The 52,372-nt window shown below is 62.9% G+C and carries 47 protein-coding genes and 1 pseudogene; 40 read left to right on the top strand and 8 right to left on the bottom strand.

Going from position 1 to position 52,372, the window contains the following annotated elements:
* From PSO31014_RS20575 to PSO31014_RS20620, 10 genes are all read left to right on the top strand, one after another.
* Nucleotides 1-579, top strand: a 579-nt coding sequence (locus tag PSO31014_RS20575) for a DNA polymerase III subunit gamma/tau C-terminal domain-containing protein (RefSeq protein WP_281349137.1), incomplete at its 5' end; no start/stop codon positions are given.
* 158 nt (nucleotides 580-737) lie between these two features.
* A complete protein-coding gene (locus PSO31014_RS20580; RefSeq protein WP_017231405.1) occupies nucleotides 738-1,064 on the top strand; it encodes a YbaB/EbfC family nucleoid-associated protein in 327 nt (108 codons plus the stop codon).
* A gap of 35 nt (nucleotides 1,065-1,099) precedes the next feature.
* Nucleotides 1,100-1,696, top strand: a complete 597-nt coding sequence (gene recR, locus PSO31014_RS20585; RefSeq protein WP_017231406.1) for a recombination mediator RecR — start codon at nucleotides 1,100-1,102, stop codon at nucleotides 1,694-1,696.
* A gap of 249 nt (nucleotides 1,697-1,945) precedes the next feature.
* Nucleotides 1,946-3,304, top strand: a complete 1,359-nt coding sequence (locus PSO31014_RS20590; protein WP_150553318.1) for a sigma-54 dependent transcriptional regulator — start codon at nucleotides 1,946-1,948, stop codon at nucleotides 3,302-3,304.
* 754 nt (nucleotides 3,305-4,058) lie between these two features.
* The gene (locus PSO31014_RS20595; RefSeq protein WP_150553319.1) at nucleotides 4,059-4,631 is read left to right on the top strand and encodes a hypothetical protein; all 573 of its coding nucleotides are present in this window, start codon (nucleotides 4,059-4,061) and stop codon (nucleotides 4,629-4,631) included.
* A gap of 5 nt (nucleotides 4,632-4,636) precedes the next feature.
* Nucleotides 4,637-5,149: a hypothetical protein gene (locus PSO31014_RS20600; protein WP_150553320.1), complete on the top strand. Its 513-nt coding sequence runs from the start codon at nucleotides 4,637-4,639 to the stop codon at nucleotides 5,147-5,149.
* On the top strand, nucleotides 5,146-5,796 hold the full coding sequence (locus tag PSO31014_RS20605) for a hypothetical protein (RefSeq protein WP_150553321.1): 651 nt from the start codon (nucleotides 5,146-5,148) through the stop codon (nucleotides 5,794-5,796). The genes PSO31014_RS20600 and PSO31014_RS20605 overlap by 4 nt, the downstream gene beginning before the upstream one ends.
* A gap of 30 nt (nucleotides 5,797-5,826) precedes the next feature.
* The gene (locus PSO31014_RS20610) at nucleotides 5,827-7,212 is read left to right on the top strand and encodes a hypothetical protein (RefSeq protein WP_150553322.1); all 1,386 of its coding nucleotides are present in this window, start codon (nucleotides 5,827-5,829) and stop codon (nucleotides 7,210-7,212) included.
* Between the two features lie 52 nt (nucleotides 7,213-7,264).
* A complete protein-coding gene (locus tag PSO31014_RS20615) occupies nucleotides 7,265-7,975 on the top strand; it encodes a C39 family peptidase (protein WP_246176925.1) in 711 nt (236 codons plus the stop codon).
* Between the two features lie 12 nt (nucleotides 7,976-7,987).
* Nucleotides 7,988-8,749, top strand: a complete 762-nt coding sequence (locus PSO31014_RS20620) for a hypothetical protein (protein WP_150553323.1) — start codon at nucleotides 7,988-7,990, stop codon at nucleotides 8,747-8,749.
* A gap of 13 nt (nucleotides 8,750-8,762) precedes the next feature.
* On the opposite strand, the gene PSO31014_RS22475 is transcribed toward PSO31014_RS20620, so the two are convergent.
* Nucleotides 8,763-9,083, bottom strand: coding sequence for a hypothetical protein (locus PSO31014_RS22475; RefSeq protein ID WP_174976600.1), 321 nt, complete (start codon nucleotides 9,081-9,083; stop codon nucleotides 8,763-8,765).
* Between the two features lie 28 nt (nucleotides 9,084-9,111).
* Here PSO31014_RS22475 and PSO31014_RS20625 point away from each other — a divergent pair, with 28 nt between their 5' ends.
* Nucleotides 9,112-10,443, top strand: coding sequence for a porin family protein (locus PSO31014_RS20625; RefSeq protein WP_174976601.1), 1,332 nt, complete (start codon nucleotides 9,112-9,114; stop codon nucleotides 10,441-10,443).
* Between the two features lie 137 nt (nucleotides 10,444-10,580).
* On the opposite strand, the gene PSO31014_RS20630 is transcribed toward PSO31014_RS20625, so the two are convergent.
* Nucleotides 10,581-10,997 (bottom strand): hypothetical protein, encoded by a 417-nt coding sequence (locus PSO31014_RS20630; RefSeq protein WP_150553325.1) that lies wholly within the window; start codon nucleotides 10,995-10,997, stop codon nucleotides 10,581-10,583.
* Between the two features lie 417 nt (nucleotides 10,998-11,414).
* Between PSO31014_RS20630 and PSO31014_RS22775 the strand changes: the two genes are divergently transcribed.
* From PSO31014_RS22775 to rlmD, 11 genes are all read left to right on the top strand, one after another.
* Nucleotides 11,415-12,140, top strand: coding sequence for a response regulator transcription factor (locus PSO31014_RS22775; RefSeq protein WP_246176927.1), 726 nt, complete (start codon nucleotides 11,415-11,417; stop codon nucleotides 12,138-12,140).
* 326 nt (nucleotides 12,141-12,466) lie between these two features.
* The gene (locus PSO31014_RS20640; protein WP_150553351.1) at nucleotides 12,467-13,669 is read left to right on the top strand and encodes a CaiB/BaiF CoA transferase family protein; all 1,203 of its coding nucleotides are present in this window, start codon (nucleotides 12,467-12,469) and stop codon (nucleotides 13,667-13,669) included.
* Nucleotides 13,670-13,773: 104 nt separating this feature from the next.
* Nucleotides 13,774-14,805, top strand: a complete 1,032-nt coding sequence (locus PSO31014_RS20645; protein ID WP_150553326.1) for an ABC transporter substrate-binding protein — start codon at nucleotides 13,774-13,776, stop codon at nucleotides 14,803-14,805.
* Complete coding sequence (locus tag PSO31014_RS20650) at nucleotides 14,805-15,617, top strand: ABC transporter ATP-binding protein (RefSeq protein WP_150553352.1); 813 nt, start codon at nucleotides 14,805-14,807, stop codon at nucleotides 15,615-15,617. Before PSO31014_RS20645 ends, PSO31014_RS20650 begins: the two co-directional genes overlap by 1 nt.
* A gap of 153 nt (nucleotides 15,618-15,770) precedes the next feature.
* Nucleotides 15,771-16,589, top strand: coding sequence for an ABC transporter permease (locus PSO31014_RS20655; protein ID WP_017231422.1), 819 nt, complete (start codon nucleotides 15,771-15,773; stop codon nucleotides 16,587-16,589).
* A 164-nt stretch (nucleotides 16,590-16,753) separates the two neighbouring features.
* The gene (surE, locus tag PSO31014_RS20660) at nucleotides 16,754-17,515 is read left to right on the top strand and encodes a 5'/3'-nucleotidase SurE (RefSeq protein WP_150553327.1); all 762 of its coding nucleotides are present in this window, start codon (nucleotides 16,754-16,756) and stop codon (nucleotides 17,513-17,515) included.
* A complete protein-coding gene (locus PSO31014_RS20665; RefSeq protein WP_150553328.1) occupies nucleotides 17,512-18,660 on the top strand; it encodes a protein-L-isoaspartate(D-aspartate) O-methyltransferase in 1,149 nt (382 codons plus the stop codon). The genes surE and PSO31014_RS20665 overlap by 4 nt, the downstream gene beginning before the upstream one ends.
* A gap of 86 nt (nucleotides 18,661-18,746) precedes the next feature.
* Nucleotides 18,747-19,520: a peptidoglycan DD-metalloendopeptidase family protein gene (locus tag PSO31014_RS20670; RefSeq protein ID WP_246176928.1), complete on the top strand. Its 774-nt coding sequence runs from the start codon at nucleotides 18,747-18,749 to the stop codon at nucleotides 19,518-19,520.
* A 15-nt stretch (nucleotides 19,521-19,535) separates the two neighbouring features.
* Nucleotides 19,536-20,618, top strand: coding sequence for an RNA polymerase sigma factor RpoS (gene rpoS, locus PSO31014_RS20675; protein ID WP_150553330.1), 1,083 nt, complete (start codon nucleotides 19,536-19,538; stop codon nucleotides 20,616-20,618).
* A gap of 113 nt (nucleotides 20,619-20,731) precedes the next feature.
* A complete protein-coding gene (locus PSO31014_RS20680) occupies nucleotides 20,732-21,508 on the top strand; it encodes a 3'-5' exonuclease (protein ID WP_150553331.1) in 777 nt (258 codons plus the stop codon).
* Between the two features lie 116 nt (nucleotides 21,509-21,624).
* The gene (gene rlmD, locus PSO31014_RS20685; protein WP_174976603.1) at nucleotides 21,625-23,145 is read left to right on the top strand and encodes a 23S rRNA (uracil(1939)-C(5))-methyltransferase RlmD; all 1,521 of its coding nucleotides are present in this window, start codon (nucleotides 21,625-21,627) and stop codon (nucleotides 23,143-23,145) included.
* A gap of 219 nt (nucleotides 23,146-23,364) precedes the next feature.
* Here rlmD and PSO31014_RS20690 read toward each other — a convergent pair whose 3' ends face one another.
* Nucleotides 23,365-24,030: a Bax inhibitor-1/YccA family protein gene (locus PSO31014_RS20690; RefSeq protein ID WP_425494895.1), complete on the bottom strand. Its 666-nt coding sequence runs from the start codon at nucleotides 24,028-24,030 to the stop codon at nucleotides 23,365-23,367.
* 444 nt (nucleotides 24,031-24,474) lie between these two features.
* Between PSO31014_RS20690 and ndk the strand changes: the two genes are divergently transcribed.
* The 16 genes and pseudogenes from ndk (at nucleotide 24,475) to PSO31014_RS20770 (ending at nucleotide 40,990) form a co-directional block, all read left to right on the top strand.
* The gene (gene ndk / locus PSO31014_RS20695; RefSeq protein WP_150553333.1) at nucleotides 24,475-24,900 is read left to right on the top strand and encodes a nucleoside-diphosphate kinase; all 426 of its coding nucleotides are present in this window, start codon (nucleotides 24,475-24,477) and stop codon (nucleotides 24,898-24,900) included.
* A gap of 59 nt (nucleotides 24,901-24,959) precedes the next feature.
* On the top strand, nucleotides 24,960-26,081 hold the full coding sequence (rlmN, locus tag PSO31014_RS20700; RefSeq protein ID WP_130025655.1) for a dual-specificity RNA methyltransferase RlmN: 1,122 nt from the start codon (nucleotides 24,960-24,962) through the stop codon (nucleotides 26,079-26,081).
* A 261-nt stretch (nucleotides 26,082-26,342) separates the two neighbouring features.
* Nucleotides 26,343-27,374, top strand: coding sequence for a helix-turn-helix domain-containing protein (locus PSO31014_RS20705; protein ID WP_174976604.1), 1,032 nt, complete (start codon nucleotides 26,343-26,345; stop codon nucleotides 27,372-27,374).
* 18 nt (nucleotides 27,375-27,392) lie between these two features.
* Entirely contained in the window at nucleotides 27,393-28,673 is a 1,281-nt protein-coding gene (ispG, locus tag PSO31014_RS20710; RefSeq protein ID WP_150553335.1) for a flavodoxin-dependent (E)-4-hydroxy-3-methylbut-2-enyl-diphosphate synthase, read from the top strand.
* A gap of 21 nt (nucleotides 28,674-28,694) precedes the next feature.
* A complete protein-coding gene (gene hisS, locus PSO31014_RS20715) occupies nucleotides 28,695-30,071 on the top strand; it encodes a histidine--tRNA ligase (protein ID WP_150553336.1) in 1,377 nt (458 codons plus the stop codon).
* 32 nt (nucleotides 30,072-30,103) lie between these two features.
* Entirely contained in the window at nucleotides 30,104-30,733 is a 630-nt protein-coding gene (locus PSO31014_RS20720; protein ID WP_150553337.1) for a tetratricopeptide repeat protein, read from the top strand.
* 98 nt (nucleotides 30,734-30,831) lie between these two features.
* A complete protein-coding gene (gene bamB / locus PSO31014_RS20725; RefSeq protein ID WP_174976607.1) occupies nucleotides 30,832-32,007 on the top strand; it encodes an outer membrane protein assembly factor BamB in 1,176 nt (391 codons plus the stop codon).
* A 77-nt stretch (nucleotides 32,008-32,084) separates the two neighbouring features.
* Nucleotides 32,085-33,422, top strand: coding sequence for a ribosome biogenesis GTPase Der (gene der / locus PSO31014_RS20730; protein ID WP_150553339.1), 1,338 nt, complete (start codon nucleotides 32,085-32,087; stop codon nucleotides 33,420-33,422).
* Nucleotides 33,423-33,548: 126 nt separating this feature from the next.
* A complete protein-coding gene (gene hfq / locus PSO31014_RS20735) occupies nucleotides 33,549-33,785 on the top strand; it encodes an RNA chaperone Hfq (protein ID WP_010807283.1) in 237 nt (78 codons plus the stop codon).
* A gap of 99 nt (nucleotides 33,786-33,884) precedes the next feature.
* A pseudogene (gene hflX / locus PSO31014_RS20740) lies at nucleotides 33,885-34,964 on the top strand (GTPase HflX); the annotation flags it as partial.
* 311 nt (nucleotides 34,965-35,275) lie between these two features.
* Nucleotides 35,276-36,634, top strand: coding sequence for an FtsH protease activity modulator HflK (hflK, locus tag PSO31014_RS20745; RefSeq protein WP_150553341.1), 1,359 nt, complete (start codon nucleotides 35,276-35,278; stop codon nucleotides 36,632-36,634).
* A 12-nt stretch (nucleotides 36,635-36,646) separates the two neighbouring features.
* Nucleotides 36,647-37,549: a protease modulator HflC gene (gene hflC, locus PSO31014_RS20750; protein WP_150553342.1), complete on the top strand. Its 903-nt coding sequence runs from the start codon at nucleotides 36,647-36,649 to the stop codon at nucleotides 37,547-37,549.
* 71 nt (nucleotides 37,550-37,620) lie between these two features.
* Nucleotides 37,621-37,812 carry a DUF2065 domain-containing protein gene (locus PSO31014_RS20755; RefSeq protein ID WP_017231568.1) on the top strand — a complete coding sequence of 64 codons (192 nt, stop codon included), beginning with the start codon at nucleotides 37,621-37,623 and terminating at the stop codon, nucleotides 37,810-37,812.
* 38 nt (nucleotides 37,813-37,850) lie between these two features.
* Nucleotides 37,851-39,011, top strand: coding sequence for an ATP phosphoribosyltransferase regulatory subunit (locus PSO31014_RS20760; protein ID WP_150553343.1), 1,161 nt, complete (start codon nucleotides 37,851-37,853; stop codon nucleotides 39,009-39,011).
* Nucleotides 39,012-39,085: 74 nt separating this feature from the next.
* Nucleotides 39,086-40,426: an adenylosuccinate synthase gene (locus PSO31014_RS20765; RefSeq protein WP_150553344.1), complete on the top strand. Its 1,341-nt coding sequence runs from the start codon at nucleotides 39,086-39,088 to the stop codon at nucleotides 40,424-40,426.
* A 27-nt stretch (nucleotides 40,427-40,453) separates the two neighbouring features.
* Nucleotides 40,454-40,990, top strand: a complete 537-nt coding sequence (locus PSO31014_RS20770) for a phosphoribosyltransferase (protein ID WP_150553345.1) — start codon at nucleotides 40,454-40,456, stop codon at nucleotides 40,988-40,990.
* 295 nt (nucleotides 40,991-41,285) lie between these two features.
* Here PSO31014_RS20770 and PSO31014_RS22480 read toward each other — a convergent pair whose 3' ends face one another.
* From PSO31014_RS22480 to PSO31014_RS20795, 5 genes are all read right to left on the bottom strand, one after another.
* Nucleotides 41,286-41,435 (bottom strand): hypothetical protein, encoded by a 150-nt coding sequence (locus PSO31014_RS22480; protein ID WP_174976605.1) that lies wholly within the window; start codon nucleotides 41,433-41,435, stop codon nucleotides 41,286-41,288.
* A 547-nt stretch (nucleotides 41,436-41,982) separates the two neighbouring features.
* Nucleotides 41,983-44,061 (bottom strand): M3 family metallopeptidase, encoded by a 2,079-nt coding sequence (locus PSO31014_RS20780; protein WP_150553347.1) that lies wholly within the window; start codon nucleotides 44,059-44,061, stop codon nucleotides 41,983-41,985.
* 236 nt (nucleotides 44,062-44,297) lie between these two features.
* A complete protein-coding gene (gene folD / locus PSO31014_RS20785) occupies nucleotides 44,298-45,152 on the bottom strand; it encodes a bifunctional methylenetetrahydrofolate dehydrogenase/methenyltetrahydrofolate cyclohydrolase FolD (protein ID WP_150553348.1) in 855 nt (284 codons plus the stop codon).
* A gap of 300 nt (nucleotides 45,153-45,452) precedes the next feature.
* Nucleotides 45,453-46,097 (bottom strand): response regulator transcription factor, encoded by a 645-nt coding sequence (locus PSO31014_RS20790; protein WP_017231575.1) that lies wholly within the window; start codon nucleotides 46,095-46,097, stop codon nucleotides 45,453-45,455.
* Nucleotides 46,094-48,577 carry a PAS domain-containing sensor histidine kinase gene (locus PSO31014_RS20795; protein WP_217424932.1) on the bottom strand — a complete coding sequence of 828 codons (2,484 nt, stop codon included), beginning with the start codon at nucleotides 48,575-48,577 and terminating at the stop codon, nucleotides 46,094-46,096. Before PSO31014_RS20795 ends, PSO31014_RS20790 begins: the two co-directional genes overlap by 4 nt.
* A gap of 342 nt (nucleotides 48,578-48,919) precedes the next feature.
* Here PSO31014_RS20795 and aceE point away from each other — a divergent pair, with 342 nt between their 5' ends.
* The gene (aceE, locus tag PSO31014_RS20800) at nucleotides 48,920-51,607 is read left to right on the top strand and encodes a pyruvate dehydrogenase (acetyl-transferring), homodimeric type (RefSeq protein ID WP_150553349.1); all 2,688 of its coding nucleotides are present in this window, start codon (nucleotides 48,920-48,922) and stop codon (nucleotides 51,605-51,607) included.
* 97 nt (nucleotides 51,608-51,704) lie between these two features.
* A partial coding sequence (locus tag PSO31014_RS20805; protein ID WP_343039592.1) for a biotin/lipoyl-containing protein occupies nucleotides 51,705-52,372 on the top strand: 668 nt, incomplete at its 3' end.

Here is a 52,372-nt window from a genome sequence, read left to right on the forward strand (position 1 = left end):
CTCAATGCTGGACGCAAGGGCACGGCAGGGCGCGCTGCCGGCGGCGCAAGCGCCAATCGCGGCAGCGCGTCGCGCGCCACGGACGAGGCGCCAGCCGGTGCCGACCCGGAGCCCGAGCCTGCAGGAGCTGCCGGTGCGGTAACGGCAGCTCCTGCGGCGACGCCGCGCGCTTGCGTCTATCGTGAAGCCGACGGTGTCGCACCGGTCTTTACCGGCGAATGGCCGGCATTGGCCGCCGGACTCCCGGCACGCGGTCTCGCCCAACAGCTGGCGTTTCAAAGCGAGTTGACCGAAGTCGCCGGTCGCGCGCTGCATTTGCGCGTGCCGCTGCGTCAGTTGGCCGACGCGGCCACCACCGACAAGCTGCGTCAGACGCTGACCGAGCACTTCGGCGCCGAGGTGCAATTGCATGTCGAGTTGGGGCAGGTGGGGACGACAGCGGCTTCGCTCGCGGCGCAAGCGGCGGCGGCGCGCCAACGCGCGGCGGAGCAGGCGATCGCGGACGATCCGCTCGTGCGCGAACTGATCGACGAATTCGACGCCCAGATTCTGCCAGGCAGCGTTCGCCCGTTACAATAAGGCCGTTCGCTGTCGCGATTCGGTGCCGGGTTTTCGAAGAAAATCCTCAAACGCGCGTTACACACGACGACACACGACAACACACTGCGGCGCTCTGCGCGTACTGTATTCGACGCGCGGCATCCGACCCACCTCATACAATTTACTCAGGAGTCAACATGCTGAAGGGAAACATTGCAGGTCTGATGAAACAGGCCCAGCAAATGCAGGAAAACATGAAGAAGGCGCAGGAGCAGCTTGCCCTGATCGAAGTCGAGGGGCAGTCGGGGGCGGGTCTGGTCAAGGTCGTGATGACGTGCAAGAACGATGTGCGTCGCGTGACCATCGACCCGAGCCTGCTGGCGGACGACAAGGACATGCTCGAAGACCTCGTGGCGGCGGCGTTCAACGACGCGGTGCGCAAGGCCGAAGCGACGGCGCAGGAGAAGATGGGCGGCCTGACCGCCGGTCTGCCGCTGCCGCCGGGCTTCAAGATGCCGTTCTGAGCGGTCCTCGGCCAGTTTCAAGAGACACACGACGCATGTCCCAGCTCTCGAGCCTGCAGGAACTCGCCGATGCCCTGCGCGCGTTGCCGGGGGTCGGCCCGAAGTCCGCGCAACGCATCGCTTACCACCTGCTGCAACGCGACCGCAAAGGTGCGGTGCGGCTGGGCGAGGCGCTGGTGCATGCCGCCGAGCAGATTCGCCATTGCGCGCGCTGCAATACGTTTACCGAAGTCGAGATTTGCGAGACGTGTCTCGATCCCGAGCGCGACACGAGCCTGCTGTGCGTCGTGGAAACGCCTGCCGACCAGAACATGCTGGAGCAGACGCTGACCTTCAAGGGTCTGTATTTCGTGCTCATGGGACATCTCTCGCCGCTCGACGGCGTGGGCCCCGGCGAGATTCACTTCGAGCAACTGATTCGCCGCGCCACGGACGGCGTGGTCAAGGAAGTGGTGCTCGCCACCAACTTCACCAACGAAGGCGAGGCCACGGCGCACTATCTCGGACAGATGCTCAAGGCGCGCGGTTTGCGCGTGAGTCGGCTGGCCCGGGGGGTGCCCGTCGGTGGCGAACTCGAGTACGTGGACGCCGGTACGATCGCGCGTGCCGTGCTCGACAGACATACGCTCTGAGCATGACGCGCGTGTGTCGCGGTCCAACGCTGCGCGTAGGTACTGCTCCTCTCATCCAATCGGATTAGCTGTTATTCGGTATTCCTGCGCCCATCCCGGTCTTCTAGACTGAACCTGCCGACTTGATGTCCCACCAGCACGGGGAATTCAAAAAGTTCACAAGCGGCGCGGGGCCGTATTCCCGTCGCGTAGATCCGGTCGATGACCCAATAACTGCGCACGGGCACTGCTTAGGCAGGGAGTTAAGGTATGGCTAACGATACCGGGCGCACCCTGATTTACGCCTCCCGAAAGCACAACGACGGTCTGTTGTCTTTCCTGGGAGAGCAAGGCTGGCAAGTCTTGCCGGCCAAGAGCGCCAGCGACGTCAGTCGCATTCTGAATCCGGGGACGACCAGCGCAGCACTCATCGACCTGGCGAGCGGTTATAGCGACCGCGAGATGGGCGCATTCGAGTCCTGCATGCAACCCGCCACGGTCGGCTGGGTTGCCGCGACGAATCCCGAACAACTCACGACGAAAGCGATCCGTCGGCTGATTCGCGACTATTGCTTCGATTACGTCAACGTTCCCTGTACGAACGACCAACTCGCCCACTCGATCGGACATGCCTGGGGCATGGCATCGCTCTCGGAGGTGCAGTTCGTCACGCCGCAAGTCGGCGGCGATCAGGAGATGGTCGGCACGTGCGAGGCGATGCAGCTGCTCTTCCGCACGATCCGCAAAGTGGCCAATACCGAAGCCCCGGTGTTCATCTCGGGCGAGTCGGGCACGGGCAAGGAGCTGAGCGCCGTGGCGATTCACGAGCGCTCCTCGCGGGCCAAAGGGCCGTTCGTCGCGATCAATTGCGGGGCGATTCCGCCGCACTTGATGCAATCCGAACTCTTCGGCTACGAACGCGGCGCCTTCACCGGCGCCAATGCGCGCAAGATCGGCCGCGTCGAGGCCGCCAATGGCGGCACGCTGCTGCTCGACGAAATCGGCGACCTGCCGATCGAAAGCCAGTCGAGCCTGTTGCGCTTCCTGCAGCAGGGCGCCATCGAGCGTCTCGGCGGCCATGAAGTGATTCCGGTCAACGTGCGCATCATTTCGGCGACGCACGTCGATTTGGAGGAAGCCGTCAAAGAAGGACGTTTCCGCATGGATCTGTTCCATCGCCTTTGCGTACTGCGCGTGGACGAGCCGCCGCTGCGGGCCCGCGGACAGGACATCGAGATCCTCGCGCACCATATTCTGCAACGCTTCAAGGGCGACAACCATCGCAAAATCCGCGGGTTCACGCAGTGCGCGGTACAGGCGATGTACGAATATCACTGGCCTGGCAACGTCCGCGAGCTGATCAACCGCGTGCGCCGTGCCATTGTCATGGCCGACGGCCGCATGATTTCGGCCAAGGATCTCGACTTGATGCCGTGGGCGCCGACCCTCGTGCGAACGCTCGAGGAAATTCGCGCGGAGGCCGAACGAACGGCCATCGAGCAGGCATTGCTGCGCCACTGTCACCGGCTCACGGACGTGGCGGCAGAGCTGGGCATTTCGCGCATTACCCTGTACCGCCTCATGTGCCGGTATGGAATGCGTGGTGACGAATCGGGCGTGCCGGCCTGATGTCTTCTGGCGAAGAGAGGGCGGCCGTCCTGTGATGAGCAGGGCGGTCGTTTCTTTTTGGGCTCCTGAATATCGTCGAATCGGGGCCGCAAGACTTACCGCCCTACGTCGTGTTTCCCCCACTGTCCTCGCAATCCGCGACTTCTGCCATCGCCAATAACGACGGGCGATTCCGGTGAACCTTCCCGCATTCCTCTCGAACGTCTTCCATACGCATTGCGTTGTCGCGTCTGTCGAGCGAATAGGCCTCGCAAGGTCACGCGTGTCCGCGTGCGCGGCGTCATCATGCGCGATTGCACGACGCGGTGAACACTCGGCCGCACGCCGATGCCACGCGCGTCGCCGCGACAGAGAACCGGGCGACGCGTGTCCTTTCCGCAGACCGATCAAAGATGAAACATCCCGGGCGGTGCACGACATCGCGTCACGCACGGGCACCGATGACAACGCTGTGTCGTTATGTCGCAGCCGGACAATTCCGTCGCCATTCTGTCACCGGAGACCCTTATCAACCGGGCCGCTTTGGCACGCGTCACTGGTCACGCCGATAGAACTCGCCGTTCGGAAGTCTTGGCGAATGCGTCGGTGATGTGACACCGGAGGCCTGGCATCGCCTGCGTATCAATGCTGAAACGTTTTCGCGCATTGGCCCGGGTGTTCGGCCAAGTCGAAAAATCTAACGTCAATGTTTTCAATCACTTAAGTAGGGTGGCACGGAAGTCGCTTTATTGAGCCGGGCAAGGAGGGCACAGCGATGCGAATTCACACCACTGACATTCAGTACCGAGTACGACAAGGCGCAGGCGCGCTGGCGGCTGCCATCGCCGCGACGTTCGGTCTGTGCGCTGCACCGGCGCAAGCGCATGAATTCTCGCGCTCGCCGCTCATGCATGTGGCGATGCTGACGGGCTCAATGGTGCCGACGTCGTTTTCGACGGCGCTGCCTGCGATGCGGGTCACCGATGCCGATGCCGCCATGGTGGCACCGGTCTCTGACCTGATACCGGTGGCGGCCCGGACGACGGCGGACGAAGCACCGGCCGCTGCCGGTGGCGACGACACGAGTCCCACTGCCAGCATCCGGGACGTCGGCGTGACCGGAGTGCCCCTTGCGGCAGCTCGTATTGATGACGCACAACTCGGGAGCCAGCGCGGCCGCAATCTGCAAGGCGGCGCGATGGTCCAGTCACCTGGAATGACGCTCGCCAACGGCGTGACGTTGTGGGACGAACTGCCCGGCGCCGTGACGCCGATGCCGCGTCCGCAACAACTGTCGAGCGGCGTGAACAACGTTCAGGTGACGCGTGTGACTTACTCCACGCGGTGAATCAGATGACTCAATTCTCCCTGGTGCATGCCGGCAGTGTCCTCGCCACGATGATGGTGGCGCTGACCCCGGCACTGCTCCCCGGCCGCGTGCACGCCGAACCGGCGACGCCCGGGGACCTGGTGATCGAACGCAATATCGGCCCGGAAGTCGCCTATCGCGGCTTGCCCCGTGAGCAGAACCCGATTGGCATCGCCGTACCGGCATTCCCGACGGGGCCGTTCAACACCGCCATGGGTGCTGTCAATCAGGTCATGGATAGCGAGTTGACGGGCCGCGCCTCGGTCGGTCTCGTCACGGGCGCCGTGCGATCCGGCATCGACCCGGTGATGGGCGTGCTGGTGGGCAATGCCCGCGGTGGTAACGCCCTCAACACCTCGAACGGCGTGGGCGGTGGATTTAGCTCAGGGGTTGGCGGTGGCGGTGGGATCGGCAGCATCGGCACGCTCGTACCGTCAGTGATCAACTCGGCACTGGCGCCCCTCACGAGCATCGGTGCGGCAGGAGCGGCGAAATGAGCGCGCATCGCGTGTCGTGTGGCGCCCGTCACGCCATCGCTCTGGCGGTCGCTACCGTGCTGAGCGCGCTCGCCGGGGTGTCGTCGGCACAAGACGTGTGGATCGTGAACGGCGAACTCGCCGGCACGCACGCCACCATCGATAACGGCGTGGCGGTGGGCGTGACCGGGGCCCTTGGTGTCAATCAAGCGGCCGGCGTGAACAACGCCCAGGCCAACAGCGCGGTCATCGCCAATGGCGGCGGAGTGAGCGTCGGCGCGTCGAGCACGAATCAACAGGCACTCGTCACGACGACGACCGGCGCGGCCAGCGCCGCAATTCAAGGCAACGCATTTTCGGGCACCTCGGGGCTGACGCAAGTCAACCAGTCGAGCGGTGCCGGCAATCTTCAACGCAACGCCACGGTCATTGTGACGGGCGATGCGGCTGGAGTGGCGAGCGTATCGGATACGGCACTATCCGCTGCGATCGCTAAGGGTGGCCCGGCTGGGCACGACAACCTCAACGATCTGTTCCGCACGGCGTCGATTTCCGGTGACGCCTTCCGCGGTGCGAACGGTGTGGTCCAAGTGAACCAGTCGGCTGGGATAGGCAATGTAACCGCAAATGTTTTTGTGCTCCGTCCCCCGGCGGGCACATCTTTTTAACTGGGTAACTCTCTCGTCAAGGAGATGGTCATGAAAACGAAAGCAATCGCAGCGGCCGCACTGCTGGTAGCAACGGGTTCCGCCATGGCGTATCCGTCTCACCACCAGCAATACAGCTTCTCGTTCATCGGCAACGAAACCAACGTTCTGAACCTGGTCGGCATTTTCGGTCTGGTCGGCATTCGCGGCTGCGTCACGGTGGACAACACCGGCAACGCTGTCGTGCAAAGCAATCAGAGCGTCGACGCGCACCATGTGAACCTCACGGGTCCCCTGCTTGGCAGCTACGTGACAGGCGACGTGACGTACGGCGTGCATTCGCATACCACGACGGTGTCGAACCAGGGTAGCGCTTACCTGCTTGCTGGCTCGACCACCACGTCTTTCGACAACACGACGTCGTGGGTGAATGCCGAGGCCAATGGTCACCTGAACACCAGCCATTCCTTCCAGGCGGGTGCCGGGTATATCGCAGGCCAGTCCAGCTCCGGCTCGGGCGGCTTCGTCGCTGGCGGTGGGTATCAGTATTCGAACATTGCCGGTGGCGGAGGCATTATCGGTGGCGGCTTCATTCCGCTGCCGCCGTTCGGTGGCGCCGTGTACGGCGGTTACCTCGCGGGCAACTTCGGCGCGGGCCAAGGCTCGGTCTGGGGCGGCTATGCGTATGGTCAGCAGTCGCAGGAGGCAGGTGGCTTCCTCGCGGCGGGCTTCCTGAACACGCAGAAGAGCTTCGACGCAGGGTTCCACGGCTTGTTCAACGAAGGTCAGGCTTCGGTCCATAGCGAATCGATCGCCGCAGGCGCACTGTGGGGCTTCTCCGACACGTACATGAAGTCGACCACGTGGGTGCACGGCTCGATCACGTATCACATCAACACGGCGCAGTACCAGACGATGGGTGCCACGCTGGGCACCGGCGCACTGGCTAACGCCAACGGCAACATCGGTGTGAACGTGGCGGCAGGTGCCGACAACGCGCAGGCCAACAACGTCGCGATCGCTTCGCTCAACGCCCAGCCGGTGTATGCCTCGGCACAGGTGTTCGCGAACCAGTCGTCGAGGGGTTCGGCCAGCATCTCGCAGTTCTATGTCAACGCCAGCGTGGGGGATAACGCCCTCGCCGGTGCGACTGGCAATGTGGGTGTGAACGTGGCCGCAGGTGTGGGCAACGTGCAGCAGAACGGCCTGGCCGCCGCGGTCTCGCAAAGCGGCTTTGGCTGGTACAAGGGTGGTGCGGCTAACTCGACGGCGCAAACCGACCAGTCGGCTTCGATGCACGCTTCGGGCGACTTCATCGCCAATGCTTCGCTGGGTAACGGCGCACTGTCGTGGGCCAGCGGCAACATCGGTGTGAACGTGGCTTCGGGTATCGGCAACGTGCAGAGCAACAGCCTTGCCGTCTCGGCAATCAAGTGAAGTACCGAACCGGTCCGGGGAATCCCGGACCGGTTTTTTCATGAGGTGTGACATGAATGATGCGCGTCGTGCCGCAGTGAGGATCGCTACTGTTTGCGCTCTGGCGTGCGCAAGCGTGGCCGGGCACGCGCAGTATGCATCGGTGAACCTCGAATCTTCGACTGGTGTACCGGCGGTCAAGAAGATGCGCTCGTTCAAGTCGATGCACTACGTGAATCTGGTCCAGCAGGAATACGACTTCAGCTGTGGATCCGCAGCCTTGGCAACACTGCTGCGATATGGCTACGGGATCGACATTCCCGAACCGGAAATGATCCAGCGAATGATGGCGTTCTCCAACCCGGAAACGGTCATCAAGAATGGCTTCTCGATGCTCGACATGAAGAAATTCGTGGAGACGCTGGGGCTCGAGGGGCGAGGATTCAAAGTTGATGCGAACGCGCTGTACGACTTGAGGATTCCGGTCATCGCGCTGATCGACGTCAACGGCTATCAACACTTCGTAGTCATCAAGGCAGCGAAGGACGGGCGCGTGTTCGTGTCCGATCCGGCGCTAGGCAATCGCATTATCGAGCAAGCCGATTTTGCCAAGCAGTGGAACGGCTTGGTGTTGGCGGTCGTCGGCAAGCCGTTTATGGAGGATTCACCGCTGCTCAAAGGAAACGAATCCCTGGCGGTCAAGTTGCGCGACAGCGCGCTGGCAACCGGGACGTCACCGACCCCGATGGTGGATTTCGGCATCATCCGGGCGGACCTGTTTTGAGACCAGACCATCATGAACCGATATGTCCCGATGCTGGCCATCCCGCTGCTTGCAAGTGCTGTGCCGGCATTTGCATCGAGCGTGGTGCCCGAGAGTTGGACGCCCGTGAGCGACGAGGTGCTATCGCACGCGACCGGTAAGTACGCACAACAGAACATGATTACGGGCTTTCAGCTCGTTATGCAGTCGCAATGGCAGATGCCGACCGGGGCGAGCCTGATGGCCACCGGCGTGCTGGGTGTGAATCAAAACGGCGGTGGCATGCAGGTGCAGACCGGTGCCGCGACCGGCATTATCCCCGGTCTGGTGACCGCCACCGTGCCGCTCACACAGGGCGTCTCGGGGGCAGCGAGCGTGCTCATCAACGGTGTTGCACAGATTACGCAGGTGGCAGGCGATGCGAACAACGCGCTGAACAAAGCCATCATTCAGTTCGGTCCTGGGGTATCGATGGCGGCGCTGGTGCCGGTCGGCGGGCAAGGCGCGAACAGTTCGCAGACCACGGTAGGCAATCTGAGCGCCCGCGTGGCCATTACGTCGGCAGGCATGCAGATCACGTTGAATACGCCGAACGGCAATCTCGGCCAGAGCGTGGGCGGCGGGGCCGGTGCGGCGATGAACCAGATCATGCAGGTCGTGCAGGTCGCGGGTAACGCCCAGCAGGTCATGAACACAATGCAATTGAATCTGCAGACGAGTCCGCTCACGTCGGCCGGACTGCATCAGGCGGGCATTCAGAGCGCGTTGGCAAACATGGTCGCCATTCGCCGATGACGGTCGAGGATCGTCAATCCAGGTCGACGAAGTGAAGCGCAAGTGAAGGGTAAGTCAAGAGCAAGTGAAGTGACGGCGCCGCGCTGCCATGGATGCGCAGGGTGACGCCGGCAACCGTGTCCGGCAACGTTGCAACCCTTGGCCGGACGCCATGATAACGAGAAGTGGGGCGTCGCCGCAGGTCGCTTGCGGTGAACAAGAAGGTGATGTCGGCAGAGCCCGGGCATTGCACGTCCACCGAGATCGGAACGGGTTTCGCACGCATCACCCCGCAGTCGAGCAGCAAGGACAACCGTTGTTGGCAATACGTGTTTGTTGGATTGCGCGCGGACACCTGTCCGCACCTTTACCCGGGGGGGATCATGAACACTCATCGCTTTTTTCCCGTTGCCGCTATTCCGTTGGGGGTACTGCTTTTCACGCTATCGGCCCAGGCTCAGGAGCATACGAACCCATCGCCGGACGACCGTCTGCAAATGTTGATGGACATGGTCGACCGGCAGCAGCGGGAAATTTCTTCTCTCAAGCAGCGCCTCACGGACATCGAGATGGCGCAACGCGGACGCGGTCTGACCGCCTGGGATACTGCGCAGATCGCGCAGGTCTCGCCCGGTGACGGATCGGCCGCCGGTTCGGCGGGCACGCCGGGCGGCGGCGCCGCCGGCGCGGCGGGGCCCTCATCCGCCACGCCGATCGGCGAGACGCAGCAGATGCAAAAGAGCACGAGCGAATCGCAGCGCACGCCGGCCGAAGAGGCGGTTGTGCAGGCCCAGCACGCGCCGCTGTTCGACCACAAGCTGACCATCGATACGGGGATCAGCTACAGCTACTACGACCGGCGTCAACTCGTGCTGAGCGGCTTTCTCGCCCTCGATGCCATCTTTCTCGGTCAATTGAATCTCGGCGAGACCAAGGCCAACGTCTGGACGTTCGACGTCAACACGCGCTACGGGATCAATGACCGGATGAGCGTGGCGTTCGACGTGCCGTATCTCTACCGCAATTCGGACTTCATCTCGGGTGGGGTGGGCGGCGCGGCATCGTCGGTGAGCGACATCAGCAAGAACTCGGCGAACATCGGTGACGTGAATGCGTCCTTGTACTACCAACTCGTCAAGGAGAACGCGAACTGGCCCGATATCGTGGCCTCGTTTCGCGTGACCGCGCCGACAGGTACGTCACCGTTTGGCATCAAGCTCGGTACGCCCGATCCGACCAATAACAACCTGACGACGCCGTCGCGCTTGCCGACGGGGAACGGCATCTGGGCGTTCACGGCCGGCCTGTCGTTCCTGCGCACCTACGATCCGATCGTCTTGTTCGCGAACGTGGCGTACACCTACAACGTCGCCCGCACGTTCGACGACGTCTCAGCTGTCGAAGGCACGACGCAACCCGCGAAGGTCAAGCTCGGCGACATCATTCAGGTGGGCGCGGGCATGGCATTGGCGCTCAACGACAAGACGGCGCTGTCGATCTCGTACTCGACGGCGATCTCACGCGCGACGAAGACGGCCAGCCCAGGCGGCGCCTACACCACGGTGGCGGGCAGTTCGACGAACGCGGCGTCGCTCAATTTCGGCATCAACTATGCGATCAACAAGCACTGGACGGTCAACGGTTACGTCAATGCGGGGATGTCGCCGGACGCGCCGAACTATGTGATCGGTTTGCGCTTCCCGTACACGTTCTAACGACGGGGCGCCGCGTAGGTGTGCAAGAAGGCAGCAGGAACGGGGTTTGCGCGTCGCCGCCACCGGCGACGCGCATGGAATCAGGGTCAAGGAAGGCGTATGGAATGGCGACGGGCGCGGCCCGTAGCGACGCTCGGTTAGCGCGACAGGCGGGGCGGCATACGGCCAACCCCTGCGTTGACGGACAGACGGGTCGGTAGCAGTCCCGCGGCTAGGGCAGGGGGTGCAACGTGCGAAACTGCAGCGATCATGCGTGGCCCATCCGGCAAGGAAATCGATGCCTGCGTGGGTTTGGGCAGTGGCGCGGGAGGAACGACTTCGTCCCAGAGGCGTACATTGTTGCCCGTTGCCGCCACGGTGTGGGCCGGTGCAATGACGACGGGCGCGATGCCCGGAACCTTGGCGACGATGCTGTGCTGCAGGTTCGCCGCACGCGTGCTGGCGAGCAAGGCGTCGCTGACCGAGACCGGAACGCCGCGCATATCGACGGCCTGGGCTTGCGCCGAGACGGCAAAGCACGCCGCCACCAGACAACCCATAGCAACGCATGTCATCTTGACGCTGACCTTGTGGTTCATGGCATGCCCCCCCGGGCCTCCAACGACTGTCTTCCCAGCACACGTTGTATTTTATGGCGTGATTCGAGAAAAGGAAGGGAAAAAAGTAATAGCGGAATGTTAGAAAATTGAGTAAATAATTTACGCAGATTGCGGTTTGTCGCGCAGAGGTAACATGGAGCGGCGTTCGTGAGTTCAGAACCTGCTGCCATGCGGGTTTCGTGCGTAAATTGCGCTACAAGCGAGGTGACGCCTGATGTATGCCTCATGACGAAGGCTGGAGGGTTTCTTCGGTTTTCGTGGCCGCCTGGGCATGTGTCGAGCATGCGACAGGCTGGCAACTCATGAACGCGTCGGGCTTGATAACAAGCGGGCGGCGGCCCGGGGGGGCTGACCGGAACGACGGGGGAAACCATGCGTGTGCTGGTCGTGGGTGAGGCTGCCAGTTGGCTGAGCGGCCTGCAGGTCGCACTGCAGACCGACGCGAACGCGACGCCGCCGGTTTTGCGTCACGTCGACGAGGTGACGGCGCAGGACTGGTTCTGGTTGCGCGAGTTGCCGTCGCGTCGCGCGCTTGTGCTTGCCGAGTCGGTGGCTCGTACGCCGGACATCGATGGTCTGTGTGCGACTGCCGCCGACTGTGCGCCGCCCGTCCCGGTGCTCGTCATCGGAGATGCGGGTTTTCCCGATGAAATCATTCGCTGGCTGCAGGCTGGCGCGGCGGCATGTCTGCCATGGCCGAGCCCGGTCGCGCGCACGCGTGCGGTCTTCGATCTGGCGTTCACGGGCGGTCGATTCGTTCCCGACGAGGCCATCTCGGCATTGCTCGTGCTTTGGCGCCAGGAGGCACTGGGCGAAGCGCTGCCGCTCTCGCGTCTGCCGGTGTTCCCGATGGGCGGCGACAAGGCGACGCAACTGGCCGAGTCGGCGCTGCTCGGCATCTCCGCGCGGCAGTACGAAATTCTGGCACTCCTATCGCGCGGTTTATCCATCAAAACGATCTGCCAGCAACTGGTGATCTCCGAGGGAACCGCCAAGACCCACGTGTCTGCCCTGTACCGGCGGCTCGGCGCCCGCAATCGTGGCGAGGCGATCTACATCGCGGCGCAGCGCGGGGCGCGTCATCTGTTCGAGACCTGACGAGCGGCCCCCGGCTTGCCCGATCGGATTTAACGACCATTCAACCCAGAACTTTCCGGGAATCGCTGCGCGATGGTTGGCCGATCGCGGACTGTCGAATTACTATACGAGCTTCGTTTGCCACCCATTGCGACAGGCGCTGCCGACGGCAGCGTCTCGAAGTCGACGGCGATGTCCGTCGACGAGGCACAGGAGTCCACGCGTTGTCCAAGTCGTCCAAGCCGTTCGAATCTGTATTGCCGCAAGGTCCCGCCCCGGCGTCTACGGCATCCGCTGCGGGCCCATCTCCCGAAGCCACCGCATCGCAGGGGGCCGGCACCGCCGGTCTGCCGGCGCGCGGCGCGCTCGCCGGCGTGAAGGTGCTCGAACTCGGCACGCTCATCGCGGGTCCGTTTGCCGCGCGCATGCTGGGGGAGTTCGGCGCCGAAGTCATCAAGATCGAGGATCCGCAGCACGGCGATCCGTTGCGCAAGTGGCGCAAGCTGCACCCCGACGCGGGTGGCACGTCGCTCTGGTGGGCCGTGCAGGCCCGTAACAAGAAATCGGTGACGATCAACCTCAAGTCTGCCGAGGGGCAGGAGATCGTGCGCAAGCTCGCCGCGCAGGCCGACATCGTGGTCGAGAATTTCCGTCCCGGGCTGCTCGAGCGATTCGGATTGGGGTACGAGCAACTCTCGGCCGACAATCCGGGGCTCGTGATGGTGCGCCTGTCGGGCTACGGGCAGACCGGGCCGTACCGTGACCGGCCCGGCTTCGGCGCGATTGCCGAGTCGATGGGCGGACTGCGTCATATCACCGGGTACCCGGACCTGCCACCGCCGCGCATCGGCATTTCCATTGGCGACTCCATCGCGGCGCTGCACGGCGTGATTGGCGCGATGATGGCGCTGCATCACCGCAATGTGAACGGCGGGCGGGGGCAGGTGGTCGACGTCGCCCTTTACGAGGCCGTTTTCAACCTCATGGAGAGCGTGGTGCCCGAGTACAGTGTGGCCGGCATGGTGCGCGAGCGCACGGGCGCGTCGCTGCCGGGGATCGTGCCGTCGAACACCTATCCTTGCGCCGACGGCATGATCGTGGTGGGCGGCAACAGCGATCCGATCTTCAAGCGGCTGATGCACGCCATCGGCCGGCCCGATCTGGCGGACGATCCCGCCCTTGCGCACAACGACGGCCGCGTGCCGCGCACGCAGGAAATCGACGACGCGATCGGCCAATGGACGCGCGCGCGTCCGATCGATGATGCCCTGGCCGTGCTGCAAGGGGCCGACGTGCCGGCAAGCCGTATCTATACCGTGGCCGACATGTTCAAGGATCCGCAGTTCATCGCGCGCGAGATGATTCAGCGTCACACGTTCCCGGACGGCACGCCCATCGATCTGCCGAACGTCACGCCCAAGCTTTCGCAAACGCCGGGACAGACGCAATGGCTCGGCCCGGCACTTGGCGAGCACACCGAAGAGGTGCTCGGGCAACTAGGTTATGATGCCGAACGAATCAAGGCACTGCGCGAGAACGGCGTCATTTGAGCTGAGTCGATCTCGCGCAAGACCGCGGGGCGCGGCACCGTCTGCGGCTCGTGAAAAAGCACGTCACACCAAGAATAAACGCTGCAACCACGGAGACAAACCTCATGCAAAGACGTCAGTTCGTCACGACGCTGGCCGCTGCCGGCTTGATCGGCGCAGGCATTCGCCCGAGCTTCGCGCAAGGCAAACTCGAGAAGACCAAGGTCGCGATCGCCGTCGGCGGCAAGAATCTGTTCTATTACCTGCCGCTCACGATTGCCGAACGCCTGAATTACTTCAAGGACGAAGGTCTCGACGTCGAAATCTCGGATTTCGCCGGTGGCTCGAAGGCGTTGCAAGCCCTCGTGGGCGGTAGCGCCGACGTGGTGTCGGGCGCTTACGAACATACGATCCTGTTGCAGGCGAAAAACCAGTTCATCCGGGCGTTCGTGCTGCAGGGGCGCGCCCCGCAGATCGTCTTCGGCGTGTCGAACAAGACAATGCCGAATTACAAGTCGCTGGCCGACCTGCGTGGCAAGAAGATCGGCGTGACGGCGCCCGGCTCGTCCACCAACATCATGGCGAACTTCGTGCTGGCCAAGGGCGGCGTCAAGCCCAACGAGGTGGCGTTCGTCGGTGTCGGCGCGTCGTCCGGTGCGCTCGCTGCGATTCGCTCGGGCAATATCGACGCCATCGTCAACCTCGATCCGGTGATCACCATGCTCGAGCGCGACAAGGAGATCCGCGTGATCTCGGACACGCGTACGCTCAAGGAGACGGCGTCGGTGTTCGGCGGCCACATGCCGGCGGGGTGCCTGTATACGAACGAATCGTTTATTCAGAAGAATCCGAATACGACGCAGGCGCTGACCAATGCCATGGTCCGTGCGTTGCGCTGGCTTCAGACGGCTGGGCCGGCGGACATCATCAAGACGGTGCCCGACGCCTATCTGTTGGGCGACCGCGCGTTGTACCTGGATGCCTGGGGCCGCGTGAAGGAAGCCATGTCCCCGGACGGCCTGATTCCCGCTGACGGACCGGCCACGGCGCTGCGCACGTTGCAGGCGTTCGATGAGTCCGTCAAGGGCAAGCCGATCGATCTGGCGAAAACGTTTACGAACGAATTCACGAAGAAGGCCGACGCCAAGTACAAATGATGACAGCGCCGGCTCTGAGTTTCGACAGCATTACGTGTACGTTTGTCGCGCGAGACGATCGCGCGAAGCGTTACACGGCCGTGGCCGACACCTCGCTCGACATTGCGCCGGGCGAGTTTGTCTCGGTCGTCGGCCCCACCGGTTGCGGCAAGTCGACGTTGCTCAACGTCGCTGCCGGGCTGCTGGCGCCGTCGTCCGGTTCCGTCAAGGTGTTCGGCGAGGCGCTCAAGGGCATCAATTCGCGCGCCGGCTATATGTTCCAGGCCGAAGCGCTGATGCCCTGGCGCAATGCCATCGACAACGTGACCGCGGGGCTGGAGTTCCGTGGCGTATCGGCCGAGGAAGCGAAGGCGCGTGGGCACGAGTGGCTCAAGCGCGTGGGGCTGGGCGGGTTCGGCGATCGCTACCCGCACCAGCTCTCGGGCGGCATGCGCAAGCGCGTGGCCATGGCGCAGACGCTGATTCTCGATCCGGACATCATTCTGATGGACGAGCCGTTCTCGGCGCTTGACATCCAGACGCGCCAGCTCATGGAAAACGAGTTGCTCGAGCTGTGGGCGGCCAAGCGCCGGGCGGTGCTGTTCATCACGCACGATCTGGACGAGGCGATAGCGCTATCGGACCGTGTCGTGGTGCTGTCGGCAGGGCCGGGCACGCACCCGATCGGGGAGTTCCGCATCGATCTGCCGCGTCCGCGCGACGTGGCGGAAATTCGCAATCATTCGCGCTTCACCGAGCTGCACGCCCAGATATGGGACGTGCTGCGAGAGGAAGTGCTCAAGGGCTATGCGCAACAGTTGAAGGCAGTCTGACACGCCATGTGGCAAATCACGGATCTTCTGTTCGGCGGGTGCGGCTGGGTGCAATGGCTGGACTGGTTGGACTGGTTCGATTTGCCGGATGGCTTTGGTTGGTTCGATTGGCTTGTCTGATCGCTCGTCTGATATTCCCGGAATTCGTTCGTCATGCGTAATCGTTCGATCATGCGGCACTTGCGGTTGTGGCAATGGCTGCTGCTGGTGGTGGCTTTCCTCGTCTGGTACGTCCTCACGAGCCCGACGCTGCTACCCGCGTTCTACTTCGATAGCCCCGACAAGGCGGCTTTCTTCTTCGGCGAGCCGCAGAAGGTGTTGCTCCAGATCTGGCAGTGGTTCGCCGGCGGAGAGATCTATCTGCATCTCGGCGTCACGCTGCTCGAGACCGTGCTCGCCTTTGTCATCGGTACCGTGTTCGGGCTGGCGGTGGGACTGTGGCTGGCGCTCTCGCCGAGCGCCGGCGCGCTTTTCGATCCGTACATCAAGGCGGCCAACTCGATGCCGCGCGTGATTCTCGCGCCGATCTTCGGCGTGTGGTTCGGGCTGGGTATCTGGTCGAAAGTCGCGCTGGGCGTAACGCTGGTGTTTTTCATCGTGTTCTTCAACGTGTATCAAGGCGTGAAGGAAGTCAGTCCGGTCGTGCTGGCGAATGCCCGCATGCTGGGCGCGAATCAGCGGCAGTTGCTGCGTCGCGTGTATCTGCCGAGCGCCACCAGTTGGGTGTTCTCGAGCCTGCACAACTCGGTCGGACTCGCGTTCGTCGGGGCAGTGGTCGGGGAGTATCTGGGGTCCGCGCGCGGCGTCGGCTACCTGATTCTGCAAGCGGAAGGCACGTTTGACATCAACGCCGTGATTGCCGGCGTATTGATCCTGACCGCGTTTGCCCTTGTGCTCGACGGACTCGTCGGCGTGGTCGAACGGCGTTTGCTTGTCTGGCAGCCGCAGGCCGGCGAGACCGAGAAGATGTGAGGTACGGCCGTTGGCGACGCTGATGTCGCCGGCGGTCGTGACGGCATGGCGGCAAATTTGTGGCAGATCCGTGGCCGTTGTGTTGCCACCGAATCGTCGCAACGACAGGCGTGATGCTGTGATGGCGTCATATCCGGGCACCTTTCCTCGGTTACAATTGCCGCATGCGAATCCTGCTCAGCAACGACGATGGGTATCAGGCCCCCGGCCTGGCCGCGCTTTACGAAGCGCTGGCGCCGCTTGGCGACATTACCGTAGTGGCGCCCGAACAGAACTGTAGTGGTGCGTCCAATTCTCTGACCCTGCAACGGCCGCTATCGGTGTTCAAGGGCGGCAACGGCTTCACGTTCATCAACGGCACGCCGACCGATTGCGTGCACATAGCGCTGACCGGGCTGCTCGACGAAAGGCCCGATATCGTTGTGTCCGGCATCAACAACGGCCAGAACATGGGCGAAGACACGCTCTACTCCGGGACGGTGGCGGCGGCCACCGAGGGGTTTCTCTTCGGAATTCCCTCGTTTGCGTTCTCGCAGGTTCATAAAGGCTGGGATCATATCGATAGCGCGGCGCGCGTGGCGCGCGAAGTCGTCGAACGGTACATGGAGCGCCCGCTGGGTGCGCCTTTCCTGTTGAACGTCAATATCCCCAACTCGCCTTACGACCGCCTTAAGGGCGCAGTGGCAACGCGACTTGGGAAACGACATCAATCGCAGCCGGTGATCCGTCAGGAAAATCCGCGCGGCGAAACGATTTACTGGATCGGGCCGGCGGGCGATGCGCGCGACAGCAGCGAAGGCACCGATTTTCATGCCGTGGCGCACGATTACGTCTCGGTCACTCCCTTGCAACTGGATCTCACGCATACCGCACGACTTGGCGTCGTGCACGACTGGCTGGCCAGCGCAGGGGTGACCCAACGATGACGACACCGCCAAAGCGTTTTCCTCTCCCCTTGGCCGACGTGATGGCCCGTCGGCAACGTCAGGCACCGGTGCTCGACAAGGCGTCGCGGGCCAGTCCCGCCGGCGCACCGCCTGCCGCGATGACGCGCGCCACGGCGCCCGCAAGTCAAGGGAACGGAAAGACGCCGACTGGCGGCAATCTTTCCCCGAATACGCACGGCAGCCTGCGGGCTGCCGCGACGCCAATGGCCGGCGCTTCAGCGCGTCCCGGCGGCGCACAGACGCCGCACGCCGTCGTACCGAAAGGACTTGCGCGACCCGCGTCCGCCCCCCACGCGCAGCCTGCGCCGCATGCTGCGAAAGGTGCGCCGCGGCCCACCGTCAAAACGACGGGGGCGGGGCATACCCAGCCGGGTGCGGCCGTCGGTGCCAGGGGCGCGGTGCGTGGGATGACGGCAACGAAGGTTTCGGCGGGTGGCACGGGACGTGCGAGCGCCTCGGTGCTCGGGAATTCGCCGGATGGCATCGGACTGACCTCCGAGCGGGTGCGCGCGCGGATGGCTGAACGCGTGGCCGCATCCGGCGTCAAACACCCGGGTGTGCTGGCGGCGCTCGCGACGGTGCCGCGTCACGGATTTGTCGACGCGGCGCTCGCCAATCAGGCCTATGAAGACGCGGCGCTGCCGATCGGTCACGGGCAGACGATTTCCAAGCCATCGGTCGTCGGGCGCATGATCGAGTTGCTGCTTGCAGGCGGGCGTCCGCTGGAGAAGGTGCTGGAAATCGGCACGGGATGCGGCTACCAGGCGGCGGTGCTGTCGTGCGTGGCGCGCGACGTCTATTCGATTGAACGGGTTCGTCCGCTCCATGAGCGTGCCAAGGCCAACTTGCGACCGCTGCGGGTGCCGAACATTCGCCTGCACTACGGCGATGGGCGGCTAGGGCTGCCGGCGGTCGCGCCGTTCGACGGCATTGTGATTGCCGCCGCCGGACTGGAAATTCCGGACGCGCTGATCGATCAACTCGCCGTTGGCGCGCGCCTCGTCGCGCCAGTGGGCGGCGAGCAACAGATTTTGACCCTCATCGAGCGCACCGGTACGCGCCAGTGGCGCGAGACCCAGCTTGATAGGGTGTTATTCGTCCCCTTAAAATCGGGCATCATCTAAGCCCGACGGGCCTTATTCTGCGGAGGATTTGAGTGAATTTGCGAGCGGGTTTCCAACAACGCGTCGCCAGCGTCCTGTTGCTGAGCATGCTGGCAGCGTGCGCATCGCGACAAGTCGGGGCGCCGGTCGTCGACCGTACCGTAGGCGGTGTGGCGACCGACGGTAGTGCGCCAGGCGCAGCGCCTGTTATCGACAACACGCCGGTGCCGGCGGGGTATTACCGCGTCAAGCCCGGCGATCGCCTCTATCGCATCGCGCTGGAGAACGGTCAGAACTATCGCGACATCGCGCGCTGGAACAATATCCAGAACGCGGATCAGATCGAGGTCGGCCAGGTCTTGCGTGTGAAGCCACCCGCCGGGGATGCCGGCACGCCGTTGCCGGCGCCGCTCGCCGCCAACAGTGTGGCCTCGGTGCCGCCGGCCGTCGTGACGCCGCCGGCCAGCGCGTCGGCGACGGCTGCGCCGTCCGCCCCGACCGCCGTGTCGAGTGGCGAGCTGCAATTGTCGTGGCCAGCCAAGGGCAATGTCGTTGGCCGCTTCGACGATTCGAAGAACAAGGGCCTGAATATTGGCGGGACCGTCGGCGAGCCTGTCTATGCGGCGGGGGCGGGCAAGGTCGTGTATTCGGGCGCCGGCCTGCGCGGCTATGGCAACCTCGTCATCATCAAACACGACGCTACCTTCTTGACGGCGTATGCGCACAACCGCACACTGTTGGTCAAGGAAGGCGACTCCGTCACACGGGGTCAGAAAATTGCCGAAATGGGCAACTCGGATGCAGATCGTGTCATGCTGCATTTCGAGGTGCGTCGCGACGGCAAGCCTGTGGATCCGATGAAGTATTTGCCGCCTCAATAAACTAGGCAGGGTCGAATGCTCAAGAGAAAGCGTCGCACTTCGCAAGAGGAAGACCTCGCTGCCCCGGAGCCCGATCAGGAAGTCGACGATCGGCAATCCCGGCAGGACGAGGACGTGGACGACGCTTTCGACGAGCGCGAGGCGGAGGACGACGACGCGTCGTCGTCCGATGCTGCCGAAGCAGGTACTGCCGGCCGCAAGCGCAAGCCCGAGGCCGAGGACTTCGGCACGGTGCTGAAGGCCGAACTCACGGCGGATACCGTCCAGCACTATCTCAACCGTATCAGCGTCAAACCGCTGCTCACGCCCGCAGAAGAATTCGATTACTCCACGCGTGCCCAGGCCGGCGAGTTTGCGGCCCGTCAGGTCATGATCGAGCGCAATCTGCGCCTCGTCGTGAGCATTGCCAAGGGCTATCTCAATCGCGGTGTGCCACTGCTTGATCTGATCGAGGAGGGTAATCTCGGCTTGATGCATGCGATCGAGAAGTTCGACCCGGGGCGCGGGTTCCGTTTCTCGACTTATGCCACGTGGTGGATTCGCCAGAGCATCGAACGCGCCATCATGAATCAGGCGCGCACCGTGCGTTTGCCGGTGCATGTGATTCGCGAACTCAATCAGGTGCTGCGCGCGAAGCGTCATCTTGAAAAGAGTGCGGCGTATGTCGATGGTGGAGAACAGCGCGACGCGAGTATCGAAGACATTGCCGATTTGACCGGCAAGACGCCCGAAGAAGTGATCGACATCCTCGCGCTCAACGAGCATGTGGCGTCGCTCGACGCGCCGCTGGAAATCGATCCGGGCAGCAGCTTGCTCGATTTGCTCTCGGACGATCACAGCGCGGCCCCAGAGCAGGAGGTGCAGCATCGCGAGCTGGAAGACCTCATGCGCCTTTGGCTCTCACGCCTGTCCACCAAGCATCGCTATGTCATCGAGCGCCGGTTCGGACTCAACCGCGTGGAACCTGCCACGCTCGAAGAACTGGCCGACGAAATGGGGCTGACTCGCGAGCGCGTGCGTCAGATCCAGCAAGAGGCGCTCGTCAAACTCAAGCGCTATTTCGCATCCAACGGGGTGCGCAAGGACGCCGTGCTCTGATTGGTGTCGACCTTGACGACCGCCGTCATCCGCCCCCCGCGTCGTTGGGGGCGGAATTCCATGACGTCGCCGTGGCATGGCGGCGCGCACTGAATTCACTTCACATTCTGACCATGTCATCTCCTGTCCTCGTCTTCGACATTGAAACGATCCCCGACGTTGACGGCCTGCGCAAGCTCGAACCGGCGTATGCCGGGCTGTCCGACGATGCCGTGGCCAACGCTGCCTTTGCCGCCCGCCGTGAAAAGGTGGGGCACGACTTCCTGCCGTTGCACGTGCAGCGCATTGCGGCAATCTCGTGCGTGTTTCGCGATCGCGACGGCTTTCGTGTGAAATCCCTCGGCACGCTCGACGATGGCGAGGCGGCCCTCGTCTCCGGCTTCTACCGCACGATCGAGAAGTATGCGCCGCAACTTGTGTCTTGGAATGGCGGCGGCTTCGATCTGCCCGTGTTGCATTACCGCGCGATGATTCACGGCATTGCCGCGCCGCGCTATTGGGACATGGGTGAGGACGACCGCGAGTTCAAGTGGAACAACTACATCAGCCGTTATCACCATCGCCATCTGGATCTGATGGATCTGCTGGCGATGTATCAGGCCCGCGCCAACGCGCCGCTCGACGACCTGGCCAAGCTGTGCGGGTTTCCCGGCAAGCTCGGCATGGACGGCAGCAAGGTCTGGGACGCGTTCCGCGCGGGCAAGCTTGAGGAGATTCGCAATTATTGCGAGACGGACGTGGTGAACACGTATCTTGTCTACTGCCGCTTTCAATTGATGCGGGGCGGTTTGCGTCAGGCCGAGTACGAGCAGGAGATCGAATTCGTGAGGCGCTCGCTCGAAGAGGAAGCGGCGCCGCACTGGAAGGAATATCTCGCCGCCTGGGCGTGATCTCTGCGTTTGTGACGGGCGAGGACGGCGATGCCGGGGCTTCGCAGACGAGCTGCGTCAGTGACGAGCGAATCGATTAAAATGCTCGGTTTGCTGTCGCACATGAGAACAACGACGTGACCCGCTCCTCCCGAAATTCCTCACGCGGCCGGCCGGCTGCCGAGCCCGGCATTATCGAAATCGAATCGCTCGACATGGAGGCGCGCGGCGTGGGCCGCACCGCGCCCGAGGGCGAACCGGGTGCGCCGGACTACAAGCCCGGCAAGGTGATCTTTGTCGAAGGTGCGCTGCCAGGCGAACGCGTCACCTATCTCAGCTATCGTCGCAAACCCAAATTCGAGCAGGCCGAGGCCGTTGATGTGCTGCGTGCCAGCCCGATGCGCGCCCAGCCGCAGTGTCCGCACTTCGGCAAGTGCGGCGGGTGCTCGATGCAGCATCTCGAACCGCGTGCGCAAATCGCCATCAAGCAGCGCGTGCTCGAGGACAATCTGGCGCGTCTGGGCAAGGTGAAGGCCGAAGCCATCCTTCGGCCTATTCAGGGGCCGGATTGGCGCTATCGTTTTCGCGCACGTCTGACGGTGCGCTACGTGCCGAAAAAAGGGGGCGTGCTCATCGGATTCCATGAGCGCAGGAGCAGCTACGTGGCCGACATGGACTCGTGCGAAGTGCTGCCCCGCCACGTTTCGGACATGCTCGTGCCGCTGCGGCGCCTGGTCGAGTCGCTGTCCATTCGGGAGCGACTGCCGCAGATCGAACTGGCGATCGGCGCCGAGGTGACGGCGCTCGTGCTCCGTATTCTCGATCCCCTCACCCCGGCGGACGAAGACAATCTGCGCGCTTTCGCTGACGCACATCACGTCCAGTTCTGGGTTCAGCCGAAGGGGCCGGACACAGCGGTGCCGTTCTATCCGCTGGATCCGGAATTGCATTACACCCTGCCGGAATATCAGATCCGGATGCCGTTCAAGCCGACAGATTTCACGCAGGTCAACCATCAGATCAACCGCGTGCTCGTGCATCGCGCGTTGCGCTTGCTGGCACCGACGTCGCGTGAGCGTGTGCTCGATCTGTTTTGCGGCCTGGGGAACTTCACGCTGCCGCTGGCGCGGCGCGCCGGCACCGTCATGGGCATCGAGGGCAGCACCGCACTGACGGAGCGCGCGCTCGCGAACGCGCAACGTAATGGCGTGGCCGAGCGGACGGAATTCGCGTGCCGGAACCTGTTCGACATCACGCCGGAGGATATTCGCGCATTGGGTGCGTTCGACCGCTACCTGATCGATCCGCCGCGCGAAGGGGCGCTGGCGGTATCGAAGGCGCTCGCCGAACTGGCGCAGCAGGGCTACGACGGCCTGCCCAAGCGCATCGTCTACGTTTCCTGCAGTCCGGCAACGCTGGCGCGTGACGCGGGCGTGCTCGTGCATGAAGCGGGCTATCGCCTGACGCTGGCGGGGGTGGTTAACATGTTCCCACACACGTCGCACGTCGAGTCGATGGCCGTGTTCGAACATGAGAGCATCGGTCAGCCGTGGGTGCCGACTGTACGGGTATCGGCATCGGATGCGTCCGCCGATGAAGGTGTTGAGGCGATTGCCGGTGCTACCGGTGGCGACGGCGTGATTCACGACGAGGCCTGATCCCGCGTGACAGTCGGCCATCGGTTGCGGCGGCCGTGACGCTGCAGCGGTCGATGGGGCCGGGTGAGCGACGCGCAGGCCTGCGCGGCCCGTCGCACCCGCGCATCGGTTGGGCATCTGGCAAAAGCGCATCACACAACGAAAAAGCCAGTCCCGCGGGACTGGCTTTTTCGCATTCGTGGCGTGGCGCGGGGTTGCCCGCGCCGCCCGTCGGTCGCGTCAGTTGCGGTTGCCGCCCAGCACGCCGAGGATGGCCAGCAGGTTGGTGAAGATGTTGTACAGGTCGAGGTAAATGGCCAGCGTCGCGGTGACGTAGTTCGTCTCGCCGCCATTCACGACACGCTGCACATCGAACAGGATGTACGCGGAGAAGATGGCGATGGCGATCACCGAGACCGTCAGCATCAGCGCCGGCAGTTGCAGCCAGATATTGGCGACCGAGGCCAGCAGGATCACGAGCACGCCCATGAACAGCCACTTGCCCAGGCCGCTGAAGTCACGCTTGCTGACAGTGGCGACCGTTGCCATGACGCCGAATATCACGGCCGTGCCACCGAACGCCATCATGATGAGCGATGCGCCGTTCGAGAATCCCAGCACGAAGCTCAGCAAACGCGTGAGCATCAGTCCCATGAAGAACGTGAAGCCCAGCAGCAACGCCACCCCCACGCCGCTGTTCTTGAAGCGCTCAATGGCGAACATGAAGCCAAATGCGATCGCGAGGAACGCGATCATGCTGACCATCGGGCTGCCTGAGAACAGCGCGAAGCCGTAGTTCACGCCCAGCCAGGCCCCCGCAATCGTCGGCAGCATCGACAGCGCGAGCAGCCAGTACGTATTGCGCAGCACCTTGTTGCGCATCTGTACGGTCGTGACGTCGTGCATCCCGCCGTAGCCGAAACGTTGGAAATCCTGGTTCATATCTTGTGTTCTCCGTGGTCATTGTGCCCGCCGGCGGGGCCGGCAAGCGCCTCTTGACGCTTACGACAACCGGCTTTTGTCGCCGGTCGATCCCCCGCAGCCATTCGTCTGGCCCGTCGTCGAAGTCACAGGATACCGAAAGATGACGGGGAAAGCGCTCCGACGCGTCTCAAAATGTCAGGACGAATGCCCGAATTTCAATCCGCCGCGTCGTTGCCCAACCCTCCCACGTGGGGAGAGTGTCGGAATCGCTCGGTGATCCTGACTTTACGACAAGCCGGATCGTCCCGGCCGTCCTGCGTTTGAGCGGTATGCGTCCTGTAGGTTCCATCCCCATCATAACAGCCTTCATGCTACAATCACGGGTTCATGTTGGTTGTATAACTGCTTAATTTTTTGGAGTTTTTCATGGCAGTCGAACGCACTTTGTCGATTATCAAGCCCGATGCCGTTGCCAAGAACGTGATCGGCCAGATCTATAGCCGCTTCGAGAACGCGGGCCTGAAGATCGCTGCTGCCAAGCTGGTGCATCTGTCGCGCGCCGAAGCCGAGCAATTCTACGCCGTGCACAAGGCGCGTCCGTTCTTCAAGGATCTGGTCGACTTCATGGTCTCGGGCCCGGTGATGATCCAGGTTCTGGAAGGCGAGAACGCCGTGGCGAAGCACCGCGATCTGATGGGCGCGACCGACCCGAAGAAGGCTGAGAAGGGCACGATCCGCGCCGACTTCGCCGACAGCATCGACGCCAACGCCGTGCACGGCTCGGACGCCGCCGAAACGGCTGCCGTGGAAGTGTCGTTCTTCTTCCCGGGCATGAACGTCTACGCGCGCTAAGCCGCGTTTAGCCGCTCAATGGCAGGAAGTTACCGAAGGGATGTTGAAGGACCAAGGTCATGACCAACCTCACGAATCTGCTTGATTACGATCCGGACGGTCTGGCCGCCTATTGCGGCTCGCTCGGCGAGAAGCCGTTCCGTGCCCGCCAGCTCCAGCGTTGGATCCACCAGATGGGCGCCGCCGATTTCGACGGCATGACCGATCTGGCCAAGTCGCTGCGCGAGAAGTTGCACACGCGCGCGACGATCGCCTCGCCCGATGTCATCACCGACCACCTGTCGGCTGACGGCACGCGCAAATGGTTGCTGGACGTGGGCAACGGCGATGCCGTGGAGACCGTCTACATCCCCGAGGAAACGCGCGGCACGCTTTGCGTCTCTTCGCAAGCGGGCTGCGCCGTCAATTGCCGGTTTTGTTCGACCGGCAAGCAGGGTTTCTCTCGCAATCTGTCGCTCGGCGAAATCATTGGTCAGTTGTGGATGGCCGAATTCGCATTGCGCCGCGACCTCGGGCGCGAGGGCAAGAACGAACGTGTCATCACCAATGTGGTGATGATGGGCATGGGCGAGCCACTGCTCAACTTCGAGAATGTTGTGGGGGCGATGCGCCTGATGCTCGACGACAACGCCTACGGGCTGTCGCGTCGCCGTGTCACGTTGTCGACCTCGGGTGTCGTGCCGATGATGGATCGCCTGGGCCAGGAGTTGCCCGTGGCGCTCGCGGTGTCGCTGCATGCGCCGAACGACGCGCTGCGCGATGTCCTCGTGCCGCTCAACAAAAAATATCCGTTACGCGAGCTGATGGGCGCGTGCGAGCGTTATCTGGAAGTGGCGCCGCGCGATTTCATCACGTTCGAGTACTGCATGCTCGACGGTGTGAACGACACCGAAGCGCATGCGCGCGAGCTGGTCGCACTGACGCGCGACGTGCCGTGCAAATTCAATCTGATCCCGTTCAATCCGTTTCCCGAGTCCGGGCTGCTGCGCTCGAAGGATCCGCAGATCAAGCGCTTCGCGCAAATTCTGCTCGACGCGGGCCTCGTGACGACCGTGCGCAAGACGCGTGGTGACGACATCGACGCTGCTTGCGGTCAACTCGCCGGCGAGGTGCAGGATCGCACGCGACTTGCGCAGCGCGGAAAATTCGGGAAAATCGCGGTCGAGGTGCGTACCGTATGACGTTGCGCATGGGCAGGCGCGGACCGTGGCGAGGGCCGTCGGCCCCGTGCGTCCCATGCCGCTCGTCGGATCAGTCTCGCACGACAGCATTCCTTGTGCCGGACGCGTTTTGTGTCCGGCGCGATTCCTTCAGTTCCTTGCAGAATCCTCTGATGCGCCGAGCAGATCTTTACGCTGCGCGCACGGCGGGTGATGGTGGGGAATTGTGGTCAGCATATCCTCAGCCGCTGCGGGCGGCTGCTTACGAACGGGGGCGTATCGATGGATAACCAGAATCAGGCGGAAGCCGGCGGGCAAGCCGAGGCTCAGGGCCCGGGCGCGTCGCAGGGCGCGGCCGCCGGATGGGCTGAGCTGGGGGCGCAGGTGGGTGCGCAACTGGCCGCATTGCGCGAGAAGCGCGGCATGTCGATCGAAGACGTGTCGGCGCGTCTGAAAATCTCGGTGCAAAAGCTCAAGCGCCTCGAAACCGGCGAGTGGGAAGCCCTGCCGGAAATCCCGTTTATTCTGGGTGTCGTGCGCAGTTATGCGCGTATGCTCGGAGCCGACCCGGAGCCGATGGTCGAACCGCTGCGCAGTTTCGGCCGTGCCGCTGCCGTCGACGTTCCGCAGGCGCCGGTGGGCCAGCCCAGCATTCCGAAGAGCCCGGTGCGTTTTCGCTCGCCGGTCGCCGCGTCGCAGGCCAAATGGCCTTGGGCGCTGGTGGCTCTGGTGGTGATCGCAGGGGCCGCGTGGTACTTCGGCAACGCCCACAAGTCGGGCCGTGGGTCGGCCGAGCCGGCCGAGCTGGCCAGCGCCGTGTCGGCGCAGGCTGCGGAGCCCGCCAGCCAGCCAGTGGTTGCCGACGCCAACGGCACGCCGCCGGGCGCGGAGAGCGCGAACACCGGTAATGCGGAAAGCACGGTCGATAGCGCTTCGGACAGTGCGGCGGCGGGCCCGGGCTTGATCGCCGCGGCCGACCCGACGCATGTGGTTGCCGGGCTCGCCGGGGCGAGTTCGCCGTCGGCGACGGCGGCATCCACGCCGGCGTCGGCGGCCAGCGCGGTCGCGCCCGGGACTGGCAAGATTGCGTTGCGCCTGAAATCCGATAGCTGGGTCGAGGTGCGTTCGAAGGGCGGCAAGGTGCTGTTCTCCCAACTGATGCGCGCAGGGACTGCGCAGGAAATTACGGGCGATGCGCCGCTCAAGATCGTTGTGGGCAACGTGGCGGGCGTCGAATCGCTGGAATTCAACGGTCAACCGGTCGAGATCAAGTCCCGCAATGCGGGTAATGTGGCGCGTCTGACGCTGCAGTGAGACCGAAAGAGGGAAATCATGGCTTCTGTAGAATGCATGCCGATCATCGGCGGTCCGGCACCTCGTCGTCAGTCGCGTAAGGTCGCCATTCGTTGGGGCGGCCAGCTCGTGACGGTCGGTGGCGACTCGCCGATTCGCGTGCAATCGATGACCAACACCGATACCGCGGACGCGATCGGTACGGCCATCCAGGTCAAGGAGCTGGCGCAGGCCGGCTCGGAACTGGTGCGCATTACGGTGAACACCCCCGAAGCGGCCGCCGCGGTGCCGGCGATTCGCGATCAACTCGATCGCATGGGCGTGGCCGTGCCGCTCGTGGGCGACTTCCACTACAACGGCCACAAGCTGCTCGCCGACTACCCGGCGTGCGCCGAGGCGTTGTCGAAGTACCGCATCAATCCGGGGAACGTCGGGCAGGGCGCCAAGCGGGATACGCAGTTCTCGCAGATGATCGAAATGGCGATCAAGTACGACAAGCCGGTGCGTATCGGCGTGAATTGGGGCAGCCTGGACCAGGCGTTGCTCGCGCGCATCATGGACGAGAACGCTGCGCGTACCCAACCCTGGGGCGCGCAAAGCGTGATGTACGAAGCGCTCATCACGTCGGCGCTCGAATCGGCGGCGTTGGCGCAACGCGTGGGTCTGTCGGCCGACAAGATCCTGCTGTCGTGCAAGGTGAGCGCCGTGCAGGACCTGATCGCCGTGTATCGCGAACTGGCCAAGCGGTGCGACTACGCGCTGCATTTGGGCTTGACCGAGGCCGGCATGGGCTCGAAGGGTATCGTGGCGTCGACCGCCGCGCTGTCGGTGCTGCTGCAGGAAGGGATCGGCGATACGATCCGCATCTCGCTCACGCCCGAGCCGGGCGGTGCGCGTACCGCGGAAGTTGTCGTGGCGCAGGAAATCCTGCAGACGATGGGCCTGCGTGCGTTCGCGCCGATGGTCATCGCCTGCCCGGGTTGCGGCCGCACGACGAGCACGGTGTTTCAGGAACTGGCTTCCAGTATTCAGACATATCTGCGTGAACAAATGCCGGTATGGAAGGCTCAATATCCTGGCGTCGAGACCATGAACGTGGCGGTGATGGGCTGCATCGTCAACGGGCCGGGGGAATCGAAGCACGCGAACATCGGCATCAGCTTGCCGGGGTCGGGCGAATCGCCGGCCGCGCCGGTCTTTGTCGATGGTGAAAAGGTCCGGACGCTGCGCGGCGATCGTATCGCCGAAGAGTTCCAGCAGATCGTCGACGAGTACGTGAAGACCCGCTACGCTCAGACCGAAGGAACGGTCACCGCCTAAGCAGGCAGGACACAAGAAAATATGACTGACGCAAAGAAGAAGCGCCCCGCCAAACTGGCCGGGGTCAAAGGCATGAACGACATCCTCCCGCAAGACGAAGCCTTGTGGGAGTTTTTCGAGGAATCGGTGCGCGCCATGCTGCGCGCGTACGGCTATCAGCAGATCCGCACGCCGATCCTCGAGCAAACGTCGTTGTTCACGCGCGGTATTGGCGAAGTGACCGATATCGTCGAGAAGGAGATGTACAGCTTCACCGATTCGCTCAACGGCGAGCAGCTCACGATGCGCCCTGAGGGAACGGCTGCGGCCGTTCGCGCAACGCTCGAACACAATTTGCTGTACAGCGGCCCGAAGCGCCTGTGGTACTTCGGTCCGATGTTCCGCCACGAGAAGCCGCAGCGCGGCCGCTATCGCCAGTTCCACCAGGTGGGGGTTGAAGCACTGGGGCTTGCCGGCCCGGATGCGGACGTCGAAATCATCTTGATGTGCCAGCGCCTGTGGGACGATCTCGGCTTGACCGGCATCCAGCTGCAACTCAACTCGCTGGGGCAGGGCGAAGAGCGTGCGCGTCATCGCGCCGATCTGATTGCCTATCTCGAGAAGCACGTCGACCTGCTCGACGAAGACGGCAAGCGCCGTCTCTACACGAATCCGTTGCGCGTGCTCGATACGAAGAACCCGGCGATGCAGGCGATGGTCGAAGGGGCGCCGAAACTCATCGATTACCTCGGCGAGGACTCGATCAAGCACTTCGAAGGCGTTCAGTCGCTGCTCAAGGCGAACAACATTCCGTTCACGATCAATCCGCGTCTGGTGCGCGGTCTGGATTACTACAACCTGACCGTGTTCGAATGGGTGACCGACAAGCTCGGCGCGCAGGGCACGGTCGCCGGTGGCGGCCGCTACGATCCGCTGGTCGAGCAACTGGGTGGCGACGCCACGCCGGCGTGCGGCTGGGCGATGGGCGTTGAGCGCATTCTCGAATTGCTGCGCGAAGACGACCTCGTGCCGCAGGCCGAAGGGGCCGACGTCTACGTCGTGCACCAAGGCGAGACGGCGGTTGCGCCGGCGTTGATCGCGGCCGAGCGCATGCGCGACGCCGGGCTGAACGTCGTGTTCCATTGCAGCCCGGACGGCAAGGGCAGCAGCTTCAAATCGCAAATGAAGCGAGCGGACGCAAGCGGCGCAAACTTTGCCATCATCGTCGGTGAGAACGAAGTCGCGTCGGGCACCGTCGTCGTCAAGCATCTGCGTGCCGCCGATCCGGCGAACAACCAGACGAGCGTGGCGTTCGAGGCGCTCGCGGAACACCTGATCGACGTCATCGTCGCCAGTGCAGACGAAAGCGTGAACGAAAGCCTGGCCGACGACGGCACGGCGAACACGACGCTTCATTAACCCAAGACGCCAGACACGGAGAACCGCGGCGAATGAGCAGCTATCACGAGGAACAGGAACAGATCGAGAACGTAAAGGCCTGGTGGAAGCAGTACGGCAATTACGTTGTCTGGATGCTGGTCGTCATCATGCTGGCCTATGGTGGCTGGAACCTGTGGCGTTACTACGACCGCAAGCAGACGGTCGAGGCCGGTGTGCTTTACGGCGAGCTGGAAACGGCGATCGACGCCAAGGACAAGGCGAAGGTGACGCGTATCGCGTCGGACATGGAAAGCAAGTTCAGCGGTACGCCTTACGCCCAGATGACGGCGCTGCTGGCGGCCAAGTCACTGGCGGACGCCGGCGATGTGGCGCTCGCGAAAGCGCAACTGCAATGGGCCGTGTCGAACGCGAAGGACGACGAGTACAAGCAACTCGCCAAGCTGCGTCTGGCCGGTGTGCTGCTCGACGAGAAGGCGTACGACGAGGCGCTCAAGCTGCTCGACAATCCGCCGGCACCGTATGCCGGGCTGTTTGCCGATCGCCGTGGCGACGTGCTCGTCGCACAGAGCAAGATGGCCGACGCGCGGGCCGCATACAAGCTGGCACTCGACAAGCTCGATAAGCAGGACTCGGGCATGCGTCAGTTCGTTCAGTTCAAGCTCGACGCGCTGGGGGCCTGACGCGCGTCGGCATTCCATTGGCAAGTATTACCCTCCCATAACGCATAACCGGGTACATGATGATCCTTAACGACTTCCGTCGATCGATGCCGCAAACGATGGCCACGTCACAGGCCGTCTCGACGCGCTGTGGCATTTTCAAGCGCGCGGGCAGCGCCGTGACGATGCTGGCATTGCTGGGTACGCTGGGAGGGTGTGGACTCTTTGGCAGCAAGCCGGCGCACGAGCCGACGCCGCTCACGGAGATCAAGCAGGCGCTGAATGTCAAGCAGATCTGGACGGCGAGCGTCGGCAAGTCCGGTGCCTACAGCTTCGCACCGGTCGCCGTGGGCAACGCTGTGTTCGCGGCGGGCGCCAACGGCGGCATCGTGCGCGTGGATGCGGACACGGGCGCGTCGACGTGGTCGGCCAAGGCGGATACGAACATCACCGCCGGTCCGGGCAGCGATGGCGAGACGACCGTCGTCGCCACGCACAAGGGCGAAGTGATCGCGTTCGATCACGACGGCAAGTCATCCTGGAAGGCCAACGCCGGTAGCGAAGTGCTCACGGCGCCGCTGGTCGGTCGGGGTCTGGTCGTCGTGCGCGCGATCAACAACCGGGTGACGGCGTTTGACGCCGCCACCGGTTCGGTGCGCTGGTCGTACTCGCAGCCGACGTCGACGCTGACGCTGCGCACCGGGACCGGCATGACGTTTTTGGGTGATCGCGCGGTCGTGACGGGCTTCCCGGGCGGCAAGCTGGTGGCGCTCGATGCCAACACCGGCAACCCGCTGTGGGTCACGCCGCTCTCGTACCCTAAGGGGGTGACAGAAGTGGAACGTGTGAACGACGTCACGGGCACGCCGGTCGTCTTCGGCCGCCAAGTGTGCGGCGCCACGTTCCAGGGCCGTGTGGGATGCGCCGATGTGCAGACCGGCAATGGCCTGTGGGCGCGCGATTTTTCGTCGCCGAATGGGGTGACGCAGGACGAGCGTGTCGTGGCGGCCGTCAATACCGACGGTGCGGTCTACGCTTTCAACGCTGCCGATGGCAGTACACTGTGGCAGAACGACAAGCTCAAGTACCGCGACTTGTCGGCGCCGTTGGCGCTCGGCCGCGTCGTGGTGGTGGGCGACAAGCAGGGTTATTTGCATTTCCTGTCGCGTGACAACGGCGAACTGCTCGCTCGCGTCAAGCTCAGTGGTCCGATCAGCGCACAGCCGATTCTCGCCGGCCAGACGCTGGTCGTGCAAACGCGCGACGGCAACATTTACGGCTTCCGTCCGGATTAACCGGTGACCGGCAGCACCCGGGCATTTTCCGGGAACGGCCGGCAGCGCGCCGGCCGTCTTCGTTTTTAGGCTTATTCATGAAACCCGTGATCGCGCTCGTAGGGCGCCCCAACGTCGGCAAATCGACGCTATTCAACCGTTTGACCCGCTCGCGCGACGCGCTCGTCGCCGACATGCCCGGGCTCACGCGCGACCGTCACTATGGCGAGGGGCGCGTTGGCGAGCATCCGTACCTGGTGATCGACACCGGTGGCTTCGAACCCGTGGCCAAGGACGGCATTTTCCACGAAATGGCCAAGCAGACGCGCCAGGCCGTGGTCGAGGCCGACGTGGTGATCTATATCGTGGACGGGCGTCAGGGCCTGACGCCGCAAGACCAGATCATTGCGGACTATCTGCGCAAGACGGGACGCAAGATCATGCTCGTGGTCAACAAGGCCGAGGGCATGAAGTACAGCGCGGTCGCGAACGACTTCTACGAACTCGGCCTGGGCGATCCGCTGGCGATCTCGGCGGCGCACGGCGACGGCGTCGCGGAAGTCATCGACGAAGCCATCGCGCCGTTCTATGCCAATCAGGAAGAGAACGAGGACAGCAAGCGCGACGACGGACGTGTGAAGATCGCGATCGTCGGGCGTCCTAACGTTGGCAAGTCGACACTGGTCAACACGTTGCTCGGCGAAGAGCGCGTGATCGCGTTCGACATGCCGGGCACCACGCGCGATTCGATCCACATCGAATTCGAGCGTCAGGGGCGAAACTACACGTTGATCGATACGGCCGGGCTGCGTCGTCGCGGCAAGGTATTCGAAGCGGTCGAAAAGTTTTCGGTTGTGAAAACACTGCAATCGATTGCCGATGCGAACGTCGTGATTCTCATGCTCGATGCCCGTCAGGACATCTCAGATCAGGACGCTCACATTGCCGGCTTCATCGTCGAGTCGGGACGTGCGGTGGTCGTCGGCGTGAACAAGTGGGACGGGCTGGACGAGTACACGCGCGAGCAGACCAAGCAGGAGCTTGAGCGAAAACTCAAATTCCTTGGCTTTGCGAATTTTCACTTTATCTCGGCGACGAAGTCCACGGGCATTGGCCCGCTGATGCGCTCGGTGGACGATGCGTACGCGGCGGCCATGACCAAGTTGCCGACGCCGAAGCTCACGCGCGCCCTCAACGAGGCGGTGGAGCACCAGCAGCCGCGGCGTTCCGGGTTCTCGCGTCCGAAGTTGCGCTACGCGCACCAAGGGGGCTCGAATCCGCCGATCATCGTCATTCACGGGAATAGTCTCGATGGCGTGACCGACAGCTATCGCCGCTACCTGGAGAATCGTTTCCGGGAAACTTTTAAGTTGAAGGGCACTCCATTACGCATAGAGTTTCGCAACAGCGCGAACCCTTACGCCAAGGGCGAATGAAAGCCAAACCCGGGCGGGGTTTTGCTGGCGACGCTAGCAAAATCAGCTATAGTGTGGAAGTCAAGGCGGGAAGCGCGCACACGCCTTGTCTTACGGTCATTTGCTAAAAATACAACGGAGTTATATATGAGCAACAAAGGGCAACTTCTACAAGACCCGTTTCTGAACGCCTTGCGTAAGGAGCATGTTCCCGTCTCGATCTATCTGGTCAACGGTATCAAGCTGCAGGGAAACATCGAGTCGTTTGACCAGTATGTCGTCCTGCTGCGCAACACGGTCACCCAAATGGTTTATAAGCACGCCATTTCGACGGTCGTGCCTGCGCGTCCGGTGAATTTCCATCCGGAAGCCGAGCAGTCCTGATTCAGGCTCGCCCGACCGGGAGTCACTCCGGCCGGGCGAATTTCTCTTCCCCATCGCCCGCTCTTGTCCAACAGCCCCAATACCCACTCCCCGCGTAGCTTGACCATCAACGCCGCGCTCGTCGGCATCGATTTCGGCAAACTCGATTTCGAAGCCAGTCTCCAAGAACTCGACCTTCTGACGCAATCTGCAGGTGCCACGCCTGTGGTGACCGTTACCGGCCGTCGCCGTAGCCCGGACGCGAAGCTGTTCATCGGTAGTGGCAAAGCCGAAGAGCTGCGTGCCGCGATCCATGAGTACGACGTCGAACTGGTGATTTTCAATCACGCCCTGACCCCCGGTCAGCAGCGTAACCTCGAACACCTGCTGCAGTGCCGTGTGGTTGACCGCACCAGCCTGATCCTCGATATCTTTGCCCAACGCGCCAAGAGTCATGAGGGCAAGCTGCAGGTCGAACTCGCGCAGTTGCAGTATTTGTCCACGCGCCTCGTGCGCGCCTGGACCCACCTGGAACGTCAGAAGGGCGGTATCGGTCTGCGCGGGCCGGGTGAGACGCAGTTGGAAACCGATCGTCGTCTGCTCGGCGAGCGCGTGAAGTCGCTTTCGGCGCGGCTCGAAAGGCTTCAGCGCCAGCACGACACGCAGCGGCGCGCGCGTCAGCGCAGCGGCACCATGTCGATTTCGCTCGTGGGCTATACGAACGCAGGCAAATCCACGCTGTTCAACGCGATGACGAAGGCCAACGCCTACGCCGCGGATCAGCTGTTTGCCACGCTCGATACGACGTCGCGTCGCGTTTATCTTGGCGAAGTCGGGAACATCGTGCTGTCCGACACTGTCGGATTCATCCGCGAGCTGCCGCACCAGTTGGTGGCGGCATTCCGGGCGACGCTTGAGGAAACGGTGCACGCCAACATGCTGTTGCATGTGGTGGACGCCTCGAGTCAGGTGCGTCAGGAGCAGATGGCCGAGGTCAACGCCGTTTTGGCGGAGATCGATGCGGCGGACATCCCGCAGATTCTCGTCTGGAACAAGATCGATGCGGTGCCGGAACTGGCCGCGCAAGGCCCGAGAATCGAACGGGATGAGGCCGGGCGTGTCAAGCGAGTCTTTTTGAGCGCGCGCACCGGCGAAGGGCTCGACCTGCTGCGCGAGGCCATCAGCGAGGCGGTTGTGGCTGGCACGGGTGGGTTACAATCGCTTCAAGAAGCGCCCGATGTCCGGCTTATCGACCGTTGGAACGATGCGCCGCGCGCAGAAGACAGATAACACGAGACGTCGCACCATGTAGGGCGGAGGTTGCCACGGGGATTTCCGGCAGCACGGCCCAACAAGGGCGACGACCTGGCAAGAGACCAGACGGAGGCCGGTCAAGGCCGCCGATCGGCACACCAGATTCGGGAACCACGCGCGAACCGGCAGCATGCGCACTCCGAAGTGGGCGTGCCGGTCGCAACGCCAAGACCGCTTCAGTCACCACGCTTCTACCTATGCTTCCAAGAGCTTTGATGCGACGAGTTGGCTTGATTTTCTCCCTGAACGACCCGCGCTGGGGGCGGGACGGCGGCGGCGATACGCCGTCCGGTAATCAGGAACCGAACCGCCCCGATCGTTCGAACACGCCGAATTCGCAGGATCAGAAGGAGCCGCAGCGTGGACCGCAAGGTCCGCAGCAGGACGGCCCGCCCGACCTCGACGAACTGTGGCGCGATTTCAATCGGCGTCTTAACCGTATCTTCGGCCGCAAGGGCGGCGGGAGCGGTAACGGTGGCTCGAATAGTGGCGCCGGGGGCTCGCGCGGCTCGGGTATCGGCGTCGGCGTGGTCGTCGCGCTGGCATTCCTGATCTGGCTGGCAACGGGCGTCTTCATCGTCCAGGAAGGGCAGGTCGGCGTTGTCACCCAATTCGGCAAGTACAAGTACACCACGACGTCGGGTATCCAATGGCGTCTGCCGTATCCGTTCCAGGCGGTCGAGATCGTCAACATGTCGCAGATCCGTTCGGTCGAAATCGGCCGCTCGAACACCATTCGCGACACTGATCTGAAGGACTCGTCGATGCTCACCGGCGATGAGAACATCATCGACGTGCGCTTTGCCGTGCAGTACCGCATCAAGGACGCCACCGAGTTCCTGTTCAATAACGTGGATGCCGAATCGTCGGTGAACCTGGCCGCGCAAACGGCCGTGCGCGAGATTGTCGGCAAGAGCAACATGGACTTCGTGCTCTACGCTGGCCGCGAAGAAATCGCCAATGAACTCGTCACCTCGATCCAACGCATTCTCGACGGCTACAAGACCGGCATCCTGGTCACGAGCGTGACGATGCAAAGCGTGCAGCCGCCTGAACAGGTGCAGGCCTCGTTCGACGACGCCGTGAAAGCGGGGCAGGATCTGGAGCGCGCCAAGAACGAGGCGCAGGCCTACGCTAATGATGTGATTCCGCGCGCCAAGGGTACGGCGTCGCGTCTGACGGAAGAGGCCGCCGGGTACAAGGCGCGCGTTGTGTCGCAGGCGCAGGGCGATGCCGATCGCTTCAAGTCGGTGCAGGAAGCGTATGCGAAGGCGCCGGGCGTCATTCGCGAGCGGATGTATCTCGACACGATGGAGCAGATCTACTCGCGCACGACGAAGATCATGGTGGATTCGAAGAACAACAGTTTGTTGTATCTGCCGTTGGACAAGATCATGGAGCGCTCGCGTAGCGACGCGTCGGCCCCGGCTCCGGCTCCGGCCTCGGCCGCCAGCACGGGGAAGGCCGCGGGTGCGCCTGCCGCCGATGACAACGGCGATGTTGACCATGATCGATCGCGCGCGGCACTGCGCAACCGCGAACGCGATTCACGCTAAGGGGATAAGCGCATGAACCGTATTGGAACCATTATTGTCGCGCTGATCGTTTTGTTGATCGTGCTTGCCTCGACTATGTTCGTGGTGGATCAGCGCCGTTATGCCGTGGTGTTCTCGCTCGGCGAGATCAAGGACGTCTATAGTCAGCCCGGCCTGAAATTCAAGTTGCCGCCGCCGCTCCAGACCGTGTTGTATCTGGATAAGCGCATCATGACCATCGACAACCCCGAGCCGGAACGCTTCATCACGGCCGAGAAGAAGAACCTGATCGTCGACTCGTATGTGAAGTGGCGCATCGTCGATCCGCGCAAGTTCTATGTCAGCTTCAAGGGGGATAGCCGCCTCGCGCAGGATCGTCTGACGCAACAGATTCGCTCGGCGTTGCAGGAAGCGTTCACCAAGCGCACCGTGACCGAGGTCGTGTCGTCGCAGCGCGATCAGGTCATGCAGTGGGTGAAGCAAAAGGTCGGCGAGGACGCTGCGCAAGTCGGCATCGAAATTGTCGATGTGCGGATGCGTCGGGTCGATCTGGCCGCGGGTATCAGCGATTCGGTTTATCGCCGGATGGCGGCGGAGCGCAAGCGCGTGGCGAACGAATTGCGTTCGACCGGCGCGGCCGAGGCCGAGCAGATTCGCGCCGATGCCGACCGCCAGCGCGACGTGGTCGTGGCGGAAGCCTATGCCAAGGCCCAGCAGGTCAAGGGAGAGGGCGATGCCACGGCTGCCGGTATCTACGCGCAGGCGTTCGGTCGCGATCCGCAGTTCGCTCAGTTCTATCAGAGCCTCGAAGCGTACAAGGCGACCTTCCGAGACAAGCGCGACGTGATCATCGCGGATCCGAACAGCGATTTCTTCCGATTCATGCGCGGTTCTGGCGGTGCGGCTGGCGCGCCGGCCGGAAAAGCGCGAAAATAGCGCCCTTGACATCCGAGTAGCTGCCACCGCCCGCGTCAATCGCGGGCGGTGGCATTTTGGCCGAGTCCCCTGTGAGCACCAGCACGATTCTTCTCGCTTTGGCCCTCATGCTGATCGTCGAGGGAATGTTTCCGTTTGTCGCGCCAGACCGGTGGCGGCAAAGTTTTCGTAAAATAACGGAAATGCCGTCCGGCCAGATTCGCTTTTTCGGTTTGGCCGCCGTCTCGCTGGGGCTGATTCTGATGCTGCTGGCCGACCACTAAAAGGCGCTTTCCCGCGCCGCCTGAATACCGAAATACCCATGCCGAACTGGCTACTTCCCGAAAATATCGCCGACGTGCTGCCTTCCGAGGCGCGCAAGATCGAAGATCTGCGCCGGCTGATGCTGGACCGTTTCCGTACCTACGGCTACGAACTCGTGATGCCGCCGATGCTCGAGTACGTCGAGTCGCTGCTGACCGGCACCGGCCATGATCTCGATCTGCGCACGTTCAAGCTCGTCGATCAGCTCTCCGGGCGCACCATGGGCCTGCGCGCGGACATTACGCCGCAGATTGCCCGTATCGACGCCCATTTGCTCAATCGCAAGGGCGTGACGCGTCTTTGCTATGCAGGAAGCGTGCTGTTTACGCGTCCGCGTAATCTGCTGGCGACGCGCGAGCCGTTCCAGATTGGCGCTGAAATCTTCGGGCACAGCGGGCTCGAAGCCGATCTCGAGATCCAGGAACTGCTGCTCTACTGTCTCCAGCTTGCGGGTCTGAAGCAGATTCGTATCGATTTGTGCCACGCCGGCGTGCTCGAGGCGCTCATCGAGGGCGTGCCGGCCGCTGAGGCCATCGAGAGCGAGTTGTTTGGGGCATTGGCCACGAAGGACGTGCCTCAGCTCGAGGCATTGACCCGCGATCTTCCGGCGAACCTGCGCGATGCCTTGCTGGCGCTAACCACCCTGTATGGCGAACCGGCCGAGACGCTCGTCCGTGCCCGCAAGGCGTTGCCGGACTTGCCTGGTGTCAAGGCGGCACTCGACGATCTGGCCTATCTGGCGGCGGCGCAAAGCAAGGACGGGCCGGCCGTATTGTCGATCGACCTGGCCGATTTGCGTGGCTATCAGTACCACAGCGGCGTGATGTTCGCGGCCTATGTCGACGGCATCCCCAATGCGATTGCGCGAGGTGGCCGTTACGACAAGGTGGGCCAGGCGTTTGGTCGAGACCGTCCGGCAACGGGTTTTTCGCTGGATTTGCGTGAATTGGCCGCGATTTCTCCGGTCGAAGCGCGGAGTAACGCGATTTTGGCGCCAGCCGACGATGTGCCGGGACTGCGCGCGAAGATCGACAGCCTGCGCAACGCGGGCGAAGTCGTTATCCGCATGCTGCCGGGCCACGATCAGGATTTCGAGGAGTTCACCGGTGACCGCGTTCTTGTCGAAAAAGCGGGCCAATGGGTTGTGACACCCCGGTGAACGTCGCTGAAAAAAGCGGCACTAGCCTACGCCAACACGGGTAGAATACGTTTTTAACCAAACCAACTATTGTTATGTCCGGCAATGCTTTGAATCAGGGACGCAACGTCGTCGTTATCGGAACTCAATGGGGCGACGAAGGGAAGGGTAAGGTCGTCGACTGGCTGACCGATCACGCGCAAGGCGTGGTGCGTTTTCAAGGTGGCCACAATGCCGGACATACGCTCATCATTGGCGGCAAGAAGACCATTCTGCGCCTGATTCCCTCGGGCATCATGCACAAGGACGTCACCTGCTACATCGGCAATGGTGTGGTGCTCTCGCCGGAAGCGCTGTTCAAGGAAATCGACGAGCTGGAAAGCGCGGGCCTGAATGTGTGCGGCCGTTTGCGCATTTCCGAAGCCTGTACGCTGATTCTGCCGTACCACGTCGCCATCGATCAGGCGCGTGAAGCCCGTCGCGGCGCCGGTAAGATCGGTACGACCGGACGCGGCATCGGCCCGGCTTACGAAGACAAGGTCGGCCGCCGTGCGCTGCGCGTGCAGGATCTCTTCGATCCGGAGACCTTCTCCGAACGTCTGCGTGAAACCCTCGATTATCACAACTTTGTCCTGACGCAGTACTTGGGCGCGACGGCTGTCGACTTCCAGGAAACGCTGGATACGATGCTGAGCTACGCTGCGCGTCTGCAGCCGATGATCGCCGACGTGTCGCAGATGCTATACGCGGCCAACCGCGAAGGCCAGAACCTGTTGTTCGAAGGTGCCCAAGGCACGTTGCTCGACATCGATCACGGCACGTATCCGTTTGTGACCAGCAGCAACTGCGTCGCGGGTGCTGCTTCGGCTGGCGCGGGCGTCGGTCCGCAACAACTCCACTACGTGCTGGGCATCACCAAGGCCTATTGCACTCGCGTGGGTGCGGGGCCGTTCCCGAGCGAACTGTACGATGCGGACAACTCCGCCCGTCAGGAAGCGATCGGCCTGCAACTGGCCACGGTCGGCAAGGAATTCGGTTCGGTGACGGGCCGCCCGCGCCGTACCGGCTGGATGGATGCCGCAGCACTCAAGCGCTCGATTCAGATCAACGGCGTGACCGGCCTGTGCATGACCAAGCTCGATGTGCTCGACGGTCTCGACACCGTGCGTCTGTGCGTCGGCTACAAGATTGGCGACAAGACGGTCGACATTCTGCCCCGTGGTGCGGTGGATGTCGCCCGATGCGAGCCGGTGTACGAAGACTTCCCCGGCTGGTCGCAGAGCACGGTGGGTGTGACGGCATGGGACCAATTGCCGGCTCAGGCGCAGAACTACCTGAAACGCATTGAAGAGGTGAGCGGTATTCCGATCGACATGGTGTCGACCGGCCCGGATCGTGACGAAACCATCTTGTTGCGTCACCCGTTCAAGCACTGAAGCACCGTAGCGTTGGCACAGCACACCATGAATCTACCCCAAAACGACGACAAGAACCTTTGGGTCTCGTGGGACGACTATCATCGGCTCATCGAGCGACTTGCGCTCAAGGTCTACGAATCGAACTGGAAGTTCGACAAGATCCTGTGCCTGGCCCGGGGTGGCTTGCGTGTGGGCGATCAACTCGCACGCATCTACGACGTGCCGCTCGCGATTCTGGCGACCAGTTCGTATCGTGAAGCCGAAGGCACGGTTCGTGGTGACCTCGACATCGCACACTTCATCACCATCACGCGCGGCGAGCTGGAAGGCCGCGTGCTGCTGGTCGACGATCTGGTCGATTCGGGCGTGACGCTCGAGCGCGTTGGCAAGCACCTCAAGGAGCGTTTCCCGAAGGTGACAGACGTGCGCTCTGCGGTGCTGTGGCACAAGGCGTGTTCGAAAGTGGCTCCCGATTACGCGGTCGATTTCCTGCCGACGAATCCGTGGATTCACCAGCCGTTCGAAGAGTACGATACGCTGCGTCCGCACAATTTGTCGGCGTGGATCAAGCGCGGCACCTGAGCGATGGCGGGATGGCTGAACGTGTCGCGAGGCGGCGTTCGGCAAGGGGGAAACCCCGACAAGCAGGCGGTGACATCGTGAGATGCACCGCCTGTTTTTTTGAGCGCGCGTCGTTGGTGCGTTGTCTCCCGATTGCAAAGGGGGATCTAACGGCGGTGCGGCGAAGCCATATGGCGGCTGATTTCCCTTCTGCTCGGCGCTTCGTGGGTTCCGGCGATGTGATCTGATGCCGTATCAATCTCGACTTCTGGAAATCCCGCGGCTGCGGTCCCGTCATGAATATGTGGTGGCGTTCCTATCCCTTGATTTGCACGGTATGGCTCGCGAGCGTGCTGGCGATCGCCAGCACGCCGGGTGTCGCGGCGTCGGCGGTGGCCGGGGTGCGGACCGCGAGCGGGATTCGGTATGTGTCGGTGACCGACCAGACGTCGATGGCAAAGGCCAAGGTGGCCGCGCTGGATCGTTGCCGAACCCAACTAGCTTCCGGTCGCCGGGGCGGGCGATGCGAAGTGTTGATGTCCGGTAATGGGCCGGCTTACTGGGCGGTCGTGCGCGCTGTCAATGGAGAGATCGGCATCGCGCTGGGTGACATGCAGACGTCTGCCGTTCAGGACGCCTTCGTCGTGTGTCAGCGTGCAGGGCAATGTTCGCTCGATAGCGCGCAGGTTTGGTTCGACAGCGGTCAGCGCCCGGGGAGGCGTTTGCCGACACCGCAGGCGGCGTCAGCGTCGCCCGCACTATGCCGGATTCCTACCGGTCAGGTGGTTCGTATGCAGACGCGATGCGTCGACGGTGCATGCGTGCGAACGTATGAAAACGGGTGCACCATTCGCTTCCAGGCGGCTCGCTGTCTCGATAAGGGAACGAGCCAATATGTTTGGCGACCGAACGGCTGTGACGACGATGAATGATGGCGTGCATCCGGCATCACGATGAACAACGGGCGCACAGAGGCGCCCGTTGTTCATTCCTCGCTGACTTGATGCGGTGCGTCAGCTTGCCGACATGCCGCTGTGGCGTAGCAAGGCATCGACTTCCGGTGCGCGACCCCGGAACGCAATGAACGACGCCATCGCTTCACGACTGCCACCCACTGCGAGAATTTCGTCGCGGTAGCGGGCGCCAGTGGCGGTATCGAGGACCGAGCCGCTGACCGTCGCCGCCTCTTCGAACGCTGCATACGCGTCCGCCGACAGCACCTCGGCCCACTTGTAACTGTAATAACCGGCCGCGTAGCCGCCCGCGAAGATGTGGCTGAAGGTATTCGGCCAACGCGAAAAATCCGCCTGAGGCGTAACGTGCAATCGATCGTTGATGCGTTGCGAAAGCGCCAGCACCGACTCGTTGCCGCGCGGATCGAAATCGTAATGCAGGTGCATGTCGAAGTCGGAGAAGACCAACTGACGCAGCATCATCAAACCGCTCTGGAAGTTGCGGGCGGCCAGCATTTTGTCGAACAGGGCTCGCGGCAGCGGGGCACCCGTCTCCACGTGAGCGGTCATGTGCTCAAGCACATCCCACTCCCAACAGAAGTTCTCCATGAACTGGGACGGCAACTCGACAGCATCCCACTCGACGCCATTGATGCCCGCCACGCCGGCATCTTCCACCTGCGTGAGCATGTGATGCAGGCCGTGTCCGAACTCGTGGAACAGCGTGATGACGTCGTCGTGCGGGAGCAACGCCGGCTTGTCGCCGACGGGTGCGGGGAAGTTGCACACGAGGTACGCCACCGGCGTTTGAAGCGTGCCGTTGCGCAGGCGCTTGCGCGTGCGGGCACTGTCCATCCAGGCACCGCCGCGCTTGCCTTCGCGGGCGAACAGATCCATGTAGAACTGCGCCACGAGTTCGCCATCGCGCTCAATGCGGAAGAAGCGAACGTCCGGATGCCACGTTTCGGCATCCTGCGGGCGAATCGTCACGCCGAACAGCGTGCCGGCCACGCGAAACAGACCGTCGAGCACCTTGGGCAGTGGAAAATATTGACGGACTTCCGATTCCGAGAAATCGTAGCGTTGCTGGCGCAGCTTTTCCGATGCGTAAGTCGTGTCCCAGGGTTGCAGCTTCTCGATGCCCAGCGACTCGGCGGCAAATGCTTGCAGTTCGGCCCAGTCTTGCTCGGCGTACGGACGCGCGCGGCGGGCGAGGTCTTCGAGGAACTCGAGGACTTGCGCGGGCGATTCCGCCATTTTGGGCTCAAGCGATACCTCCGCGTAGTTCTTGAAGCCGAGCATGTGCGCTTCCTCGCGGCGCAGCGCGAGTTGCTCGACAACGATCTCGGTGTTGTCCCAGTCCGCCTCGCCGTTGCCGAATTGCGGGCCGAGTTCGGAAGCCCGGGTCACATTGGCCCGGTACAGCGTTTCGCGAAGCGCGCGATTGTCGGCGTATTGCAGCACCGGGAAGTACGAGGGGAAATGCAGCGTGAATTTCCAGCCTTCCAGGCCGTCGCGCTGCGCGGCGGCGCGTGCCGCGGCCTTGTCGTCGTCGGGCAGGCCGGCGAGTTCCTGCTCGTCGGTCACGACAAGCGAAAATTTGTTGGTCGCGTCGAGCACGTGATCCGAGAATCGCTTGGCGAGGTCCGCCTGCGCTTCCTGGATGTCGGCGAATCGCGGTTTCTGGTCTTCGGGGAGCTCGGCGCCGCCCAATCGGAAGCCGCGCATCTCGTTGTCGAGAATTTTCTTGCGAGCCGGCGAGAGATCCGCGAATTCCTGACCGGCCGCAATGGCCTTGTACTTTTCGAACAATGCCAGATTCTGGCCGACGCTGGCGGAGAATTCGGTGACGCGCGGCAGGTTATCGCCGTATGCCGCGCGAAGCGCCGGGGTGTCGGCGACGGCGTTCAGGTGTCCAACGATTTCCCACGCCCGGCCCAAGCCTTCGGTGCCGTCTTCCACGGCGTCGAGAATGTTGGCCCAGGTCGGCGGCGTGGCGGGATCCGCGGCCTTGTCCACAGCTGCACGCGCTTGCGCCAGAAGCACGTCGACGGCGGGCGTCACATGTTCGGGGCGGATCTCGGCAAAACGGGGGAGTCCCTGGATATCGAGCAGAGGGTTGGTTTGTGGCGTATTCATGCGTTCGTTGTCCACGGGGAGGGGCTTACGAAGAGTGTGGGGGCATCGCGGGCAATTTTCCAGTCGTTTTTTTCAACCGGTCCGATTGGGTGCGTTGGCGGTGGAATCCCTGGGAATGCGATACCCGGCCGCCATTCAACGGCTTCCGCCGGCGATTCAACCACGGGCCCAAAAGCAACAAGGGCGCGCGCGACCGACGGGTCGAGCACGCCCTGCGTGACGCGCGGTGCTGGCAATCAGGCGTCGAGGGTGCGCTCGGCGGCCTCGAGCGTGTTGACGAGGAGCATGGTGATCGTCATCGGACCCACGCCGCCCGGCACCGGTGTGATATAGCCGGCCACGTCCTTGACGCCGTTGAAGTCGACGTCGCCGCACAACTTGCCCGCGTCGTCACGGTTCATGCCGACGTCGATCACTGCCGCACCCGGTTTGACCATATCGGCCGTGACGATATTGCGCTTGCCCACGGCCGCGACAATGACGTCAGCGTTGCGGGTGTGCGCGGCCAGATCTCGCGTCTTGCTGTTGCAGATCGTGACGGTGGCGCCTGCCTGGAGCAGCATCATCGCCATCGGCTTGCCAACGATGTTCGACGCGCCGATCACCACGGCCACCGCCCCGCGCAGCGGGAAATCGACGGACTCGAGCATCTTCATGCAGCCATAGGGCGTGCACGGGCGGAACAGCGGTGCCCCCGTCATCAGGGCGCCCGCATTCGACACATGGAAACCGTCGACGTCCTTTTCCGGCGCAATGGCTTCGAGCACCTTGTGGCTGTCGATGTGCTTGGGCAGGGGCAATTGAACGAGGATGCCGTTGATCTTTGGATCGCGGTTGAGTTCATCGATGCGGGCGAGCAGGGCGCTCTCCGTCAGATCTGCCGGATAGCGGTCGAGCGAGGAATACAGGCCGTTGTCTTCGCAGGCCTTGACCTTGTTGCGCACGTAGACCTGACTGGCCGAATCCTCGCCGACCAGCACCACGGCAAGCCCGGGTTGGTGGCCGCGGGCGGTCAGAGCGGCGGCGCGGGTGGCAACTTCGGCGCGAATACGTTTGGCGAGGGCGTTGCCGTCGATGAGGGTGGCGGTCATGATGCGTGGATATCGTAGGAAGGAAGGGGGCTGGCCCGATGGGCCGGATACGGCCGCGCCAGTCAGGCAGGTGACAGGCGCAAAGACCGTATTATAGCGGCGCGCCGCAACGCGCGGGAGGGGGCGGCGGCGTCGAGCGAGCCGCTGCGCTGCACGGCTGACGCCGCTCGCCGCATGTCATTGGCGAGCAACATCATGCCGACGCGACCGGTCGCGATGCTACCGGTCGTTGGTCCGGCACTCCGGCACCCCCGTCAGTTGGCCGGCGCGATGCCGAGCGGATGACGGGCGGCGTTCGGGTCAGGGGCGAGGCGATCCGCCGGAACGTTTCGAGAGCGCCAGGCGGAGCAGGTCGGCAACGGTATTGACGTTAAGCTTCTCCATGATGTTGGCGCGGTGCGCCTCGACCGTTTTGATGCTGATGCCAAGATCGTCTGCGATCTGCTTGTTCAGGCGGCCGGCAATGATGCGCTCGAGCACCTGATGCTCACGACTCGTGAGCTTGGACAGCAGGTCCTCGGCGGCTTGCAATTCGCGTTGGCTGCTGGCGTCTTGCCGCGCTTTCGCGAGCATCCGCTCGACTTGTGCGCGCAGTTCCGCCTCGTCGAAAGGCTTTTCGATGAAGTCCATTGCGCCTTTCTTCATCGTGTCGACCGCCATCGGCACGTCGCCGTGGCCCGTCACGAAGATGATGGGAATGTTGAACCGGTTCTCGACCAGTTTTTCCTGAAGTTCCAGGCCGCTCATGCCCGGCATGCGGACATCCAGAATCAGGCAGCCAAGCTGATGCCCGTTGTAGTGCGAAAGGAATTCCTCGGCACTGGCAAAGCCTCGCACGTGGTAGCCATTGGCCTCGAGTAGCCAGCGAAGCGAGTCGCGAACCGCCTCGTCGTCATCAACGACGAAGACGGTTTCTTGTTCGATAGTGGTGTTGGGTGTTGTCATAGTCCTCCCCCGGATCCGGATGTCGTATCGCCTTCTAACGGTAACAGAATACAAAAAGTACAACCATTCCGCACGCCGTCGACGTCATTGTTTTCTACCCACAGACGGCCGTGATGCGATTCGATGATCGAACGGCAGATATTCAGGCCCATGCCCATGCCGTCCGATTTAGTGCTAAAGAAAGGTTCAAACAATCGTTCGATGGTGGCCTCGTCCACCCCAGGTCCGTGATCCGATACCTGGAATTCGACCGATTTGTCTCGCCGTTCCACGTGCAGACGCACGCTCAGGTCGCGCCGCTGGCCGGGCGGCGGCGTGTAGCCTTGCATGGCCTCGGCGGCGTTCTTGAGCAGGTTCACGAGCACCTGTTCGATCAGCACCGGGTCGACGTTGATCTGTGGCAGTCCGGCGGGCAGCTCGGTCACAATGCGAATGCGGCGCTTGCGGGCTTCAATCTCGGCGAGGCCCACGGCATCCGCTACGATCTCATAGATCGACGAGGGTTGACGCTTCGGTTCGCTACGTTTCACGAACGCGCGAATCCGCTTGATGATCATGCCCGCACGCACCGCCTGCTGTGACGTTTTTTCCAGCGCGGGCAGCAACGTTTCCGGTGAGGTGCGCCCGGCACGCACCAGCGCCGCCGTGCCCATGCAGTAATTGTTGATGGCCGCGAGCGGCTGGTTCAGTTCGTGGGCCAGCGACGAGGCCATCTCCCCCATGGTCGTCAGGCGCCCGGTGAACTGCAGGCGTTCTTCTTCCTGACGGGCCAGCTCCTCTGCATGACGGCGGGCCGTAATGTCCGTTGCCACCTGCAACTGTGCCAAGTGGCCGTCGACCCACTGAATATATTGTCGTCGGACTTCGAACCATTTCTGGTGCGCCGGCAGATAGATTTCCTGTGTCTGCGCAGCCGTGTCGGTGAGCGACGCGGCAGGCAGTCCGGCAAAGGCGTCGACCAGATCGATATGGTCGAGCGACGTGGGGGAGAGTTCGCCGCCGCCTGACAACTCCAGGTGGCCTTCCGGGCGCGTACCGAACAACTGCCGGTAATAACGATTCGCGAACAACAATTCCGCCTTGTCGACGGCGAGTACCGATACCGACGCGTCGAGGCTCTCCAGCACGGTCGTGAACCGCTCATGGGCGGCGGCGAGTTCCTCGCGCGCCCGCTTCGGTTCGCTGATATCGGTCAGCGACGACATCCAGCCGGTCTGGCGGCCATGCGCGTCCACGAGCGGCGAGACGAACATGCGCGCGTAGAAGATCGTGCCGTCTTTGCGCTGCACGCGAATTTCGAAGCCGTGCGAGGGCGCCTTGCCGCGCAGCGTCATGTCGATGCGGCGCTGCATTTCGTGGATGTCGTCTTTGGGCCAGTAAGGGTAGGGCGGTGCCCGGTACATGAGATCCTGCTCATCCCAGCCTGTCATCCGGCAGAACGCGGGGTTGACGTAAGTAATGTGGCCCTGCAGGTCAAGCACACGCATGCCGATGACGATGGAGTTCTCCATGGCCCGCCGGAACGACGTCTCGTTGAACAGCGCCTGCTGTGCCTCGAAGCGCTGGCGCGTATGCCGCCACAGGCTCCATAGGCTCCAGAGCACGAAGCACGACAAGCCGGCGATCAGCCACACCAGCGTGTTGTTGACGAAATTGCCGACGGCCGGATACGAGTAGATGCGCACCGCGAGACTGTGCCCGGGGGGGTCGAGGAGCAACTCGTAGGAGACATCGCGCGGCAACGGCGGGCGTGTCGATGTCGTTGCCAGCTCGTTGTTGTGAGTGTCGATAAACGACACCTTGAACTTGTCGCCAAGCTCCTGCGGCAACTCGTGGATCAGCAAGCCTTCCACCGAATACACCGCACTGATCGTGCCGAGGAATTCGCGCTCACGCAGCACGGGCACCTGCACGACGATGTAGCTTGCCCCCGAGGCGTCATAAATCAAGGTGGAATAGGCCGATCGGCGCGAATCGCGGGCGGCGCGGAATGCAACCAATAATTCGTCTTCCATCGGATGCTGCGCCGAGCCCTGCAACCGCGACGCGAACGGCGAGTCCGTCGGCGCCGCCCACTTGGAACGCTGCGACGCATCCAGCCAATTCATGAAGACGATGTCCGCATGATTTTGCATCAGTTCGTTCGCCGTATTCTGGAAGTGCGCAACGTCCTGCGGCTTGGCTGCCGTGTCGCGCGCAAGCGAGCTGATCTGGTCCTGAATGGCCAGCATATTGAGGCGAATCTGTTGCTGCGCCCAAGCCACATTCCGATACAGCGTGTCCTGCTGCTGCTCCGTCTCCCGGCGGTTCAGGCTCCACAGGATCAGACTCATCACCACGAGAAAGATCACAATGGAGACGAGCGGGACCAGCAAGTAGTAGTGCGACTCCGCGAACCCCTGCAACCAGCGGTTGGAGCGGGCAGACGTAGCAGCGGACCGGGACGGCGGAGCGGAATTGGCGAGGCGAGGCGAAAGCATGGCGAGATTGTAGCGCAGGCCGGGCGGTTTCCCGCTGCCATCAACGGTTCCCGCTTGCTTTTCGGAAGCCTCCGAGCTTTTGGGTAAGACGGCCGCGCAATTTGCTGTCGAGACCGAGCGGTACGCCGGCAAATCGTGGTGTGATAGTGCCAGCAACCTGTTGATTTTATGTGCACTGCAGCAGAATTCCGTATTATGAAATTTACTATCGTAATCTGAAATTTAGCTTGCGGAGGCAGGAACAACCTTCGTACAATGCCCCGGTAAAAAAGCCGGTGGGCCCGTCCATAAAGCGGGATTCGACCGTCACGCCAACCCGCTAACGACAGACAAGGAGACACCATGTCCGCCGTACCTGAAGAAGCCCTCAAGATCGTCTCCCCCGCGGACGCCGATCCCCAAGAAACGCAAGAATGGCTGGCCTCGCTCGAAGGCGTGCTGGCGGCCGAGGGCCCAGAGCGTGCCCACTACCTGCTCGAGAAGCTGATCGAGTTCGCCCGCATCAACGGCGAACATCACCCGTTCTCGGCGAATACCCCCTACATCAACACCATCCCGCTCGACCAGCAGGCCCGTATTCCCGGCGATCAGGATGTCGAGCACAAGATTCGCTCATACACCCGCTGGAATGCGATCGCGATGGTGCTGCGCGCTGGCAAGGACACGAACGTCGGCGGTCACATCGCGTCGTTCGCCTCGGCCGCAACGCTCTATGACGTTGGTTTCAACCACTTCTGGCATGCACCCTCCGACAAGCACGGTGGCGACCTGATCTTTGTGCAGGGCCACTCGTCGCCGGGCGTGTACAGCCGCGCCTTCCTGTTGGGCCGTCTGGAAATGCCCCAGCTCGAGAACTTCCGCCAGGAAGTGGACGGCGGCGGTCTGTCGTCGTACCCGCACCCGTGGCTGATGCCTGACTTCTGGCAGTTCCCGACGGTGTCGATGGGCCTGGGCCCGATCATGGCGATCTACCAGGCGCGCTTCATGAAGTACCTCGAGTCGCGCAACATCGTGAAGACCGAGGGCCGCAAGGTCTGGGCCTTCCTCGGCGACGGCGAGACGGACGAGCCGGAATCGCTCGGCGCCATCGGCATGGCCGGTCGCGAGCATCTCGACAACCTCGTGTTCGTGATCAACTGCAACCTGCAGCGCCTGGATGGCCCGGTGCGCGGTAACGGCAAGATCATCCAGGAACTCGAATCGGAATTCCGCGGTGCCGGCTGGAACGTCATCAAGGTGATCTGGGGCAGCCGCTGGGACACCCTGCTCGCCCGCGACAAGAAGGGTCTGCTGATGACGCGCATGATGGAGTGTGTCGACGGCGAGTATCAAACCTACAAGTCGAAGGACGGCGCCTACGTGCGCGAGAACTTCTTCAACACGCCGGAACTCAAGGCGATGGTCGCCGACTGGTCCGACGAAGACATTTGGGCGCTGAACCGCGGCGGGCACGATCCGCACAAGATTTTCGCCGCGTACCAGGCGGCCACCCAGCACAAGGGCCAGCCGACTGTCATTCTGGCCAAGACCATCAAGGGCTATGGCATGGGCGAGGCCGGTCAGGCCATGAACATCACCCACCAGCAGAAGAAGATGCCGGTGGAGTCGCTCAAGAAATTCCGCGACCAGTTCAAGCTGCCGATCGCGGATGACCAGATCGCCGACGTGCCGTACCTGAAGTTCGAGGAAGGCTCGAAGGAACTCGAATACATGCGCGCACGCCGCATGGAACTGGGCGGTTACCTGCCGCAGCGTCGCACCAAGGCAGCATCGTTGCCTGTGCCTGCGCTGTCCGCATTCGATGCCCTGCTCAAGGCGACCGCCGAAGGCCGCGAGATTTCGACCACGATGGCGTTCGTGCGGATTCTCAACGTGCTGCTCAAGGACAAGGCCCTGGGCCAGCGCATCGTGCCGATCGTGCCGGACGAGTCCCGTACCTTCGGTATGGAAGGTCTGTTCCGCCAGATTGGTATCTGGAGCCAGGTCGGCCAGCGCTACATCCCGCAGGATCAGGATCAATTGATGTTCTACAAGGAATCGGAAAGCGGTCAGATTCTGCAGGAAGGCATCAATGAAGCCGGTGGCATGTGCGACTGGATCGCAGCCGCAACGTCGTACTCGACGCACGGCGAGACGATGATCCCGTTCTACATCTTTTACTCGATGTTCGGCTTCCAGCGCGTCGGCGATCTGGCCTGGGCGGCCGGTGACATGCGCGCTCGCGGTTTCCTCGTGGGCGGCACGGCCGGTCGTACGACCCTGAACGGCGAAGGTCTCCAGCACGAAGACGGTCACTCGCTGCTGTGGGCGTCGTCGATCCCGAACTGCCTGCCGTACGATCCGACGTTCGCTTACGAACTCGCCGTGATCGTTCAGGACGGCCTGCGTCGCATGGTGCAGGATCAGGAAGATGTCTATTACTACCTGACCGTGATGAACGAGAACTACGCGCATCCGGCCATGCCGGAAGGCGTTGAGCAAGACATCCTGAAGGGGATGTACGCATTCCGTCGCGGGGTGGACGACAGCAAGGCGCCGCGTGTGCAACTGCTGGGTTCGGGCACGATCTTCAACGAAGTGATCGCCGCCGCCGAAATGCTCAAGAACGATTGGGGCGTCGAATCGGATCTGTGGAGCTGCCCGAGCTTCACGGAACTGGCCCGCGAAGGTAACGACGCGGCGCGCCATAATCTGCTGCACCCGACCGAGACGGCGCGTTTGTCGCATGTCGAGTCGTGCCTGAACGACACCCGTGGCCCGGTCATCGCATCGACCGACTACATCCGTACGTACGCCGATCAGATTCGTCCGTTCGTGCGGGGTCGTTATGTGGTGCTCGGCACCGACGGCTTCGGCCGTTCGGATACGCGCGAGAAGCTGCGTCACTTCTTCGAGGTGGATCGTAACTGGGTCACGGTCGCTGCCCTCAAGGCATTGGCCGACGAAGGCACGCTGCCGGCGACCAAGGTTGCCGAAGCGATTGCCAAGTACAACCTGGATCCGAACAAACCCAACCCGATGACCGTCTAAAGGCCGCTTCGCGCGGCGCGTGCGACCGCCAGCCGCCCCTTAGCGGCGGGCGGGTGCGCGCCGCACGTCAAGCGCAGCCTCGAGGAGACTGTGGAAAATGAGTCAAGTGATCGAAGTGAAAGTCCCCGATATCGGTGACTTCAAGGACTTGCCCGTCATTGACGTGCTGGTCAAGGCGGGCGACAAGATCGATGCCGAGCAGGCCCTGATCACGCTGGAATCGGACAAGGCAACGATGGATGTGCCGAGCCCGGCCGCCGGCATCATCAAGGCGCTGAGCCTGAAAGTCGGCGATGAAGTATCCGAGGGTTCCCTCATTCTGACGCTCGAGACCGCTAACGGCTCGGGCGCACAAGCCAATGCGGTGGCCGCTCCCGCGCCGGCGCCTGCGGCTGCGCCGCAAGCGGCCGCGCCCGCCGCGGCACCTGCTGCGCCAGTTGCACCGGCGACCCCGGCCGCCAGCGGCGGCACGAGCAAGATCGACGTCAAGGTGCCGGACATTGGTGGATACGACGACGTGCCCGTGATCGATGTGCTGGTCAAGGTGGGCGATACGGTGACGGCCGAGCAGTCGCTCGTCACGCTGGAGTCCGACAAGGCGTCGATGGATGTGCCGAGCCCGGCCGCCGGTGTGGTCAAGGAATTGAAGATCAAGGTGGGCGACAAGGTGTCGGAAGGCACGTTGATCGTTGTGCTCGAGGGCGCTGCTGCTGCCGCACCGGCCAAGGCCGTCGCCGCAGCGAGCGCACCGGCCCCGGCGGCACC

This window comes from Pandoraea soli (genome assembly GCF_902459595.1).
GTDB lineage: Bacteria > Pseudomonadota > Gammaproteobacteria > Burkholderiales > Burkholderiaceae > Pandoraea > Pandoraea cepalis.

Coding starts and splice junctions, on each gene's coding strand:
- folD (WP_150553348.1), bottom strand. CDS start 45,152: ATGACCGCCACCCTCATCGACGGCAACGCCCTCGCCAAACGTATTCGC.
- PSO31014_RS20655 (WP_017231422.1), top strand. CDS start 15,771: ATGCGTAATCGTTCGATCATGCGGCACTTGCGGTTGTGGCAATGGCTG.
- ispG (WP_150553335.1), top strand. CDS start 27,393: ATGGCTTCTGTAGAATGCATGCCGATCATCGGCGGTCCGGCACCTCGT.
- PSO31014_RS20610 (WP_150553322.1), top strand. CDS start 5,827: ATGAAAACGAAAGCAATCGCAGCGGCCGCACTGCTGGTAGCAACGGGT.
- hisS (WP_150553336.1), top strand. CDS start 28,695: ATGACTGACGCAAAGAAGAAGCGCCCCGCCAAACTGGCCGGGGTCAAA.
- PSO31014_RS20795 (WP_217424932.1), bottom strand. CDS start 48,577: ATGCTTTCGCCTCGCCTCGCCAATTCCGCTCCGCCGTCCCGGTCCGCT.
- PSO31014_RS20605 (WP_150553321.1), top strand. CDS start 5,146: ATGAGCGCGCATCGCGTGTCGTGTGGCGCCCGTCACGCCATCGCTCTG.
- PSO31014_RS20790 (WP_017231575.1), bottom strand. CDS start 46,097: ATGACAACACCCAACACCACTATCGAACAAGAAACCGTCTTCGTCGTT.
- der (WP_150553339.1), top strand. CDS start 32,085: ATGAAACCCGTGATCGCGCTCGTAGGGCGCCCCAACGTCGGCAAATCG.
- PSO31014_RS20615 (WP_246176925.1), top strand. CDS start 7,265: ATGAATGATGCGCGTCGTGCCGCAGTGAGGATCGCTACTGTTTGCGCT.
- PSO31014_RS20770 (WP_150553345.1), top strand. CDS start 40,454: ATGAATCTACCCCAAAACGACGACAAGAACCTTTGGGTCTCGTGGGAC.
- PSO31014_RS20780 (WP_150553347.1), bottom strand. CDS start 44,061: ATGAATACGCCACAAACCAACCCTCTGCTCGATATCCAGGGACTCCCC.
- hfq (WP_010807283.1), top strand. CDS start 33,549: ATGAGCAACAAAGGGCAACTTCTACAAGACCCGTTTCTGAACGCCTTG.
- bamB (WP_174976607.1), top strand. CDS start 30,832: ATGGCCACGTCACAGGCCGTCTCGACGCGCTGTGGCATTTTCAAGCGC.
- PSO31014_RS20625 (WP_174976601.1), top strand. CDS start 9,112: ATGAACACTCATCGCTTTTTTCCCGTTGCCGCTATTCCGTTGGGGGTA.
- PSO31014_RS20665 (WP_150553328.1), top strand. CDS start 17,512: ATGACGACACCGCCAAAGCGTTTTCCTCTCCCCTTGGCCGACGTGATG.
- PSO31014_RS22775 (WP_246176927.1), top strand. CDS start 11,415: ATGCGTGTGCTGGTCGTGGGTGAGGCTGCCAGTTGGCTGAGCGGCCTG.
- recR (WP_017231406.1), top strand. CDS start 1,100: ATGTCCCAGCTCTCGAGCCTGCAGGAACTCGCCGATGCCCTGCGCGCG.
- surE (WP_150553327.1), top strand. CDS start 16,754: ATGCGAATCCTGCTCAGCAACGACGATGGGTATCAGGCCCCCGGCCTG.
- PSO31014_RS20705 (WP_174976604.1), top strand. CDS start 26,343: ATGGATAACCAGAATCAGGCGGAAGCCGGCGGGCAAGCCGAGGCTCAG.
- PSO31014_RS20760 (WP_150553343.1), top strand. CDS start 37,851: ATGCCGAACTGGCTACTTCCCGAAAATATCGCCGACGTGCTGCCTTCC.
- PSO31014_RS20595 (WP_150553319.1), top strand. CDS start 4,059: ATGCGAATTCACACCACTGACATTCAGTACCGAGTACGACAAGGCGCA.
- PSO31014_RS20720 (WP_150553337.1), top strand. CDS start 30,104: ATGAGCAGCTATCACGAGGAACAGGAACAGATCGAGAACGTAAAGGCC.
- aceE (WP_150553349.1), top strand. CDS start 48,920: ATGTCCGCCGTACCTGAAGAAGCCCTCAAGATCGTCTCCCCCGCGGAC.
- PSO31014_RS20690 (WP_425494895.1), bottom strand. CDS start 24,030: ATGCACGACGTCACGACCGTACAGATGCGCAACAAGGTGCTGCGCAAT.
- PSO31014_RS20630 (WP_150553325.1), bottom strand. CDS start 10,997: ATGACATGCGTTGCTATGGGTTGTCTGGTGGCGGCGTGCTTTGCCGTC.
- PSO31014_RS20580 (WP_017231405.1), top strand. CDS start 738: ATGCTGAAGGGAAACATTGCAGGTCTGATGAAACAGGCCCAGCAAATG.
- PSO31014_RS20670 (WP_246176928.1), top strand. CDS start 18,747: ATGCTGGCAGCGTGCGCATCGCGACAAGTCGGGGCGCCGGTCGTCGAC.
- PSO31014_RS20590 (WP_150553318.1), top strand. CDS start 1,946: ATGGCTAACGATACCGGGCGCACCCTGATTTACGCCTCCCGAAAGCAC.
- PSO31014_RS20650 (WP_150553352.1), top strand. CDS start 14,805: ATGACAGCGCCGGCTCTGAGTTTCGACAGCATTACGTGTACGTTTGTC.
- rpoS (WP_150553330.1), top strand. CDS start 19,536: ATGCTCAAGAGAAAGCGTCGCACTTCGCAAGAGGAAGACCTCGCTGCC.
- PSO31014_RS20765 (WP_150553344.1), top strand. CDS start 39,086: ATGTCCGGCAATGCTTTGAATCAGGGACGCAACGTCGTCGTTATCGGA.
- hflC (WP_150553342.1), top strand. CDS start 36,647: ATGAACCGTATTGGAACCATTATTGTCGCGCTGATCGTTTTGTTGATC.
- PSO31014_RS20620 (WP_150553323.1), top strand. CDS start 7,988: ATGAACCGATATGTCCCGATGCTGGCCATCCCGCTGCTTGCAAGTGCT.
- PSO31014_RS20600 (WP_150553320.1), top strand. CDS start 4,637: ATGACTCAATTCTCCCTGGTGCATGCCGGCAGTGTCCTCGCCACGATG.
- rlmN (WP_130025655.1), top strand. CDS start 24,960: ATGACCAACCTCACGAATCTGCTTGATTACGATCCGGACGGTCTGGCC.
- hflK (WP_150553341.1), top strand. CDS start 35,276: ATGCTTCCAAGAGCTTTGATGCGACGAGTTGGCTTGATTTTCTCCCTG.
- PSO31014_RS20680 (WP_150553331.1), top strand. CDS start 20,732: ATGTCATCTCCTGTCCTCGTCTTCGACATTGAAACGATCCCCGACGTT.
- PSO31014_RS20645 (WP_150553326.1), top strand. CDS start 13,774: ATGCAAAGACGTCAGTTCGTCACGACGCTGGCCGCTGCCGGCTTGATC.
- ndk (WP_150553333.1), top strand. CDS start 24,475: ATGGCAGTCGAACGCACTTTGTCGATTATCAAGCCCGATGCCGTTGCC.